This window comes from Paraburkholderia sp. JPY419 (assembly GCF_050435705.1).
Taxonomy (GTDB): Bacteria; Pseudomonadota; Gammaproteobacteria; order Burkholderiales; family Burkholderiaceae; genus Paraburkholderia; species Paraburkholderia youngii.
In genome coordinates this window covers 2412288-2469958 of record NZ_JBNDKV010000004.1, presented here as the reverse complement: position 1 = coordinate 2469958, position 57671 = coordinate 2412288, and the positions used below count along the sequence as shown (strand labels likewise).

The 57671-nt window shown below is 63.6% G+C and carries 50 protein-coding genes and 4 pseudogenes (1 of these 54 only partly in view); 23 read left to right on the top strand and 31 right to left on the bottom strand.

Going from position 1 to position 57671, the window contains the following annotated elements:
* The 9 genes and pseudogenes from QFZ91_RS39795 to QFZ91_RS39755 all read right to left on the bottom strand — a co-directional run.
* Nucleotides 1-1905, bottom strand: partial view of an NADP-dependent isocitrate dehydrogenase gene (locus tag QFZ91_RS39795; RefSeq protein WP_429570646.1) — the 5' portion only. 342 nt of this gene lie to the left of the window's left edge; 1905 of the gene's 2247 nt are visible here — the first part of the coding sequence; its start codon is at nt 1903-1905; the stop codon falls past the left edge of the window.
* 588 nt (nt 1906-2493) lie between these two features.
* Nucleotides 2494-2646, bottom strand: a pseudogene (locus tag QFZ91_RS39790) (type II toxin-antitoxin system ChpB family toxin); the annotation flags it as partial.
* Nucleotides 2647-2760: 114 nt separating this feature from the next.
* Nucleotides 2761-3645, bottom strand: coding sequence for an alpha/beta fold hydrolase (locus QFZ91_RS39785; protein ID WP_429570645.1), 885 nt, complete (start codon nt 3643-3645; stop codon nt 2761-2763).
* 81 nt (nt 3646-3726) lie between these two features.
* Complete coding sequence (gene mhpT / locus QFZ91_RS39780; protein ID WP_429570644.1) at nt 3727-4989, bottom strand: 3-(3-hydroxy-phenyl)propionate transporter MhpT; 1263 nt, start codon at nt 4987-4989, stop codon at nt 3727-3729.
* A 101-nt stretch (nt 4990-5090) separates the two neighbouring features.
* Entirely contained in the window at nt 5091-6116 is a 1026-nt protein-coding gene (gene dmpG, locus QFZ91_RS39775; protein WP_176106773.1) for a 4-hydroxy-2-oxovalerate aldolase, read from the bottom strand.
* A gap of 22 nt (nt 6117-6138) precedes the next feature.
* A pseudogene (locus tag QFZ91_RS39770) lies at nt 6139-7092 on the bottom strand (acetaldehyde dehydrogenase (acetylating)).
* Nucleotides 7093-7127: 35 nt separating this feature from the next.
* Complete coding sequence (locus QFZ91_RS39765) at nt 7128-7937, bottom strand: 2-keto-4-pentenoate hydratase (protein ID WP_429570643.1); 810 nt, start codon at nt 7935-7937, stop codon at nt 7128-7130.
* Between the two features lie 18 nt (nt 7938-7955).
* A complete protein-coding gene (locus QFZ91_RS39760) occupies nt 7956-8906 on the bottom strand; it encodes a 3-carboxyethylcatechol 2,3-dioxygenase (RefSeq protein WP_429570642.1) in 951 nt (316 codons plus the stop codon).
* A gap of 1 nt (nt 8907) precedes the next feature.
* Entirely contained in the window at nt 8908-10770 is a 1863-nt protein-coding gene (locus QFZ91_RS39755; RefSeq protein WP_429570641.1) for a bifunctional 3-(3-hydroxy-phenyl)propionate/3-hydroxycinnamic acid hydroxylase, read from the bottom strand.
* 219 nt (nt 10771-10989) lie between these two features.
* On the opposite strand from QFZ91_RS39755, the gene QFZ91_RS39750 reads away from it, so the two are divergent.
* Entirely contained in the window at nt 10990-11829 is an 840-nt protein-coding gene (locus QFZ91_RS39750; protein ID WP_368718551.1) for a DNA-binding transcriptional regulator, read from the top strand.
* Between the two features lie 81 nt (nt 11830-11910).
* On the opposite strand, the gene QFZ91_RS39745 is transcribed toward QFZ91_RS39750, so the two are convergent.
* From QFZ91_RS39745 to QFZ91_RS39725, 5 genes are all read right to left on the bottom strand, one after another.
* A complete protein-coding gene (locus QFZ91_RS39745) occupies nt 11911-12606 on the bottom strand; it encodes a response regulator (RefSeq protein ID WP_429570640.1) in 696 nt (231 codons plus the stop codon).
* 31 nt (nt 12607-12637) lie between these two features.
* Complete coding sequence (locus tag QFZ91_RS39740) at nt 12638-14020, bottom strand: sensor histidine kinase (RefSeq protein WP_429570639.1); 1383 nt, start codon at nt 14018-14020, stop codon at nt 12638-12640.
* Between the two features lie 50 nt (nt 14021-14070).
* The gene (locus tag QFZ91_RS39735; protein ID WP_429570638.1) at nt 14071-15111 is read right to left on the bottom strand and encodes an ABC transporter substrate-binding protein; all 1041 of its coding nucleotides are present in this window, start codon (nt 15109-15111) and stop codon (nt 14071-14073) included.
* A gap of 126 nt (nt 15112-15237) precedes the next feature.
* Nucleotides 15238-16623: a sensor histidine kinase gene (locus QFZ91_RS39730; protein ID WP_429570637.1), complete on the bottom strand. Its 1386-nt coding sequence runs from the start codon at nt 16621-16623 to the stop codon at nt 15238-15240.
* Between the two features lie 2 nt (nt 16624-16625).
* Nucleotides 16626-17303, bottom strand: coding sequence for a response regulator (locus tag QFZ91_RS39725; RefSeq protein WP_013092490.1), 678 nt, complete (start codon nt 17301-17303; stop codon nt 16626-16628).
* Nucleotides 17304-17590: 287 nt separating this feature from the next.
* On the opposite strand from QFZ91_RS39725, the gene QFZ91_RS39720 reads away from it, so the two are divergent.
* The 8 genes from QFZ91_RS39720 to QFZ91_RS39685 all read left to right on the top strand — a co-directional run bounded on the left by QFZ91_RS39720 (nt 17591) and on the right by QFZ91_RS39685 (nt 25532).
* Nucleotides 17591-18610: an ABC transporter substrate-binding protein gene (locus QFZ91_RS39720; protein WP_176106783.1), complete on the top strand. Its 1020-nt coding sequence runs from the start codon at nt 17591-17593 to the stop codon at nt 18608-18610.
* Nucleotides 18611-18649: 39 nt separating this feature from the next.
* The gene (locus QFZ91_RS39715; RefSeq protein WP_176382860.1) at nt 18650-19444 is read left to right on the top strand and encodes an ABC transporter ATP-binding protein; all 795 of its coding nucleotides are present in this window, start codon (nt 18650-18652) and stop codon (nt 19442-19444) included.
* 16 nt (nt 19445-19460) lie between these two features.
* On the top strand, nt 19461-20324 hold the full coding sequence (locus QFZ91_RS39710; RefSeq protein ID WP_176106784.1) for an ABC transporter permease: 864 nt from the start codon (nt 19461-19463) through the stop codon (nt 20322-20324).
* Nucleotides 20325-20609: 285 nt separating this feature from the next.
* On the top strand, nt 20610-22085 hold the full coding sequence (locus QFZ91_RS39705) for a tetratricopeptide repeat protein (protein WP_429570636.1): 1476 nt from the start codon (nt 20610-20612) through the stop codon (nt 22083-22085).
* Between the two features lie 53 nt (nt 22086-22138).
* A complete protein-coding gene (locus QFZ91_RS39700; RefSeq protein WP_013092495.1) occupies nt 22139-22621 on the top strand; it encodes a glycoside hydrolase family 108 protein in 483 nt (160 codons plus the stop codon).
* Nucleotides 22621-23313 carry a hypothetical protein gene (locus QFZ91_RS39695; RefSeq protein ID WP_429570966.1) on the top strand — a complete coding sequence of 231 codons (693 nt, stop codon included), beginning with the start codon at nt 22621-22623 and terminating at the stop codon, nt 23311-23313. Before QFZ91_RS39700 ends, QFZ91_RS39695 begins: the two co-directional genes overlap by 1 nt.
* Before the next feature lie 151 nt (nt 23314-23464).
* Nucleotides 23465-25021, top strand: coding sequence for an alkaline phosphatase family protein (locus QFZ91_RS39690; protein WP_429570635.1), 1557 nt, complete (start codon nt 23465-23467; stop codon nt 25019-25021).
* A gap of 196 nt (nt 25022-25217) precedes the next feature.
* A complete protein-coding gene (locus tag QFZ91_RS39685; protein WP_429570634.1) occupies nt 25218-25532 on the top strand; it encodes a DUF4148 domain-containing protein in 315 nt (104 codons plus the stop codon).
* Nucleotides 25533-25727: 195 nt separating this feature from the next.
* Here the strand turns inward: QFZ91_RS39685 and QFZ91_RS39680 are convergent, their stop codons facing one another.
* On the bottom strand, nt 25728-25976 hold the full coding sequence (locus QFZ91_RS39680) for a hypothetical protein (protein WP_429570633.1): 249 nt from the start codon (nt 25974-25976) through the stop codon (nt 25728-25730).
* Between the two features lie 103 nt (nt 25977-26079).
* Complete coding sequence (locus QFZ91_RS39675) at nt 26080-27126, bottom strand: phytoene/squalene synthase family protein (RefSeq protein ID WP_429570632.1); 1047 nt, start codon at nt 27124-27126, stop codon at nt 26080-26082.
* A 215-nt stretch (nt 27127-27341) separates the two neighbouring features.
* On the opposite strand from QFZ91_RS39675, the gene QFZ91_RS39670 reads away from it, so the two are divergent.
* The 3 genes from QFZ91_RS39670 (at nt 27342) to tehA (ending at nt 30422) form a co-directional block, all read left to right on the top strand.
* Nucleotides 27342-28862, top strand: coding sequence for an RAD55 family ATPase (locus QFZ91_RS39670; protein ID WP_429570631.1), 1521 nt, complete (start codon nt 27342-27344; stop codon nt 28860-28862).
* Between the two features lie 5 nt (nt 28863-28867).
* Nucleotides 28868-29218: a response regulator gene (locus QFZ91_RS39665; RefSeq protein ID WP_176106793.1), complete on the top strand. Its 351-nt coding sequence runs from the start codon at nt 28868-28870 to the stop codon at nt 29216-29218.
* 178 nt (nt 29219-29396) lie between these two features.
* Entirely contained in the window at nt 29397-30422 is a 1026-nt protein-coding gene (tehA, locus tag QFZ91_RS39660; RefSeq protein ID WP_429570630.1) for a dicarboxylate transporter/tellurite-resistance protein TehA, read from the top strand.
* Between the two features lie 75 nt (nt 30423-30497).
* On the opposite strand, the gene QFZ91_RS39655 is transcribed toward tehA, so the two are convergent.
* Nucleotides 30498-30989 carry a DUF4126 domain-containing protein gene (locus QFZ91_RS39655; RefSeq protein ID WP_429570629.1) on the bottom strand — a complete coding sequence of 164 codons (492 nt, stop codon included), beginning with the start codon at nt 30987-30989 and terminating at the stop codon, nt 30498-30500.
* A 339-nt stretch (nt 30990-31328) separates the two neighbouring features.
* On the opposite strand from QFZ91_RS39655, the gene QFZ91_RS39650 reads away from it, so the two are divergent.
* Nucleotides 31329-32207: a LysR family transcriptional regulator gene (locus QFZ91_RS39650; RefSeq protein ID WP_429570628.1), complete on the top strand. Its 879-nt coding sequence runs from the start codon at nt 31329-31331 to the stop codon at nt 32205-32207.
* A gap of 4 nt (nt 32208-32211) precedes the next feature.
* Here QFZ91_RS39650 and QFZ91_RS39645 read toward each other — a convergent pair whose 3' ends face one another.
* Together QFZ91_RS39645 and QFZ91_RS39640 are read right to left on the bottom strand one after the other, a co-directional pair.
* Nucleotides 32212-32463 (bottom strand): hypothetical protein, encoded by a 252-nt coding sequence (locus QFZ91_RS39645; RefSeq protein ID WP_429570627.1) that lies wholly within the window; start codon nt 32461-32463, stop codon nt 32212-32214.
* Nucleotides 32464-32503: 40 nt separating this feature from the next.
* A complete protein-coding gene (locus tag QFZ91_RS39640; protein WP_429570626.1) occupies nt 32504-33025 on the bottom strand; it encodes a lecithin retinol acyltransferase family protein in 522 nt (173 codons plus the stop codon).
* Between the two features lie 451 nt (nt 33026-33476).
* On the opposite strand from QFZ91_RS39640, the gene QFZ91_RS39635 reads away from it, so the two are divergent.
* Nucleotides 33477-33764, top strand: coding sequence for a hypothetical protein (locus QFZ91_RS39635; protein WP_176106799.1), 288 nt, complete (start codon nt 33477-33479; stop codon nt 33762-33764).
* A gap of 5 nt (nt 33765-33769) precedes the next feature.
* Entirely contained in the window at nt 33770-34540 is a 771-nt protein-coding gene (locus tag QFZ91_RS39630) for a PP2C family protein-serine/threonine phosphatase (RefSeq protein ID WP_176125856.1), read from the top strand.
* A gap of 67 nt (nt 34541-34607) precedes the next feature.
* On the opposite strand, the pseudogene QFZ91_RS39625 reads toward QFZ91_RS39630, so the two are convergent.
* From QFZ91_RS39625 to QFZ91_RS39585, 9 genes and pseudogenes are all read right to left on the bottom strand, one after another.
* Nucleotides 34608-35964, bottom strand: a pseudogene (locus QFZ91_RS39625) (sigma-54 interaction domain-containing protein).
* Nucleotides 35961-39029 carry a peptidase domain-containing ABC transporter gene (locus tag QFZ91_RS39620; RefSeq protein ID WP_429501169.1) on the bottom strand — a complete coding sequence of 1023 codons (3069 nt, stop codon included), beginning with the start codon at nt 39027-39029 and terminating at the stop codon, nt 35961-35963. Before QFZ91_RS39620 ends, QFZ91_RS39625 begins: the two are co-directional and overlap by 4 nt.
* A gap of 39 nt (nt 39030-39068) precedes the next feature.
* Nucleotides 39069-39821: a peptidylprolyl isomerase gene (locus QFZ91_RS39615; RefSeq protein WP_429570625.1), complete on the bottom strand. Its 753-nt coding sequence runs from the start codon at nt 39819-39821 to the stop codon at nt 39069-39071.
* A 37-nt stretch (nt 39822-39858) separates the two neighbouring features.
* On the bottom strand, nt 39859-41232 hold the full coding sequence (locus QFZ91_RS39610; RefSeq protein ID WP_176382884.1) for an HlyD family efflux transporter periplasmic adaptor subunit: 1374 nt from the start codon (nt 41230-41232) through the stop codon (nt 39859-39861).
* Nucleotides 41210-43822, bottom strand: coding sequence for an FHA domain-containing protein (locus tag QFZ91_RS39605; protein ID WP_429570624.1), 2613 nt, complete (start codon nt 43820-43822; stop codon nt 41210-41212). Before QFZ91_RS39605 ends, QFZ91_RS39610 begins: the two co-directional genes overlap by 23 nt.
* Before the next feature lie 240 nt (nt 43823-44062).
* Entirely contained in the window at nt 44063-45466 is a 1404-nt protein-coding gene (locus QFZ91_RS39600) for an efflux transporter outer membrane subunit (RefSeq protein ID WP_429570965.1), read from the bottom strand.
* 324 nt (nt 45467-45790) lie between these two features.
* Nucleotides 45791-46075, bottom strand: coding sequence for a hypothetical protein (locus QFZ91_RS39595; protein WP_176106806.1), 285 nt, complete (start codon nt 46073-46075; stop codon nt 45791-45793).
* Between the two features lie 251 nt (nt 46076-46326).
* Nucleotides 46327-46764 (bottom strand): DUF4399 domain-containing protein, encoded by a 438-nt coding sequence (locus QFZ91_RS39590; RefSeq protein WP_429570623.1) that lies wholly within the window; start codon nt 46762-46764, stop codon nt 46327-46329.
* A 46-nt stretch (nt 46765-46810) separates the two neighbouring features.
* A complete protein-coding gene (locus QFZ91_RS39585; RefSeq protein ID WP_429570622.1) occupies nt 46811-47314 on the bottom strand; it encodes a DUF4399 domain-containing protein in 504 nt (167 codons plus the stop codon).
* Between the two features lie 170 nt (nt 47315-47484).
* Between QFZ91_RS39585 and QFZ91_RS39580 the strand changes: the two are divergent.
* Nucleotides 47485-48456 (top strand): annotated as a pseudogene (locus tag QFZ91_RS39580) (caspase family protein); the annotation flags it as partial.
* A gap of 105 nt (nt 48457-48561) precedes the next feature.
* Nucleotides 48562-49656, top strand: coding sequence for a formylglycine-generating enzyme family protein (locus tag QFZ91_RS39575; protein WP_429570964.1), 1095 nt, complete (start codon nt 48562-48564; stop codon nt 49654-49656).
* 28 nt (nt 49657-49684) lie between these two features.
* Here QFZ91_RS39575 and QFZ91_RS39570 read toward each other — a convergent pair whose 3' ends face one another.
* Nucleotides 49685-51844, bottom strand: coding sequence for a protein kinase domain-containing protein (locus QFZ91_RS39570; protein ID WP_429570621.1), 2160 nt, complete (start codon nt 51842-51844; stop codon nt 49685-49687).
* Nucleotides 51845-52277: 433 nt separating this feature from the next.
* On the opposite strand from QFZ91_RS39570, the gene QFZ91_RS39565 reads away from it, so the two are divergent.
* The 5 genes from QFZ91_RS39565 (at nt 52278) to QFZ91_RS39545 (ending at nt 55102) form a co-directional block, all read left to right on the top strand.
* Nucleotides 52278-52547: a hypothetical protein gene (locus tag QFZ91_RS39565; protein ID WP_176382900.1), complete on the top strand. Its 270-nt coding sequence runs from the start codon at nt 52278-52280 to the stop codon at nt 52545-52547.
* 100 nt (nt 52548-52647) lie between these two features.
* A complete protein-coding gene (locus QFZ91_RS39560; protein WP_373685772.1) occupies nt 52648-52935 on the top strand; it encodes a hypothetical protein in 288 nt (95 codons plus the stop codon).
* A gap of 195 nt (nt 52936-53130) precedes the next feature.
* Nucleotides 53131-53349, top strand: coding sequence for a hypothetical protein (locus tag QFZ91_RS39555; RefSeq protein WP_176382903.1), 219 nt, complete (start codon nt 53131-53133; stop codon nt 53347-53349).
* A 689-nt stretch (nt 53350-54038) separates the two neighbouring features.
* Nucleotides 54039-54194, top strand: a complete 156-nt coding sequence (locus tag QFZ91_RS39550) for a DUF3309 family protein (RefSeq protein ID WP_013092523.1) — start codon at nt 54039-54041, stop codon at nt 54192-54194.
* Nucleotides 54195-54301: 107 nt separating this feature from the next.
* Nucleotides 54302-55102, top strand: a complete 801-nt coding sequence (locus QFZ91_RS39545) for an SDR family oxidoreductase (RefSeq protein ID WP_429570620.1) — start codon at nt 54302-54304, stop codon at nt 55100-55102.
* Between the two features lie 263 nt (nt 55103-55365).
* On the opposite strand, the gene QFZ91_RS39540 is transcribed toward QFZ91_RS39545, so the two are convergent.
* A complete protein-coding gene (locus QFZ91_RS39540) occupies nt 55366-55995 on the bottom strand; it encodes a LysE family translocator (protein ID WP_429570619.1) in 630 nt (209 codons plus the stop codon).
* A 336-nt stretch (nt 55996-56331) separates the two neighbouring features.
* Here QFZ91_RS39540 and QFZ91_RS39535 point away from each other — a divergent pair, with 336 nt between their 5' ends.
* On the top strand, nt 56332-56805 hold the full coding sequence (locus QFZ91_RS39535) for an Lrp/AsnC family transcriptional regulator (RefSeq protein WP_013092527.1): 474 nt from the start codon (nt 56332-56334) through the stop codon (nt 56803-56805).
* 21 nt (nt 56806-56826) lie between these two features.
* On the opposite strand, the gene QFZ91_RS39530 is transcribed toward QFZ91_RS39535, so the two are convergent.
* A complete protein-coding gene (locus QFZ91_RS39530) occupies nt 56827-57615 on the bottom strand; it encodes an alpha/beta fold hydrolase (protein WP_429570618.1) in 789 nt (262 codons plus the stop codon).
* Nucleotides 57616-57671 lie beyond the last annotated feature (56 nt).

Here is a 57671-nt window from a genome sequence, read left to right as displayed (position 1 = left end):
ATCGAGCGTCTTCGCGAGAACCTGCGCCTTCGGGTTGTGATACGCGGTGCTCAGATGTTCGAGCGATGCGGCCAGCGCCAGGAATTCACCGAGCGAATCCCAGCGCAGGAAGCCTTCTTCGACCAGTTGCTGCACGTGCTTCGGCGCCGAACCGCCCGCGCCGGTTTCGAACATGCCGCCACCGGCCATCAGCGGAACGATCGACAGCATCTTCGCGCTGGTGCCCAGTTCCATGATCGGGAACAGGTCGGTCAGGTAGTCGCGCAGCACGTTGCCGGTGACCGAGATCGTGTCCTTGCCCGCGCGGATGCGCTCGACCGAGAACTTCGTCGCGTCGACCGGCGTCATCACGCGGATGTCGAGACCGTTGGTGTCGTGATCCTTCAGGTACTGTTCGACCTTCTTGATGATCTGCGCATCGTGCGCGCGCACCGGGTCGAGCCAGAACACGGCCGGCGTGTTGGTCGCGCGGGCGCGGTTCACCGCGAGCTTGACCCAGTCGCGGATCGGCGCGTCCTTGGTCTGGCACATACGGAAGATATCGCCCTGCTCCACCGCTTGCTCCAGCAGCACCGCGCCGGCTTCGTCGGTCACGCGGACCACGCCGTTCGCCGGGATCTGGAACGTCTTGTCGTGTGAACCGTATTCCTCTGCGGCTTGCGCCATCAGGCCGACGTTCGGCACCGTGCCCATCGTGACCGGATCGAACGCGCCGTGCTTCTTGCAATCTTCGATCACAGCCTGGTACACACCGGCGTAGCAACGGTCCGGAATCACCGCCTTCGCGTCGTGCAGCGCGCCGTCGGCGCCCCACATCTTGCCCGACTCGCGGATCATCGCCGGCATCGAGGCGTCGACGATCACGTCGCTCGGCACGTGCAGGCTCGTGATGCCCTTATCCGAGTTGACCATGGCGAGCGGCGGACGCTGTTCGTACTGCGCCTTGATGTCGGCTTCGATCGCCGCTGCCGTTTCAGCCGGCAGATCCTTCAGACGCGCGTACAGGTCGCCGATACCGTTGTTCGGGTTGAAGCCGACCTTGGCGAGCGCTTCCGCGTGCTTCGCGAGCACGTCCTTGTAGAACACCGACACGACGTGGCCGAAGATGATCGGGTCCGAGACCTTCATCATCGTGGCCTTCAGGTGCACCGAGAACAGCACGCCGTTCGCCTTCGCGTCGGCGATCTGCGCTTCGATGAAGCTGCGCAGCGCGTTCTTGCTCAGCACCGACGCGTCGATGATTTCGCCTGCCAGCACCGGCGTTTTCGCCTTCAGGACCGTGGTCGTGCCGTCCGCGGCGGCCAGCTCGATCTTGACGCTACCGGCTTGCGCGATCAGCGCCGACTTCTCGCTGCCGTAGAAATCGCCACCGCTCATGTGCGAGACGTGCGACTTCGAGTCCGCGCTCCACGCGCCCATCTTGTGCGGATGCTTGCGCGCATAGTTCTTGACCGACAACGGCGCGCGGCGGTCCGAGTTGCCTTCGCGCAGCACCGGGTTCACCGCGCTGCCCTTGATCTTGTCGTAACGGGCCTTGACGTCCTTCTCGGCGTCGGTCGTCGCGACGTCCGGGTACGACGGCAGCTTGTAGCCCTGGTCGCGCAGCTCGGCGATCGCGGCCTTCAGTTGCGGCACCGACGCGCTGATGTTCGGCAGCTTGATGATGTTCGCTTCCGGGCGCGTGGTGAGTCCACCGAGCTCCGCCAGATCGTCGGAAGCCTTCTGTTCCGCGCTCAGGTAGTCGGGAAATGCGGCAATGATCCGGCCGGCGAGCGAGATGTCACGCGTTTCGACGAGCACGTCGGACGAGCGCGTGAACGCCTTGACGATCGGCAGCAGCGAGTACGTCGCCAGTGCGGGCGCTTCGTCGGTCAGGGTGTAGATGATCTTCGGCGGTGTGGACATGATTAATGCTTTGCTAGGAAGTGATAGACAGAGCGTTGGCAGTCGAGGCCAGCCCAAATCGCGGCGCGATGGCGACGGCGCCGGTTCGGCACGACGCAACCCCGCGACCTTCGTTTTGCGATACGACCGAGAGTATATGCGCGTTTTCCACTAAATGTGGGTAAACAAACAGGTCGCGAGACCCTACCGAAAAGAGTCGAGCCCCGGCTGGCAAGGGTTTGCGGCCGATTGCCCCGGTCTTAAGACAGATATCTTATAGATGACTTGCGGCATATTATTTTTGGCTAAATGCGAATGGATCGCATTGAGGAGCCGCAAGTCCCGCGCGCTTCAGTCGCCGCCAGCCAATCAGGCCTGCGCTACGCGCGCCACGACGTCCCCTCCCGGCTTCGTCGACGGACGGCGCACGAGCGTCCACAGCACAGTGGGCAGATCCGCATCCGGTGGTGCGGGAGTCGACGGTTAGACGGGGGGAAGCGGGGAGGCGCAGACGGGAATGCTCGCACGTGAAACATACGAGTCGGATGCCGGCGGCGAAGTGATTGCGTCACTCGCCGCGCGCGGCTTCCGGTCGAATCGTCTTTCCCGTCATTCCAGAATCGTTTGAAGGCGGGCAAGCGCGTCCTCGACCACCTCGGCCGGAGCGCGCTCGACTTTGCGTGCGGCGCGTGCCTCCAGGCCCAGAGTGCGCACCATGTTCATCAGCGCGCCCCCCTGAGTTTCCGTTCCTGAACCCGAGAGGGTATCTACATTGACTCTACACGCGGAGCCGTAAAATCGCCGGGAAATGGGCAAAAAGAAGCAACCAGCCCGCCGCCGCAACGGCGCGCCAGTCGCTCGCAATAACAACCCGCCTTACCCCTCGCGTCCGAGGAACTCAACCACCATCCGGTTGAACTTGTCCGCATGCTCCCACTGCGCCCAATGCCCGCAGCGGCCGAACACATGCAGATCGGCGTTCGGCATCCCGGCGACGAGCCGCAGCCCGACGTCCATCGGCACAAAGCGATCGTCGCGGCCCCAGATCACGAGCGTCGGCGCGGCCACTTCGCCGAGGCGCGGCCCATAGTCGTTGAACTGTTTCGGATTCGCGGCGAGGCTCGCGACGAAGTTCTCGAGGTGGTCGCGCCGTGCCAGCATATTCGCGAGACGCGCCTGCATCAGGTCCTCGGTCAACGCCTTCGTGTCGAACACGAAGACGCTCATCATGCGCTGCAGGTTCTCGATGGTCGGGTTGCGGTACAGCCCCTGCAGCAGCTTGATGCCTTCGGTCGGCATCGGCACGAACTGGCTCGGGCCGCCGGTGCCGCCGCCCATCAGCACGAGCTTGCCGACGCGCTGCGGTTCAGCGAGCGCGAACGCGACCGCGCTATGCCCACCCATCGAGTTGCCGATGATATGCGCGCGTTCGATATCGAGCGCATCGAGCAACGCCTTCAGGCAGCGGGCGTTGAGTTCCGCGCGCGAACCCTTGCAGACGATCGGGTCGCTCTTGCCCCACCCGAGGCAGTCCATCAGGATCACGCGATACCCCGCCGCGACGAGCGGCTCGACGTTGCGATTGAAGTTGGCCCAGCCGGTCGCGCCCGGTCCCGAGCCGTGCAGCATCACGACCGTTTCCGCGCCCTGCCCCACGTCGTTGTAGTGCAGCTGCATTTCGCGGCCATCTTCAGTGATCCCGACGAATTTGCTGGTCGCTTCTTCACTGATCGCCACTGCTTGCGTGTTGGTATTGCTCATGTCGAATTCCTGTGTTTCACGAGTTGAGTGACTGCGGGCCGCCGCCGACGGCGAACCCGCTCCATATTTCAGGCCGCAAAACTACTGCGCGGCCACCGCGGTGTATCGAAGTGTCGAGCGATTCACGACGAGCCACGCGCCGATCGCGGCAACCGCGATCAGCGGAATGCTCGCGCCGAGCAGCACGCTCGCGCCCTGACCGATCGCGAGCAGTTGCCCGGCGATCAACGGTCCGAGGATCGAGCCGAGACGGCCCACCGCCACGGCCGCGCCGACGCCGGTGCCACGCACTTCGGTCGGGTACAGGCTGCTCGCCAGCGCATACAGCACCGACTGGCCGCCGACCAGGAACAGCCCCGCGAGCAGACCGCCCCACGCCATCGACGCGCCGCCATGCGCGCTCAGCAACGCGCCAAGCGCAACGACGATGCCGACATACATGCCCGCGACCGTGCGGCGCCGGCCCATCCGGTCCATCATGCCGGCGATCACGATCGCGCCGATGCCGCCGCCGATGTTGAACATCATCTGCACGACACCCGACTGCACGCGCGTCAGACCGCGCGTCAAAACCAGAGACGGCAGCCAGTTGATCAGGAAATACAGCACGATCAGCGTGCCGAGGTAGCTGATCCACAATGCGATCGTCGTGCCCGCGCGCCCTTCCTGCCACAGCGCGCGCGTCACGCTAGCGGCTGCATCGTGCCGCGCGCCCGTGGTTGCACGCGCCGCGACGAACTGCGCCGACTCGCGCATGAACAGCGCAAGCAGCGGCAGCACCAGCAATGGCCCGAACCCGCCGACGTAGAAGATATGCCGCCAGCTCTCATCGCCCGGGCTGACGATGCCCACCACCGCCGCAAGCGCCGCGCCGAACGGCATGCCGCAATACATCGCGCCGACCGCGGTGTTGCGCTGATGCGGCGGCGCCGCTTCCGAGCACAGCGCGATCAGATTCGGCATCGCCGCACCAAGACCGAGGCCGGTCAGAAAGCGCGCGGCGAGCAGGCTGTTCAGATCCCATACCTGCGCGGTCGCGAGCGAGAAGAGGCCGAACAGCGCAACCGACCACATCAGCACGCGCTTGCGCCCGAGCCGGTCGGCGAGACGTCCGCCGATCGCGGCTCCGGGCAGCAGCCCGAATGCGCCGATGCTGAACGCCCAGCCCAGCTGCGCGACCGCGAGATGAAATTCGCGCGCCATGCGCGGTGCAGCGAGGCCGGTCGATTGCAGGTCGACGCCTTCGAGCAGCGCGACGATCAGGCAAAGCCCGATCGTCAGCGCGCCGCTGGCAACGGGTTTCGTCGACTGCGTTGTTTGGGTTGCTTGTGTTGACTGCCGCATGAATGTCTCCAATGTTGAATCAGCGTCGCTCTTGCGGCGACCTTGCTGGATGAAATGAACGCTGCGCGCGCGGCATGCGGCGCCACCGCGCAGCGTCTGGGTCATGAGGCCACTGCGTCGGATCCGCGCTTCAGATCCAGTGCGACATCGACGATCATGTCTTCCTGGCCGCCGACCATGCGGCGCTTGCCCAGCTCGACCAGAATGTCGACGGTCTTCAGACCGTACTTCTTCGCGGCCACTTCCGAATGACGCAGGAAGCTCGAATACACGCCCGCGTAGCCGAGCGCCAGCGTTTCGCGGTCCACGCGCACCGGCCGGTCCTGCAGCGGACGCACGATGTCGTCGGCGGCGTCCATCAGCGTGTAGAGGTCGGTGCCGTGATTCCAGCCCATGCGCTCCGCTGCCGCGATGAACACTTCCAGCGGCGCGTTGCCCGCGCCCGCGCCCATGCCCGCGAGCGATGCATCGATGCGATCGCAGCCTTCTTCGACCGCGACGATCGAATTCGCCACGCCGAGCGACAGGTTGTGGTGCGCGTGCATGCCCGTCTGCGTTTCGGGTTTCAGCACGGCCTTCACCGCGCGGAAGCGGTCGCGCACATCGTTCATCGTCAGCGCGCCGCCCGAATCGACTACGTAGATGCAGGTCGCGCCATAGCTCTCCATCTTCTTCGCTTCGATGGCGAGGTTCTCCGGCGTGGTCATGTGGCTCATCATCAGGAAGCCGACGGTGTCCATGCCAAGTTCGCGCGCGTATTCGATGTGCTGCTTCGAAATGTCCGCTTCCGTGCAGTGGGTCGCCACGCGCACCACGCGTGCGCCCGCGTTGTACGCAGCCTTCAGGTCGTGAATCGTGCCGATGCCAGGCAGCAGCAGCGTCGCGATCTGCGCGTGCTCGACGACATCCGCGACCGCTTCGATCCATTCGAGGTCGCTATGCGCGCCGAAGCCGTAGTTGAAGCTCGAACCTTGCAGGCCGTCGCCGTGCGCGACTTCGATGCTGTCCACTTTCGCGCGGTCCAATGCGCGCGCGATGTCCTGCACGTTCTGGATCGAGTACTGGTGACGTATCGCGTGGCTGCCGTCGCGCAGCGTCACGTCGGAGATATACAGTTTCTTGTCCATGCGGGAAGTCTCCTTAAGCCTCTTATGCCTCTGATGCCTGCACGAGCGCCTGCGCCATGCGCTCGGCGGTCGCGAGCGCGGCCGAAGTCATGATGTCGAGATTGCCGGCATAGGCGGGAAGGTATTAGTGCGCGGCGCCTTCGACCTCGATGAAGACCGACGTCTTCAGGCCGCTGAAGCGGCCGAGGCCCGGAATGTTGAGTGGCGCGTTAGCGGGAATTTCGTCGAACTGCACCTTCTGCTTCAGGCGATAGCCGGGCACGTACGCCTGCACCGCGGCGGCCATCTGCTCGATCGACGCTTCGACCTTGTCGAGGTCGGCCATCTCCGACAGCGTATAGACGGTATCGCGCATCATCACCGGCGGCTCGGCCGGATTGAGCACGATGATCGCCTTGCCCTTCACTGCGCCGCCGACCGCTTCGATCGCCTTCGACGTGGTCTCGGTGAATTCATCGATATTCGCGCGCGTGCCGGGACCGGCCGACTTGCTGCTGATCGACGCGACGATCTCCGCGTAATGCACCTTAGCGACGCGCGACACGGCCGCGACCATCGGAATGGTCGCTTGTCCGCCGCAGGTCACCATGTTCACGTTGGGCGCGCCGATATGCGCGTCGAGATTGACGACCGGCACGCAGTACGGCCCGATCGCGGCCGGCGTCAGATCGATCACGCGAATCGAAGGTTTAAGCTTTCGCAACAGCGCGTCGTTCTTCACGTGTGCGCCGGCCGAGGTCGCGTCGAACACGAAGTCGATGTCATTGAACACGGGCAGACGCGTCAGACCTTCGACGCCTTCATGCGTGGTCGCGACGCCAAGCCGCGCGGCGCGCGCGAGGCCGTCGGAGTTCGGATCGATGCCGACCATCGCCGCGACTTCGAGATGTTTGCCGTGACGCCGGATCTTGATCATCAGATCCGTGCCGATATTGCCCGAGCCGATGATCGCGGCCTTGAGTTTTTCGCTTGCCATATGAGTTCCCAATCGAGTGCTTGCGAGTGCTTGCTTTATGCAGAGAAAGTCGCGCGGACGCTGCCGAGACCGTCGATCTGCGCGCTGAAGGTGCCCGGCTGCCTGACCGCGACCATCGGGCCCAAAGCGCCCGTCATCAGCACGTCGCCGGCACGCAGCGGCGTGCCGAGCTGGACCATCCGATCCGCGAGCCAGGCAGCGGCATTCAGCGGATTGCCGAGACACGCGGCGCCATTGCCGCGCGACAGGACTTCGGCATCGTTCGACAGCGTCATCGCGCAGGCCGCGAGATCGACATCGCGCAGCAGCACCGGGCGGCTGCCGAGCACGAAGCGCGCGCTCGACGCGTTGTCCGCGACCGTATCGACGAAGCGGATGTTCCAGCCTTCGATGCGACTGTCCACCACTTCGATCGCCGCGACCGCATACGCGGTTGCGCGCATCAGATCGGCATACGTGTGGCGCTCGCGCAGCAGATCGTGTTCGAGCACGAGCGCGATCTCCGCCTCGACCTTCGGCTGGATCAGCTCGCCGAGCGGAATCGGCTGGCTGTCGCCATACGCCATCGATGCAAACAGCGCGCCGAAGTCAGGTTGATCGACACCGAGTTGACGCTGCACGGCCGGCGACGTGAGTCCGATCTTGCGGCCGACGATGCGCTCGCCCGCCGCGACGCGCGCAGCCACGTTGGCCTGCTGCACCGCGTACGCGAGCTGCTCGGCGTCGGCCGGGTTCGGCAGTTCGACGAAACGCGCGTCGTCGCGCAGCGGCGCGATGGTCACGCGCGTACGTTCCGATTCGCGCAGGCGCAGGGCCAACGCGTCGATGTTGCTTTGAGTGTTCATAGCGGATTCCAGATTCGGTTAAACGTGGGCAGTCACGGGTCGCGCGTGCATCGCGCCGAAGCCCGCGATCCATTCGGGGATCGGACGGTAGTAATCGAGCGACGCGCGATACGGGCCGCTCGCGTTCAGCGCGCCGAACGCGGCGATCCACGTGCGGATTTCGTGCGCGGACTTGCCGCCATCGCGCGTGATTGCGTTGTTGGTCAGGCCGTCGAGCGCGGTGAGCTCGCCGTCTTCGAGCAGCTTCAGGAACGCGCGATCCCATTCGGGATTGAGCGGATGCAGATGGCTGTCGCCCGCCGTGAACGCGCGCGCCGCCGCAATCGTGCGTGCCTGCCGCGCCGCGCGCGACTCGGCCGACGGATTGCGGCCCGCAATCAGACGCTCGGCGACTTCCTCGCTCGCGCCCGCGAGTTCCGGCACCGGCGGCTCATGCGAGATGCCGCCCGAGCCGATCACGAGCACGCGCTGATTCGAGCGTGCGAGCGCGCGGCCCAACGCATCGCCGAGCAGACGCGCGCGGCGGCATGAAGCCATCGGCGCGGCCACCGAATTGATGAACACCGGCACGACCGGATATCGATCGAGTCCGCCCGTCAGAATCTCCAGCGCTTGCGCGCAACCGTGATCGACCTGCATGCGGTAGGAGACCGCGACGTCGACGTCGCTCGCGAGCACCGCTTCGGCCAGTTCGAGCGCCGTATCGGCGGGCACGTTCAGCGGACCGGCGAGGCTCTTGAAGTCGCCGATCGCGCTCGCGGATGCGCCGATGCAGAACGGCGGCATCACGTCATAGAAGAAACCGTTGTAATGATCGGGCGCGAACACGACGACCAGTTGAGGATCGAACTCGACGACGCGCGCACGCGCCGCCGCATGCACATGCTCGACTTCGGCGACGACTTCGGGCGCGGGATCGTAATAGCCGTGCAACGGCGTGTGCGATAGGCATTCGAGCAGCATCGGCATATCAGGCTCCGGCGGTTGCAGCGGTTGCGAGAGTGGCAACGGCGTGGCGCGCGAACGCCGCTTCGTTGCCGGCATTCGCCACATCCGCACGCGTTGCCGCGTCGAGTTGCAGCTTCCGCGCGAGTTCGACGACCAGTTGCGACACCTGCTGCGGCGAGCCCATGCCCGCGACGAAACGATCCGGACGCAACAGCACGACCGACTCCGGCACTCGCGTGAACCAGTCCTTCAGCCGCGTGTTCACATCGCCGATCGCGATCACGTCTTCTGGCACGTCGTCATGAAAAGACAGTTGCGTATCCGGCTTCGCGACCACGAAGCAGCCGCCGAGCCGCTGCCAGATCGCGCGCGCTTCCTCCGACAAACCGAAGGTCGGTTCCGCGCCCCAGCCGACGATCGCGAAGCGGTTGCCGAGCACATCGTCGAGTCGCACGATCTCGCCGCTCGCCGTACGCACGCGCGGCTGAATGAACATGCGACCGACCGGCGAATGACAATGCGGGTCGCGTCCATACACGAGACGGCCGAGCCGCGACTCGCGCTTCTCGCTCATCAGACCGAGCAGGCGGCCCGGCGCGGAATGGCCCGAGCGTTCGAGCGCGCGCGCGAGCCAGCCACGCTTGCGCGGCGTGTGCGCGAGCAACACGACGCCGCTTTCATAGCGCGGCATCGGCTTGAAACGCATTTCGACGAAGTAGCGCTTGACCGCCGGAAACCAGTTGAACGTACGCACGAACGCGTCGCGGAACTTGATGCCGAAGCGGCTCGTCGGCGCGAAAATGTCGCCCGCCACTTCGGAGAGGTGGATCATCGAGCGCGCATGCGAACGGCGCTCGGCGGTATAGGTATCGAGCAGCGCATCGCCGGCGACTCCCTTGACGACCATCGCGAGTTTCCAGCCGAGGTTGCTAGCGTCGCGAATGCCGCTGTTGTAGCCCTGGCCCTGCCATACCGGCATGATGTGCGCGGCGTCGCCGGCGAGCAGCACGCGGTTCACGCGAAAGCTGCTCGCAAGGCGCGCGTTGTGCGTATAGACGCGCTTGCGGATGTAGTCGACCTTGTCCGGCTCCGCGACGACCTTGCGGATCAGCGCGGCCATGTTCTCCGGCTTCGACAGCTCTTCCTCGGTCTCACCGGGCATCACCATGAATTCGAAGCGGCGAATGCCGTGCGGCAGCGCGGCCGATACATACGGGCGTCGTGGATCGCAGTGCATGTACACGTGCGGCGAGCCGATCGGGTCGTTGCGCACATCGACGACGATCCACTGATTCGGTTTCGTGCGGCCCTCGAACGGCACGTCGAGCGTGCGGCGCACGAAGCTGTTGCCGCCGTCCGCGCCGACCATGTACGACGCGCGGATCGTGCGGCGGCCGCTCTGCGCGTGTTCCGCTTCGATCGTGACGCCGCTGCCGTCCTGCGTGAACGAGTTGACGGTGTGGCCGAACAGCACCTCGACGTGCGGGAAGCGTTGCAGGCCGTCGTACAGCACGCGATCGGCCAGCGGCTGAATGAACGCGTTGCGGCGCGACCAGCCGAATTCGTCGGTGCGCGGTTCGATCGATGCGAAGCAGTGACCGTTGCGAGTGACGAAGCGCATCCAGTGATCGGGAGTCGTGTGCGGCAGCAACGCATCCGCGAGGCCGACGGACTGGAACACGCGCAGTGCTTCGTCATCGAGGCCAATTGCGCGCGGATAGTCGATGATCTTCTCGAGCTTTTCGATCAGCACGACGCGTACGCCCTGCAGGCCGAGATAGTTGGCGATCATCAAACCGACCGGGCCGGCGCCGATGATCGCGACGTCGGTGGTGACGGTTCCGCTGTGGCCTTGCGCGGCCACCGGGTCGAGCGGTTGGGGCATGTTGTCTCCGTATGTCGACCGGAGTGACCGGTCGAGCTATTCACGGAGCGCGGCGGCGGGAACCAGCGCTGGCCACGGCGAAAATCGCCTGCGGGCAACCGCTCGCGTCTCCATGAAATCGTTGATTTGTTGGCAGTCTAGGACCGGCCACCTGCCCGCTCAACAAAATCTGGAAAATGTGCATAGAATGCACATAGCTGATTTAATTGAGGTTTTTAAGTGACCAAATACACGAATGTGCGAGGTCTGTCGCGCGGCTTGCAGGTGCTGCAAGCACTCAACTCGATGGACAGCGGCCGCGCGACGAGCCAGCAGATCAGCGAGCTGACCGGCCTGCATCGCACCACCGCGCGGCGGCTTCTGGAGACGTTGATGGAAGAAGGCTTCGTGCGGCGCAGCGCGTCGGACGACAGCTTCCGGCTCACGCTGAAAGTGCGCGCGCTGAGCGAAGGCTTCACGGACGACGAACGCATCGCGACCATCGCGCCGCCGGTCATGGGGCGTCTGCTGCAACGTGTTGCGTGGCCGTCCGATCTGACCACGCCCGACGGCGACGCGATGATCATCCGCGAGACCACGCACCGCTTCAGTACGCTGTCGTTTCATCGCGCGATGGTCGGCCGCCGTTTGCCGATGCTGCTGACCGCGGCGGGCCGCGCGTACTTCGCGATGTGCCCCGATGAAGAGCGCGAGGACATTCTCGATCTGCTGCGCGCGGGCGCGGGCGGCGAGGAGCAGAAGGCGCTCGCGTCGAACGACGCGTTGATCCACAGTCTCGTGAGACGCGTGCGCGCGGATGGGTTCGGTTCGAATCACGGCGACTGGGCGGACCAGGGGAAGATCGGCGCGGTCGCCGTCGCGATCGTGTTCGAGGAACGAGTGCTCGCGAGCTTGAACGTGGTGTTTCTGTCGCGCGCGGTGTCGCTTGCGGAAGCGAAGCGGCGCTATGTGCCCGAGTTGCAGACGGCTGCGCGTGAGATGGTCGAGGAACTCGCGGCGCAGAGCAGCGCGAAGAGCGGAGCGGGTAACACGCGTACGGGGCGCGAGCGCAACTCGTGAGGCCGCTTTCGAAACCTTATCAAAATCATCCGCCTGGCACCTCGGAACCGCGTGCAAACGCGCTCCTATCGTGCGGTCATCTCAGGCAGACGCGAATGCCTCGTGCGGTTCTTCTTCGCGCAAGATATAGCCGAGTCCGCGCAAGGTCATGATCTTCGCGGTCGATGCCGCGAGATGCTTGCGCAGCCGGTGAATATAGATATCGATCGCGTCGGCGCTCGGCTCTTCGTCGAGCGTGAAGATCTTGTCCATCAGCGTGGCTTTGGAGACGGTCTTGCCCTGCTTCAGTATCAACGCTTCGAGGATCGCGTGTTCGCGGCGGCGCAACGGCAGGCGTTCGTCCCGCAGCACGAATTCGCGGGAATCGAACAGATAACGCAGATTGCCGCATTCGGTCGACTGCCCTCTGTCTCCCGCGGCCTGACGGCGAATCAGCGCCTTGATGCGCGCCACCAGTTCGCGCGCATCGAAGGGCTTGACCACATAGTCGTCCGCACCGGCCGAAAAGCAGGCCACCTTGTCGTCGGTCGAGCCATTCGCGGTCAGCATCAGCACCGGCACGTTGTCGCGCTTGCGGCGCAACCTCGCGAGCACCTCCTTGCCGCTGATGCCAGGCAGGCGCAGATCGAGCAATACCGCGTCATAGCATTGCAGACCGAGCAGCGTCTCCGCACATTCGCCGTTTTGCGCCCAGTCGATCGCGAATTGCTCGACTTGCATCAGGTTCATCACCCAGCGCGCGAGGTCCGCGTCGTCTTCCACGAGCAGCAGTTTCATCGTTGTCCTCTCATTGGTGAGTCGCGCGACGTCAGGTTGCGCCGAGCCACAAGCGCATCTCGACCGTCGCAACGAGGCCCGCGCCGCCTACGTTCGATTCGAGCGTCACGCTGCCGCCCTGGCGATGGGCAATCTCGCGCACGATCGGCAAGCCGAGACCCGTCCCTTCCGTATGGCTCGACGCACGATAGAAGCGCTCGAACACGCGCTCGCGCGCATCGGCCTTGATGCCGGGTCCGTTGTCGATTACGCGCACGATCGCCATGCCCTCGCGTCGATGCGTCTGCACCGTGACGCGCCCGCCCGCCTGCGTATAGCGCAGCGCGTTGTCGACCAGATTGGTCACGAGGGCCGCGGTCAATGCTTCGTCACCGGTCACGTACAGGCCGTCTTCCAGCTCCGCGCCCAGATCGATCTCTCGCGACTGCGCAAACGCGATCAGCTCCTCGAGCACGCCCGCGATCAACGCGCTCAGATCGATCCGCTCCGGCACGTTCAGCGGCGCGGCCGACTCGGCCTGCGCGAGCAGCAACAGCTTGTTGGTCAGCGTGGTCAGCTTGCGGCTGCTCTTGTGCATGCCCGCGAGCGCTTCGTCGAGCGGAGCGTCGCGGCTATCGCGTTGCCGCGCGAACTGGATCTGCGCGGCCAGCAGCGCGAGCGGCGTGCGCAACTGATGCGCTGCATCGGAGATGAATTGACGCTGCGTCGCGGCCTGCTGGCCCATTCGCGCGATGCACTGGTTGATCGCCTCGACGATCGGCCTCAGCTCGACGTGCAGACGCGCGACGCGAATCGGTTCGAGCTGCGACGCATTGCGATCGGCAACGTCGTCCTTCACCTTCATCAGCGGCAGCAGTTCGAAGGTCAGGCCGAGGTAGACGAACACCATCGCCAGCACCAGCGTCAGAACTTCGCCGGTCAATTGCGGCCGCAGCAGACGCCACACCATCGCGTCGCGCGAGCCCTCGGTCTTCGCGACGGCGACGATCACTTCCTCGGTGTGTCCCGAGTCGTAAAGCTGCCGCGCGTAGGCGACCGCGCGCGCCGCGCGGCCGTCGGCGAAATGGGTCGAATAAAGCGTTGGCTTGTCGCTCACATGCGGCGGCAGCGGCAACTCGGGGATGCCCGCGAGCAAACGATGGCCGCCCGCCTCGACGCGATAGAAAACCGTGTCCTGTTCCGGCGATTCGAACAGTTCGAGCGCGGCCGGCGGAATCTGGATCGACACCGAACCGTTGTCCCAGTCGACATCCTCGCCGATGATCCGCATCGACGACAGCAGCGCATTGTCCTGCACCAGGTCCGCGGTGTTCTGCGCGAACCGGTATGAAATGACGACTGAAATGGAGACGAATGCCGCCAGCGGCAACAGCAGCCACCACAACAAGCGTCCGCGCAAACTGCCTGAAAACACGATGTGCCGATCCTCTTGTGCTCGATGCGACCCACGCGGTCAGCCCGCTTTCAAGGCTTCACGTCAGAGACGAACTGGTTGGTGAAGGTGCGCGACAGATCGATATACCGCCCCTTCACCGCCGGATTGAAACTCGACAGTACCTTCAGCACCGTCTGCGGACCATCGGCGGGCATCTTGCCGTCGACGGTGTACATCGGCAGCGAAGCCTGCAACGCGCTGATATACAGTGCCTTGTCGTTGCCGATGTCTTCTTTTGGCATCCGCGCGGCGATCTGTTCCGCGCTGTGGGTATGCATATAGCGCAGTGTCCTCACGAATGCGCGCGCGAGTTTCGCGGCTTCGTCGTGATGCGCGTCGAGCCACGTGCTTTGCACGTACAGGCTCGACGCCGGATACATGCCGCCGAGCGCGGCGCGCGTGCCGTCGACGTTGCGCATATCGACGAGTACTTTGGCGTCGCCCGCCTTCAATAGCTGAGTGACGGTCGGCTCGGTCGTCATACCCGCGTGAATGCGTCCTTCCCGCATCGCCGCGATGAAACTGCTGTCCGCGCCGACCGGCAGCAGCGTGTATTGCGTGGACGGCACGCCCGCGCGCTGTGCGAGGTATTGCGTCAGAAAACTCGTCGAGGAACCCAGCCCGGTGACGCCGAGCGTCTTGCCGCGCACGTCGGCCATGCTGCGGATCGAAGCGGCCGACTTCGCCGCGACCAGTTGCACTTCGCCCGGCACCTGGCTGAACACGACGATCGTCTTCACTTCCTTGCCGCGTGTCTGTAGATCGATCGTGTGATCGTAAAAGCCGACCACGCCCTGCACCGCGCCGGCGAGCATTTCGTTTTCGCCCTCTATTCCAGTCGGCTGCGACAGCAGTTCGACGTCGAGCCCTTCCGCCTTGAAATAGCCGAGCTGTTCGGCAAGACGCGCCGGCAGATAGATGAGCTTGTTGGTGCCGCCCACCATGATCGCGAGCTTCTCCGGCTCGGCCGCTTGCGCAGGCGTCGCCACCCTCGCGAGCGCGCACCATGCGAGCGACGCCGCCACGACGGCATAGGCCGCGCGCGAAAAACGCGTCGGGGAAAGCTTCATTTGCGGGTGTCTCCGTTATCTTGCTCTGGGCGCCGCGCGGGTCGCCTGCCCGTGATTCTGAAGGGCCGAACCCTTCCCGATGCTTTCAGTGCTGTATTTGTTGCGCGAACCTCGGGTTTGTCCCGATCACTTCGGCGTCGCGCGCGGAAACGTCACCGCGATATCCACGCCCTTGCCGCCCTCGCCCGCCTTCAGCACGATCTCGCCGTGATGCGCGTCCGCGATTTCGCGCACGATCGCCAGACCAAGGCCCGTGCCTTCCGTATCCGTCGACGCGCGAAAGAACGGCTCGAACACGCGGCTGCGCGCCTCGGCCGGAATGCCGGGGCCGTTGTCGGTCACGCTGACCGTCACCGTATTGGCCTCGGTATCCGCGCTCACGGCGACCGTCACGTGGCCACCGCTGCCCGTATAGCGAATCGCGTTCTCGGCGAGATTCGCGATCAGCGCCTGCAACATGCCGCGATGTCCGAGCACCGGCGCCGCGCCGTGCAATTCCGCGCCGAGATCGATTTCACGCGCCTGCGCGAGCAGCCCGAGATCTTCGACGACTTCCATTGCGAGCGGTACCAGATCGACGCGTTCCATCGCGAGTTGCGAGTTGTCGGCGGCCTCGGCCTGCGCGAGCAGCAGCAGCTTGTTGGTAAGACCGACCATCGAACGATTGCTTCGATGCATCGCGGCAAGCGCTTCGTCGAGCGCGGGATTCAGGCCTTCCTGCTGCCGCGCGAACTGCAGTTGCGTGCCGAGCAGCGTGAGCGGCGTGCGCAACTGATGCGCGGCATCGGCGATGAAGCGCCGCTGCGCCGCCACCTGCACGCCGAGCCGCGCGATGCACTGATTGATCGCATCGACGATAGGCCGCAGTTCCGAATGCAGACGCTCGACGCGGATCGGTTCGAGCTGCATCGGATCGCGGTCGGCTACCTCGTCTTTCACCTTCATCAACGGGCGCAACTCGAACGTGAGCCCGATGCAAACGAGCGCGACCGCCAGCGCGATCATTTCGAACTGGCGCACGAGTTGCGGCCGCCACAGTTGTTGAGTCATCGCGTCGCGCGAGCGCACGGTCTTGCCGACCGTCACGCGCACGGGGCGCGTCGCGCCGTTGTCGTACATGAACCGCACGATGTCGACCGCGCGCACCTGCTGGCCGTGCAACTCGGTGTAGTACGAGTCCGGCACGTCGGGCGCGCGCAGCGGACGCGGCGGGAAATCAGGCGTCCCCGCGAGCAGCCGCCCATCGTCGACACGCACGCTGTAGAACACCTGGTCGCGATATGGCGACGCGAAAATCTCGAGGGCGGCGGGCGGCACATCGACACGCAGAAAACCGTCGCTCCATTCAACCTCGCCCGCGATCATCCGCGCCGACGCGACCAGTTGGTTGTCCTGCACCAGATTCGCGGTGTGCCGCGCGTTGTCGTACTCGGTCTTGCCGGTCACGAACACATAGAGCGCGAGCGGCACGAGCAGCCACCACAGCAGACGGATGCGCAGGCTATTGGACATCGTTACTGGTCGTCTTCCCGCTTGCGCAGCAGATAGCCGAGCCCGCGCAGCGTGACGATCGCGGCCGAGCTGCCATCGAGCTTCTTGCGCAAACGCGAAATGTAGATCTCGACCGCGTCTTCGCTCGGCTCGTCCGCGAGCGTGAAGATCGCATCGACCAGCGCGGGCTTCGTCACCGTCTTGCCGAGGCGCAGGATCAGCGCTTCGAGCACCGAACGCTCGCGCGGCGTCACGTTCAGCGGCGCGCCTTTCAGCGTGAACTGGCGTGTGTCGATGTCGAACGACAGGTCGCCGCACACCACCTCGCTCGCTTTGGACGGCGACTGCCGCCGGATCGCCACCTTGATGCGCGCGATCAGCTCACGCACTTCGAACGGCTTCACCAGGTAGTCGTCGGCGCCGGCGCCGAGCAGCTCCACCTTCTCGTCGATCGAGCCGCTCGCGGTCAGGATCAGCACCGGCGTCGCGTCGCCGCGCTGACGCAGCCGGCGCAGCACGTTCTTGCCGGACAGCTTCGGCAGGTTCAGGTCGAGCAGGATCACGTCGTAGTGATTGGTGCGCAGCAGGCGGTCGGCTTCGTCGCCGTCCTGCACGGCGTCGAGCGCGAAGGCTTCCTGCTCCAGCATCTTCGCGAGCCAGTGCGCAAGCGTGGGGTTGTCTTCGATCAGCAGCAGCTTCATGGCGGGTACGGCAAAAGTCAGGTCGTCGATTGTGCCTTAAAACAAGGGGGCTGCGCGCGTGCAGTGTGGTTTACAGCATACGTCCTGTGGCTGCCGCGAGCGCAGCGGCGATTCCCGCGAAATTTCGGCGCGTCGTCGGCGCATCGTCGGCGCATCGTCGGGTTAACACCCATGTTTTGCGCCAAACCCCGAAAGCTGGCAGAAGGTTTCGCGTTTCTATAATCGCTGCCATTCACCCAGAAAGCGCCGCGCCTCGATCGCGGCGACCCACCTAAGGAGACTGCTTCATGCGTACCTTGCGCCAGATTGCCGTTGTGTCAGGAGTTGCTTTCGCCCTTGCCGCCGCTTCGGCCGCCGCTCACGCCGAGAAGATCACGATCATGGTCGGCGGCGCCACCAAGATCATCTATCTGCCGGCCAAGCTCACCGAGCAGCTCGGCTACTTCAAGGACGAAGGCCTCGACGTCGAAATCCTGTCGCAGCCGGCCGGTGTCGATGCGGAGAACGAACTGCTCGCGGGCGCGGTGCAAGGCGTGGTCGGCTTCTACGATCACACGATCGACCTGCAAAGCAAGGGCAAGGAAGTGCAGGCGCTCGTCGTCTTCGGCCAGGTCCCGGGCGAAGTCGAAATGGTCTCGACGAAGGCGGCCGATTCGCTGAAGAGCATGGCCGACGTCAAAGGCAAGACGCTCGGCGTGACCGGCCTCGGTTCGTCGACGAGCTTCCTCACGCAGTACCTCGCGCAGCGCGCCGGTGTGGCGTCGACGCAATACACGATGTTGCCGGTCGGCGCGGACAACAGCTTCATCGCCGCGATCAAGCAAAGCCGCATCGACGCCGGCATGACCACGGAGCCGACCGTCTCGCAACTGCTGAAGACCGGCGACGCGAAGGTGCTGGTCGATATGCGCACTGTGGAAGGCACGCGCGCCGCGCTCGGCGGCACCTACCCCGCGTCGAGCTTCTACGTGCAGCGCGCGTGGGCCGAATCGCACAAGGACGACGCGGCGAAGCTGTCGCACGCGTTCGCGAAGACGCTGAACTTCATCGCGACGCATAGCGCCGAGGACATCGCCGCGCAGATGCCGAAGGACTACTACGGCAACAACAAGGACCTGTACGTGGGCGCCCTGAAGGCGTCGCTGCCGATGTTCACGAAGGACGGCAAGATGCCCGCCGACGGCCCGGACACGGTGCTGAAGGTGCTGTCCGCATTCAATCCGTCGGTGAAGGGCAAGCATATCGACCTCGCCAAGACCTACACCAACGACTTCCTGTCGGCGCCGGTCAAGACCGCGTCTAAGTAACGCTTCTTTCATATTCACAGAACTGCGAGGCACCCGCCGATGAATCAAACTATGTCACGCGAGACGCCAGCGATCGAAATGCGCAACGTGTCGTGCCGTTTCATTTCCCCGGACGGCAAGGCCACGATCGCGCTGCGCGACTTCAGCATGTCGGTGGCACGCGGCGAATTCGTCGCGGTGGTCGGCCCGACCGGCTGCGGCAAGTCCACCACGCTCAGCATGATCACCGGCTTGCTGAAGCCGACCACCGGCGAAGTGCGCGTGATGGGCGCGCCAGTGGACGGCATCGATCCGCGCATCGGCTTCGTGTTCCAGGCCGATGCGGTGTTTCCGTGGCGCTCGGTGCTCGACAATGTCGCGGCGGGTCCGCTCTATCGCGGCCGTTCGAAATCGGCCGCCTACGACGAAGCGAACGAATGGCTGCGCCGCGTGGGCCTCGACAAGTTCGGCAAGCACTATCCGCATCAACTGTCCGGCGGCATGCGCAAGCGCGTCGCGCTTGCGCAGACCTTCATCAACAAGCCGGAAATCCTGCTGATGGACGAGCCGTTCTCGGCGCTCGACATGCAGACGCGCACGTTGATGCAGGACGAGCTGCTGCAATTGTGGGGCGGCGTCGGCTCGGTCGTGTTCGTCACGCACGACCTCGAGGAAGCGATTGCGCTCGCCGACCGCGTGTTCGTGCTGACCGCACGCCCCGCCACGCTGAAGAAAGTCTACGAAATCGATCTGCCGCGACCGCGTGTTACGTCGGAGATCCGCTACGACTCACGTTTCATCGAAATTTCGCGCGATATCTGGCATGACCTGCGCGAAGAAGTGCAGATCGGTTAATCAAGGAACGGCAAACATGTCTACACCCTCTCAACAGATGATGCCCTCGGGCATCGACGCCGCGTCGCTCGCTCACGTCGAGCGTATCGCGCAGAAGAAGATCCGCCAGCGCCAGGTTCTGGTGATTTCGCTGCGCATTCTGGTGCTGGTGGTCGTGCTCGGCGGCTGGGAACTGTCCGCGCGCCTGAAGTGGATCGACCCGTTCTTCTTCTCGATGCCGAGCGCGATCTTCGAACAGATCGTCGACTGGTTCGTGAACGGCACGTCGCAAGGTCCGCTACTCACGCAGGTGTGGGTCACGCTCGAAGAGACAGGCCTCGGCTTCATCATCGGTTCGGTCGCGGGCATCGTCTGCGGCATCGTGCTCGGCCGCAACAAGCTGCTCTCCGACGTGTTCAGCCTCTACATCAAGATCGCCAACTCGATTCCGCGCGTCGTGCTCGGCTCGGTGTTCGTGATCGCGCTCGGGCTCGGCATGGCATCGAAAGTCGCGCTCGCGGTCGTGATGGTGTTCTTCGTGGTGTTCGCCAACGCGTTCCAGGGCGTGCGCGAAGCGGACCGCTACATGATCGCGAATGCGCAGATCCTCGGCGCGTCGCGCCGCCAGGTGACGACCTCGGTCGTAATTCCGTCGGCGCTGAGCTGGATTCTCGCGAGCCTGCACGTGAGCTTCGGCTTCGCACTGGTCGGCGCGGTGGTCGGCGAATTTCTCGGCTCGAAGCAGGGTATCGGTTTGCTGATCTCTACCGCGCAGGGCGCGTTCAATGCAAGCGGCGTGTTCGCGGCGATGATCGTGCTGGCGGTGGTCGCGCTTGCCGCCGACTACCTGTTGACCGCGGTGGAGCATCGATTGTTGAAGTGGCGGCCGAGTTCGGTTTAAGCCGCCGCAGCGCAAGTCCTCTAACGGTAGTTCGCTTCACCGATGCCGCTCAGTCTTCCCGACTGAGCGGCATTTTTATTTGCCAGCCCGCATCCTGTCTTGCGCCGGCAAACTGTTTTTCCCGATACGTTGGCCGGCCCGCAACACTTCTTGCTTTCAATCCTCTCACCGCAAGCCAACAGCGGCCTGCTAGCCCGTTCCGTGCGGCATGGCACGTTCGATGCATCCCCACCGCGCAAGTCGGGCGGTCGCCAACATCGGTCGCCGATCGAAGCGAGGTGGGTCATGTCGAGTGCACAGGTTCAACGTCGGTCGATGAACGGGTTCAGCGGTGCGGTCATACGCGCCAACGCCGCGAATCGCCGCCATCGTCGTCATTCCAGCGAATTCGTGCTGTTCGGCTTGCATGCCGCCAGTGTGATCGGCCGCGGGCCGAAGCGGCTCTGGCCATATGTGTTGCCGTGGCTGGTCATCTTGCTGACGATCGGTTCGATCTGCCTCGTCGCGCGCGGCGTGCTCACGCGTCAATTGCTGGTGCCGCCGGTGGAGACGCCGCAAGCGTTGACCGAGCGCGGCTACACGTCGAACTTTGTCGCCGAGCGGATCATGTCGGCGATGAAGGAGATCGGGCGAGACGCCGAATCGATTCCGCACGACACGATGACCAGCAACGACGCGCAGCAGGACATCCAGATTCCGGGTCAGGAGATGTCGTATGCGACGACGGTGCGCTTCATCAAAGGCCTGCTCCAGCGCGAAGATGTCGCCGTGCACGTCGGCATCACGAAGACGAACAACAGCGCGGATTCGTATGTCGCGCATGTGCAGATAGAACACGGCCCGTTCAACGGCCGCGAAAGCGCGGTGCCGTTCGAAGGGCGCGACCTCGAAAAGTTCGTGCACGACATCGCAACCACGGCGATGCGCCTCGCCGAACCCAACATCCTCGCCAGTCATCTGTTCACCCAGGTGCAGAAGACCAAATGTTCGCTCGCGCAATGCGACTATCGCGAGATCGTCGGGATCTACGACGAAGTCCTCGCGCTGCCCTCGTCCGAACAGGCCCAATGGGCGGTCGCGGGCAAGGCGTGGTTGCTCGACAGTCAGCAGCGCTCGAAAGAAGCCGAGCAGCAGATCCGCGAAGCATTGACCCAGTACAAGGACTCGGCCGTGCTGCGCGCGAGTCTCGGCATCGCGCTCGAACAGCAGAACCGCATCGACGATGCGCTCGAGGAACTGCGGACCGGCGCGAACGAAACGTCGCGCACCGCTGAAAACCTGCGGCTGCTCGGCGATGTGCTGTTGCATACGAGCCGGCACGACCGCGAAGCGCTCGACGCATTCAGACGGGCCGCCGAGATGAACCCGGAATCCGTCGACACGCTGCACGACTGGGCCGAGGCGCTCGTCAAGACCGGCCACTACGACGAAGCAATCGAAAAGCTCTCGCGCGCCGTCGCGTTGCGGCCCGATCTCGCGCCGTCCTATGCGGAATGGGGCCGCGCGCTGGAACACAAGGGCGCTCTGCGCGAGGCCGCGCGCAAGTACGCACAGGCATTGCAGCTCGACGCCGCCACGCTGTCGGCGCGCGAACGCGAGCTGGCGCTCTCGACGGACGCATCGCCCGACGAGGCCGACACCCGGACATCGAGGCCTGACCCGCGCGGCAAGCCCGTTTCGAATCCGATGACGTCGTATCCGCTGCGGGCCTCGCTCGACACGGTACGCGACGCCGTAGGACAGGCGATGCGAGCGGCCTGAGCCGCGCGCATCGCCATTTGAGTTGGCAACACAGCCGAACAGGAGACAGTTCGATGGACAGTTTCGAAGATGCATTCAAAGCCTTGATCGGAAACGAAGGCGGGTACAGCTTCAATCCGGCCGATCCGGGCGGCGAAACGATGTGGGGTGTGACGGCGCGCGTCGCGCGCAGCGAGGGCTATAACGGCGCGATGAAAGACCTGCCGCTCGAAACCGCCCATCAGATCGCCAAGCGCAGGTACTGGGACCCGTTGCATCTCGACGAACTCGATCCGCGCGTGGCCTTTCAGATTTTCGATGCGAACTACAACGGCGGCCTCGTCGTGCTGTGGATGCAGAAAGCGTCCGGCGCGAAAGAAGACGGCAAGTTTGGCCCCGACACGCTCGATGCGGTCAAGAACGCCGACCCGATGAAGTTCGTGATGCGCTTCGCCGCGTATCGTCTGCGGTACCTGCGCAATCTGCATTCGTGGCCGAGTTTCAGCCGCGGCTGGACCGAACGGATGGCAGCCAATCTTCTCCTGGGAGCAGCATGATGGACTGGTCTAAAGTAGCGACGAACATCAGCAGCACCGCCCCGCTTCTCGCCGGGCTCGTGGGTGGTCCGGTCGGCCTCGGCGTGACCGCCGCCGCCGCGATCATCTCGCACGCGCTCGGCACGCCGAGCGACCCGGCCTTCGTGGAACCCGCGTTGAACGACCCCGGCGCACTCGAAAAACTTCGCCAGGCCGAGAGCGCCAACTCGCTGCAACTGCAGCAGTTGATGGTGACGGCCGCGCAGTCGAGCCTCGCGCACGACGCCGACATGGCCCGCATCGCCACGAGCCATACCGCGAATGCACGCGCGATGGGTGTCGCCAATCGCGACTGGGTCCCGAAGGTGCTCGCGATGGCCGTCACCACCGGCTTCTTCGGCATTCTGCTGCTGATGGCGTTTCAGCCTCTGCCGGGCACCAACAAGGATCTCGTCAACGTGATCGTCGGCGCGTTGGGAACCGCGTGGATCAGCATCATCGGCTATTACTTCGGCACGTCGGTCGGCTCGATGCGCAAGACCGAGCTGCTCGCGAAGCCGAGTGTACCGATCACGGCCGATAGCGCGTTGACGTTGCGCGAACCGGCGTCGCAGCCGGGAGCGCATGCACCGGCGGCGGTCGCGCCGTCCGGCGACCCCTTCCCGTCGTTCGCGCCGGGCGGGCAAGGTCCGATCTTCTCTGGCGGCAGTTGAATCCATGCCAGGTTGAGCGAATCATGCACGCGACGAGATACGCCGAGCGTCGCGTGCAGGTCCGTTTCAAAGCAGAGCTCTTTCGCCAGCACGCGTTTTGCGCTAAGTTGGCAACCGCGAAATCCATCCCGTCCCGAGTGGAGCGATCAAGATGAGTGAGGTCAAGCCGAACGCGCAGAACGATCCGATCGAACACGTCGTGCTGCTGCTGATGGAGAATCACTCGTTCGACCAGATGCTCGGCTGCCTCGACGCCGTGCACGACAAACTGGACGGGGTGCGCAACGCGGCCGGCAAATCGAACGCCGACGGTCAAGGCAATACCTTCTATCCGCGTGCGACGCGCGAGCGGCAGATGAAGCACGATCCGAATCACGAGCACAAGGCTGTGATGGATCAGATCGCCGCCGACAACAGCGGCTTCGTGCGTTCGTTCGTCAACGACTACCCGAAGAGCAGCCTCGTCGCGCGGCAAGACGTGATGGGCTATTACCCGCTCGGCTTTCTGCCCGCGCTGCATACGCTCGGTTCGCAATTCACCGTGTGTGACCGGTGGTTCTCTTCATTGCCGGGGCCGACGTGGCCGAACCGCTTTTTCGCACTGACGGGTACGTCGAAAGGCGAGATCGACATGCCTTCGGGGCTTGCCGGACTCAATCCACGCTGGTACACCGAGCAGGATCAGGACACGATTTTCGATCGCTTGAACGCCGCGCGCAAAACATGGAGCGTCTATTTCTATGACTTCCCCGCGTCACTGCTGCTGAAGAACCAGCGACGCGCGGAAAACCTCGCGAATTACCGCTCTTTCGACAAGTTCTTCGAGGACGCAGCGGGACCCGCCAGCCAATTCCCGCAATTCGTGCTGATCGAGCCGAAGTACTTCGGCGAAGCGCAGAACGACGATCATCCGCCGCACAACATCATGAAGGCGGAGAAGCTGATCGCGGACACCTACAATGCGCTGCGCTCGAATCAGGCGCTGTGGGAGCGCACGTTACTGGTGGTCCTCTACGATGAACACGGCGGCTTCTACGACCACGTATCGCCGCCGGCCGACGCAGTCGCACCCGACGGCCACACCACGAGCTTCGATTTCAAACGACTCGGCGTGCGCGTTCCCGCGATCCTCGTGTCACCGTGGTGCGAAGCCGGCGTATGCAACGAACGATTCGATCATTGCAGCCTGTTGAAATACCTGTGCGACAAGTGGCAAATGCCACCGCTCGGCGAGCGCACCGCGGCATCCGCGAACCTCGGCGTGGCGATTCGCCGTGACGGCGTCGCGCGCGCGGATACGCCGCCGTTCATTCGCGTGCCCAATCAATCACTGATTGCCGAGCACGTCGAACTGGAGCGCAAATCGTCGAATGGCAATCAGCAAGGCCTGCATCACTTCGCCGACTTTCTGCACGCGGAACTGGACCGGCTCGCCGCGGAGGCGGTCGAGGGGGCCGCACAACTGGCGCGCACCGGCAATGCGTGGGTGCGCTTCAAGAGCGCATTGGGCTCGCTGATGACGAGTCTCGGCCAGTGGCTCAGCAAGGACTTCTACGACGCACGCGACCAGCGTGATGCGCGCACGAGCCAGGCGTTCACGCGCTTGCGGCAATCGGTGCATGCCGCGACGCCGGGCATCGCGCGAAACGACGCGTCGGCACCGGCAACGGCAACACCCTCGGCCGTCAGTCCGGTCTCGGAGAAGTAGCACTCCGCATTGCCGGCCGCGCAAAGAACGTCTACGCGTTAACCCTGAAAGTTCCGCGCTTTTATATCAAGATCCGCAACAAACATTAGCCGCATCACGACTTACTCTGCCAAGTTCACCAAATTACAATGCAATCACTGACTACGAACAAGCACGTTCGCAGCAAGACAAAAATCCTGAACTGGAGGTAAGTATCATGAAATCGCTGATTCAAGCTGTTGTCATCGCCGTCGCTGTCGCCGCTCCGGCCGCTGCTTTCGCACAAGCCAACCAGCCCGTGACCCGCGCTCAAGTGCGCGCCGAGCTGGTCCAACTGGAAAAGGCCGGCTATCAACCTGGTCACGCCGACCCGCACTACCCGGCTGACATCCAGGCTGCGCAAGCCCGCGTCGACGCGCAAAACGGCGGCGGCCAAGCCGCTACCGGCTTCGGTGGTGTGGTGAGCGGTACGACCCAAACGAGCCGTGCGGCTCCGATGAGTGGCCCGAAGTCGGTCTACTTCGGTCAGTAAGCGATGGCGCGTCCTTGCGACGCGCACCCCGATTCAAATGAACTGGCCCGCTGCTCGGGTAGCTCCGAGCGCGGGCCAAGTCATATGTGTTACCTCCGTCATCGGGCTCCCGATGACTTCGCCCGGGCCTTCACGGTCTGGGCGCTTTTTCGCGGCGCTATGCGTGCGCCGTGACGAATCCTCAGCTGCCGGCGCTCACTCGCGCGCGATCAGATCGCCGACCTGGCCACGCCCGGTCACGAGGCAACTCGACAGGAAGCTCTCGCTCTGCGCGCTCGCGCCAGCGTCACCAAAGCCCTTTTTCAACGCGTCCGATTTAACGAGCGCCGAGCCCTGGTGACACGTAATCGTGCCGACCTCGCCCGCCTGCGCACGCATCAACGCCCGATCCGCCATCAAATAGCCAAGCAAAAGCACCAACGCAATATTGAACGCTTGTCGCATGGTTCGTCTCCTTTTCGAAAAGACTAACGCGAAGCGCGAATGCAGTGGCCTAGGGCTTTCCCGATTGTTGACCTTTCAATGATCCAGAATAAATCGTCTATGCCTACAGCCGAGCCTCGATCCGCGCGATGCGGCTAACGATCGCATTGCGCACCAAGGCATTCGATGGCACCAGCAGCAGCGACGACGCGATGATCCGATAGACGTCACCGCGCGTCACCTTCGACACTTTCGCCGGATCGAGCCACGCATCGTTATCCGCGAGCAGCAGCAAAGTGTCGAGGCCGATCAGGATCGGCCACAGGCAGGCGAGCCGCAAGCGCACCGCGCTCGCCGGAATCGCGAGCGTATAGTCGAGCGCCGCGCGGAAATGATCGAGCGTCTTGCGCAGTAGTTCGACGAGCAGCGGCCGCGCGTGCATCGAATTGGCCGGTTGCAGCAGATCGCGCGCGCTTAGAGCGTGGCGCTCGAGCATGCTCTGCGGCAGATAGCAGCGGCCGATGCGCAAGTCTTTTCCGCAATCGCGCAGCACGTTGGTCATCTGCAATGCCTTGCCGAAACGCACGCCGCGCTGCTTCATCGTGTCGGGCTGCTCCTTCAGCGTGCCCGGCATGTGCGCGTAAGTCATCGTGGTCCAGAACTCGCCGACGCAGCCCGCGACCAGATACGTATAGCGATCGAGTTCGCCGTATTCGCGCAGCGCCGCGATCTGGCCGGAGCGTTCGTCGGGGAACGTGCGCAAATCGAATTCCATGCCTTCGGTCAGCGTCGTGACGATCGCGCGCACCGCGTGGCGGTCGGACTCGCTCAGTTGCGCGAGCACGTCGAGCGCGGGGTTCAACGATTCGAGCAGCAGCTTTTCATCCGACTGCGTCTGCTGACCCGCGACTTCGGCGGCGATGCGCTGGAACGGCGCACTATCGACGGCCACGCCATTGACCTGATTGCGCAACGCAAGCAGCAATTCGAGGCGTTGGCCCGGCGCGATCAGCGAGGTGTCGGCGATGGTATCGGCGGCGCGCGCGAGCAAATATGCAAGGCCGATCGGATCGCGCATGCCGATGGGCAGCACGCGCAGCGTCAGATAGAAGGAGCGTGAAACGCCTTTCAGGAGCGGACCGAGAAGAAAGGCCCGGGTCGAATTCGGCATGAGTTGGACTGGTTGGCAAATAGGCGGGTGAAAGCCCGCGGGGATCAGGCGCTGCCGAATTGTATACGCGCTCTCCGTCATGTCGCGTGCAACGGGCTCCCGCGCCGTGCGACATCGCTAACCGGGAGCGGGAACGGGGATTGCTGCCACGACGGGGTTAACCAGGGGACGGTCACGACCAGGCCGTCGCTTGCACTTTGAAAGACACATCAACCATGACTACGGAAGCATCGAACACCTCCCGCCTGTCTGACGCGGCCCGGCCTGACGCGGCGCGACCTGACGCGGCCCGACGCAATGTCGAAACGGGCGTGCCCGGTTTCGACGAAATCCTCGGCGGCGGTCTGGTGAGCGGCGGCGTCTATCTGCTGGAGGGCATGGCTGGCGCCGGCAAGACGATCCTGTCCAGCCAGATCGGCTTTCATCGGGTACGGCAAGGCGAAAAAGTGCTGTACATGACGCTGATCGCCGAATCGCACGACAAGCTGCTCGGTCACCTGAAAGGCCTGAGCTTCTTCGACGAAACCGCGGTCGCGCAGCAGATGCTGTTCGTGTCCGGCTATCACGAGCTGATGCAGGACGGCCTCGACGGTTTCCTCAAGCTGATCGCGTCGAGCATCTACGACTACCGGCCGAGCCTGATGATCGTCGACGGCTTTCGCAGCGCGCGCGAATTCAGCGAAACCGAGCTGTCGCTGTCGAAGTTCATCCACGAGCTGAACGCGCTGGTCGCCGCGATGGACTGCACGACGCTGCTGCTCGCGCCGCTGTCGGGCAACGAGCCGCATCCTGAGCACACGCTGGTGGATGGCCTGATCGAGCTGAACCGCTATCACGACGGCATGCGCCGCGCGCGCGAGATCGAAGTGCACAAGATGCGTGCGCGCGATCATCGGATGGGCAAGCACTTCTTCCGCATCGCCGGCAGCGGGCTGCTGATGTTCCCGCGCCTCGAGGCGCAGTGCGCGCCGCTACCGGGCCCCGTCGATCTGAAAGCAAGGCTCGGCTTCGGCTTGCCGCACCTGGACAATCTGCTCGGCGGCGGCTTCGCGCAAGGCTCGACGACCACGCTGATCGGCCCGTCGGGCGTCGGCAAGACGCTGCTGTGCCTGCAGTTCCTGGCGGCCGGCCTCGCGCGCAGCGAACGCTGCGTGTATCTCGGCTTCTACGAGGGTCCGCAGCGCCTGATCGGCAAAGCCGAAGCGGTGTCGATCCCGCTTGCCGATGCGTGGCAGGACGGCCGTCTGATCGTGCTTTGGCAGCCGGCGATCGAACTCGCCATCGACGAAATCGCGGCGAAAGCGCTCGCCACCGTCAGGCAGACCGGCGCGACGCGCATCGTGATCGACGGCGTCGAGGGCTTTCGCGATTCGGCGTTGCGCACCGAGCGCTTCGGCCTGTTCCTCAATGCACTGCTGCATCAGTTGCGCGAAGCGGCCGTCACGACGCTCGTCACCGAAGAGCTGCCGCTGTACAGCGAGCCGGGCCACGCGAAGGCCGTGCGCGTGTCGGCGCTGACCGAGAACCTCGTGCTGCTGCGCTACGCCGAGACCGAAGGAGGACTGCGGCGCATGATTTCGGTGGTCAAGCAACGCGAAAGCGCGCACGACACGTCACTGCGCGAACTGTCGATTTCGTCGCAAGGACTCGACGTGATCGAGGGCTCGCCCGGCGCCGCCGGCATCCAATCGACGCCGGGCCTGTCGGCCACGCTGCAATCGCGGCGAAAAACCTAGCCGCCATGAAAACCATTCTGGTGGTGGACGACGAGTTCGACATCCTCACGGTGTGGCGGCTGCTGCTGGAACGACACGGCTATGCGGTGCGGACCGCGTCGAACGGCGCCGTCGCGCTCGAACTGGTCCGCTCGAGCCGGCCCGGCATCATCGTGTCCGATTGCATGATGCCGGTCATGTCGGGCCTCCAGCTGTGCGCGGCGCTGTACGAGGACCCGGAGCTGCGCGATATTCCGATCATCCTGTGCAGTGCCGCATCGGACATTCCGGTGCAGCCCAATCCGCACATCGCGTACGCGCGCAAGCCGCTGTCGTTCGACCAGCTGCTGGCGATGCTGGTGCGCATGGGCGGTTGACGCTGGGCTCCCTCCCTGCCTTCTCTGCCTCTTTTTCCCGCTAAAAGCTCAGCTTGAGACGCTCGCGCCATTTGTCGAGCGTTTGCAGCGTTCTGCGATTCTCCGCGGCCTTTTACAGTACGCCATCGATCGCGCATCGACAGCAACCCGCAGCGCGACGCAACGTTCGGAGGTCGTCATGAACAGCAATCGTGGTGCGGTTCCCGCTGGCTTCTTCAGTATCGCGGTGGGCTCGTTGGCGCTTGCCAACCTGTGGCGCGTGGCAATCCGCCTATGGCATTTGCCGGCCGTCGCGGGCAGCGTAGTGACGGTCGCGGCGCTCGCTGTCTGGGTCGTGATTCTGTTCGCGTACGCGCACAAGTGGTTCGCGCAGACCGCCGACGCGCGCGCCGAACTGGACCACCCGGTGCAGTCGTCGTTCGTCGCGCTCGCGCCGATCTCGACGCTGCTCGCCGCACAACTGCTGCAGCCGTACGCGCACATCACCGCGCTGACGCTATACGGCATCGCGGCGGTCGCGCAACTCGGGCTCGGGGTCTATCTACATGGCCGGCTGTGGCAAGGCGGCCGCAAGCCCGAACTGACCACGCCGGCGATCTATCTGCCGACGGTCGGAGCGGGTTTCGTCGCGGCCACGAGCTCGGCCGCATTCGGCTTCCATCAACTGGGCGAGCTGTTTTTCGGCGGCGGCGTGCTGGCGTGGCTCGCGCTCGAATCGATGATCATGCATCGCGCCGCCGTGCATGAACCGCTGCCCGAAGCGCTGCGCCCGACCCTCGGTGTGCAGCTCGCGCCGCCGGTCGTCGGTGGTGTCGCGTATCTGAGCCTCACGAGCGGCACGCCCGATCTGTTCGCCTTCGCGCTGCTCGGCTACGGCCTGTTTCAAGCGCTGATGCTGCTGCGTTTGCTGCCGTGGATTCGCCAACAGGCGTTCGTGCCCGGCTACTGGGCGTTCAGCTTCGGCGTGGCGGCATTGCCGACGATGGCGCTGCGTCTCGTCGAACGCGGCGCAACCGGTCCGATCGAATTCGCGGCGCCGGTTCTATTCGTGGTGGCGAACGCGATCATCGCGATTCTGGTGGTGAAGACGCTTCAGCTGCTCGTGCAAGGCAAGCTGATTCCGCCGGTTGCGGCGGGTTCGACGGCGGCGACCGCGCCGGTCAAGCAAGTCGCGACGGCCGCGCGAATCGCCCGGGTTCAATAAGCGGCAGGCAGCGACCGAACGCGGCGGCGACGCGCAAAGCGTGCCGCCGCGTTCGCGTTTGTGTTTGCGTTCGTATCAGAAGCCGTGCATCGACACGACGATCAACGCGGCCGCGACGAGCGCCACCACGTCCTCGATCAGCGCCGCAGGCGCATCGCGTCCGAACATGCTCGCGAGCGAACTGCGCACTTTCGCGCCGCCGAGCGTGCCGATCACCGCGCCTACCGCACCGACCACCGCGCCGAGCACCCCGACGATCGCGCCGCCCGCGAGGCCCCCATGCGCGCCGCTGATCGCAGCGCCGCTCAGCGCACCGAGCACGACGCGCGCGCCGAACTGCAGCGGCACCTTGCGGCTAGGCGTTTCGGGCAATTGATCCGTGATCAGTTCGATGACCGCCAGCACAGTGAAGATATACGGCGTGGCCGCGGCGCCGAGGAACGCGAGCGGCGTGCCTTGCAGCGGCAGCCATCCCAGGCGCGTTGCCCAGCTGACGGCGGTGGGGGCGATCATCGCGCGAAGGCCGGCGACGACGCCGATGAGCAAGGCCAGCACATACACGGACATAGCGGACTCCGATCGAGGGCACTGATGCAAGGTTGCACGAGCCGACGGCTTACCTGGACGAACGTCGGCAGGACATGTCGAGCATTCCATCTGGACAGTCAACTTCTCACTACCTACATCGAGGCAATCCGCGGCGGCCATTCACCGTTGCTCACAATTGCCGGCCCCTGATTGCCGACTCGCCGCCGCGCGCCTCGCGCGGCGCCGGGCCTGCGATTGCCCCCGTCGATGTGGCCCTAGTGTCGCACAATTCGACTGGCGAATAACAGCCAGGGAGTCGGCGAAGCGGGCTGATGGTGATAAGTTAGCCCACTCACAAGAAAATCTTGTATCTGCACCATGAGACCGTATCTCCCGCTGAACGCGCTGCGCGCGTTCGAATCGTCCGCGCGGCATCTGAGCTTCACGCGCGCCGCGCAAGAGCTGAACGTGACCCAGGCCGCGGTCAGCCAGCAGGTCCGCTCGCTGGAGGAGCGGCTCGGCACCGCGCTATTCAAGCGTTTGCCGCGCGGCCTCGCGATGACCGACGAAGGGCTCGCGCTGCGGCCCGTGCTGTCCGACGCGTTCGATCGTATCGAGGCGGTGCTCAAGCAGTTCGACGGCGGGCATTTCCACGAGGTGCTGACGGTGGGTGTGGTCGGCACGTTCGCGGTCGGCTGGCTGATGCCGCGCCTGAAGTCGTTTCGCGACGCGCATCCGTTCGTCGAACTGCGGCTCCTGACCAATAACAACCTCGTCGATCTCGCGACCGAAGGCCTCGATTTCGCGATCCGTTTCGGCGACGGCACCTGGCCCGGCTCGCTCGCCACCAAGCTGCTCGACGCGCCGCTCGCGCTGCTCTGCACGCCCGAGATCGCCGCGCGCCTCACGCGGCCCGACGATCTCGCCAACGAAACGCTGCTGCGCTCGTACCGCATGGACGACTGGATGAACTGGTTCGCGGCCGCGGGCATCGCGCCGCGGCCGGTGCGCGGGCCGGTGTTCGATTCGTCGCGGCTGATGGTGGAGGCGGCGATACAAGGCGCGGGCATCGCGCTCGCGCCTGCGTTGATGTTCGAACGGGAGATCAATACCGGGCGTCTGGTGCGCCCGTTCGACGTCGAGGTGAAGGCGGGCAGCTACTGGCTGACCTGCCTGAAGGGCAAGCCCATGACGCCGGCGATGTTGCTGTTCAGTCAGTGGCTCGCCAGGGAAGCTGCCACCGCGGGTCACGCCTGAGTTGCTACGCGGCCGTAGGGCCGTACCCGTTCATCGCGGGCCGCTCGGCTTGCGGCGGGAACACGTTCCACGAACCGTCGCCGTGGCGGAAGAAGAAGATCGACAGCAATCCTTCCGGCTTCAACGCCTGCACGCATACATAGCGTTGCTGTTGCGACGCGCGATGGCAGAACCGCACGACCCGCGCGGGCATCGACGGCGTGGGCGCGAGCCATTTGTCGACGGCCCAGTGCAAGCTCTTTTCCGCGGCAACCATGATGTTCTCCTCGAATCGCCCCGTTCCCGGCGCGCTGCGTTCACGCGAATTGCGCGAGTTGCGCCGCGCGGTGATCGTTCCTCGCCCCGCTCTCGACAAACGCCTTCACGAGGCACAGCAGTGCGCGCACGCCCGTGCTCGGATGGCGCAGGCAGCAATCCACCTGTTCGCTGCGGCTTTCGCCGAGCAGGCACCACGCGCAGAAGTGTTCGCAGTTGTTGGTCAGCAGGCGATAGCGGTTTTCGCCGAGGCGGGAGCGCGCGCGGCGCACTGCTTCGGCACCGACGTAGATCGCGCTCGGCGTTGCCCGAACCGACATCGAATGGCCAGCGGCGAAGCGCGCCAGTTCGACTTCCTCGACCGGGCCGCGATGCGCGGAACCCGCAAAGCCCGAGTAGTGCACGACGCGGCCGTTGCCGACATAGATGCCGTGATGTTCGTAGCCATTGCGTTGCGTAACCAGATGCGCGCCGATCGGCAGATCGATCGTCGATGGTGTGGTGGCACGAGCGGCTGCGGATTGCGGTTCGTCGTCGCGGGTATCGAGCGTTTGGGTGTTCATGGCTGGCCTCGTTCGCATTTCCAACACTGTTGCGACAGCTTTTGCATCATCCGGGCCAGTTGGCGGAAAGCCCGTGTTTACGGGCTTGACGGCCGAGCGAGCGGTTTTCTGAAGAGGCAGATGTCAGTACGAGACCAACAGAAATCGCGCTGATCTGTTGGCGCCCGACGCTCATTTGCGAGCCGTGTCGCGCGCTGCTTCAGGTGAATGGAAAACGTAAGAGGACCCGCCTGAATGTGTTGGGTCCTACACCTGTTCGAAGGCGGGCTTGTTGGCCCCGAACCGACCGATTGCGTCGGCCGCGTTTCGAGGTAGAGCCGCGAAACGCACGCCAGTCAAAGCGTTGCGAGCTTCGCGCCGAATCCGCCCCCGATTGGCATGGCCTTTGCACCATCGGGTGCAGGGTCCATTCAGCCGCGCACATTGCACACGCGGCCAACCGGAGAACGATATGTCCTGCATCAAATTGAACGACCTCTCGCTGAACCTCGCGCTCGATCGGAAAGCGATGGCGGCGATTCGCGGTGGCGGCGGCGCGCCATGGATCTATGGCTGGATTCAGCCGTACGTGCCGCAAACGCCTAGCATTGGGCCGGTGGTCAATCTGTACGAGGTCTCCAACAACTTCTATGCTAACCAGATGATCAACCAGTTCCAGTCGGTCGACGTACGCAACACCGGCGCGAACGCGACCCTCACCGTGTCTCCAGACGCACGCAACCGAAACCAGATGGTGTAGCCGTTGTGACCTGCGAGAGCCAATTTCGCTGGACGTCGTCCGCGCGTTCCGACACGGGACGGGTCCGCGAAATCAACGAAGATGCCTGCCTCAACGAGCCCGAGGCGGGACGCTGGGCTGTCGCCGATGGGATGGGCGGTCACGCGGTCGGCGACGTTGCGAGCCGCACCGTGATCGACGCGTTGACTCAACTGGCAGCGCCGCACGGCCTCAGAATGCTGATCGCCGATGTACGCGCGCGTCTGCAATACGCGAACCGTCAGTTGCGCGATGAAGCCGCGCGCCGCCAGGTGCAGCGCATCGGCAGCACCGTGGTCGTGCTGCTTGCCTGCGATCGCTTCTGCGGCTACGTGTGGGCCGGCGACAGCCGCATCTACCTGTACCGCGACGGACAGTTACGGCAACTGACGCGCGATCACAGCCAGGTCGAGGAGCTGCGCTCGCTCGGCGTCATCACCGACGAAGAGGCACGCAATCATCCGGCGCAACACATGATCACGCGCGCGGTCGGCGCAACGGATCTGCTCGAACTCGACGACGACGCGATCGAAGTCGCCGACGGCGATGTGTTCCTGTTGTGCAGCGACGGTCTGAGCAACGAACTGAGCGACGACGAGATCGCCGGCGTGCTGACCTCGGCGGAGCGCGAAAACGCTTGTTGCGAATTGGTCGACCTCGCGCTCGCGCGCGGCGGACGCGACAACATCACGGCCGTGGTCGTCGAAGCGCAAGACCCGAATGCGGCGGACAAGACCTTGCTGAATCCGGCGCCTTGATAGTCTTCAGGCACGCGTTCGAGCGAGCCTTCAGTGGTTCTTCAGTGGTCCTTCAGTGGTCCTTCACTCAGCCTTCGTCGTCTTCGTCATCGCGCTCGTTCGTGCCGTTTTTCGTGGGCGGCGCATTGCGATTGCGGAAATCCTTCGAGTGCAGGCCATGCTTTTTCAGCAGCATCTGCAAGTGCGAGCGATTCATATCGATGCGCCGCGCCAGCTCGGCGACCGTTCCGCTGACTTCACGCAGTCCGCGTTCGAGAAACGCTTTCTCGGCGTCGTCGCTGGCCGCCCGCTTCGCGTCGCTCAACGACATCAGATTCGCGACACTGATCGGCTGCTCGCCGCTCGCCTGCCCGTCCTCCGCCTGCGCCGCCGCTGAACCGGGTGCGGCCGGTCGCATATCGAGCGGCAAGTGCTCGACGTCGGCCATATCAGCAGCCAGACATGAGATGCGATACATCACGTTGCGCAATTCGCGGATATTGCCCGGATATGCGTAGCTCAACAGAAAGTCGCGCAAGCGCGGCGTCAATCTGACCGGCCGGCGTTTCAGCGTGCCCGCCGCCTCGTCGCCGAACCACGCAATCAGCAACGGAATTTCGTCGCGCCGTTCGCGCAGCGGCGGCAGCGTCACATGAATCACGCTGAGCCGGTAGAACAGATCCTCGCGAAAACGTCCTTCCTCGCTGAGCTTGCGCAGATTGCGGTTGGTCGCCGCGACGATGCGCGTATCGACCGCGATCGTTTCGTCGGAACCGACGCGTTGAATCTCGTGCGCTTCTAGCACGCGCAGCAGCTTGACCTGGCCCGCGAGCGGCAACTCGCCGATTTCGTCGAGAAAGATCGTGCCCGTATGCGCGCTTTCGAATTTGCCCTTGCGGTCGTTCGACGCGCCGGTAAATGCGCCCTTGCGATGCCCGAAAAGCTCCGATTCCAGCAGATTGTCCGGAATCGCGCCGCAGTTCACCGAAATGAACGGCTTGTCCGCACGCGCGCCATTCGCGTGAATCACTTTCGCCATCAGCTCCTTTCCGGTGCCGCTCTCTCCATCGATCAACACCGGCAAATCGGTCGGCGCGGCTTTTTCCGCGATTTCGAGCGATTCGAGCAGCCGCGGATTGTCGCCGAACGTGCCCTCGAAAATAAAGCTCCGTTCGAGCAGCGCCTTGCGGCGCGCTCCACGCGATTGCTCCGCGCTCGTCTGGCGGCTCGCCCGCGGTGGCCGCCTGCACGAAGCGCTCCTTATGCGAAAGCTGCATCACTTCGTCGCGCAACGAGGTGGCCTGCCTGAGCAGCTTGTCGATATCGGCGCGTTCGAGCCGCGACGACCAGCGCAACGTGGAGCGCAGGATCTCGATCCGCTCGATCAGTCCCGCGTACGATATCGCAGGACTCGCCTCTTCAATCTGGTCGAGTATCTTCATCATGATGCACTCAACTGTTTCTGCACGAGCTGATAGTACATGCCGCCGCGCTGAATCAGCTCCTCGTGACGGCCCTGTTCGACGATCGCGCCTTCATACAGCACGAGAATCTTGTCGGCGCGCATGATCGTGCTGAGCCGATGCGCGATGATCACCGCCGTGCGGCCCTTCAGGATGTCGTGCATATTGCCGAGAATATTGCTCTCCGATTGCGAGTCGAGCGCCGATGTCGCCTCGTCGAATACGAGCAGACGCGGATCGTGATACAACGCGCGCGCAATGCACAGCCGCTGGATCTGACCACCCGACAAGCCGATGCCGCGCTCGCCGACCACCTGCTCGTAGCCGAGCGGCATCTTGCTGATGAAGCCATGCGCGTCGGCCATTTTCGCGACCTCCTCGATGCGCCGGCGGTCCGGCGCGTCGTCGCCGCTCGCGATGTTCTCGGCTATCGTGCCCGAGAACAGCAGGTTGCTCTGCATCACGTAGCCGATTTGCGCGCGGAAATAAGCCTTGTCGATCACGCCGGAGTCGTAACCGTCGATGGTCATTTTCCCTTCGCTCGGTTGATAGAACCCGACCAGCAGCTTCGCGAGCGTGGTTTTGCCCGAGCCGCTGCGCCCGACGATCGCGACCAGTTCACCGGGCTTGATATCGAAGCTGATGTTCTCGAGCACATAAGCGGAATCCTCTTCGCCATAACGGAAATACACGCCCTGCAGGCTGATTTCGCCTTGCAGCTCCGGCAGCATGACGCGGGAAGGCAGATCCTGGGGCTTCTGTTCGGGCTCGATATCGAGCACATCGCCGAGCCGTTCCATCGCGACACCCGCATCGTTGAGCATGCTCCACAAGCCGACTAGACCCATCAGCGGACTCAATACGCTGCCCATGAATGCATTGAACGCGATCAGCTGCCCGATCGTCAATTCGCGCGCGAGTACCAGATTCGCGCCGACCCAAAGAATCGCGATCGTCGTGGCCGCATTCAGCAATTGACTGCCAAAGCTGACCAGAATGTTGAATGCGTGCGCGCGATACTGCAATTCGAGCGCCTTCGCGTATTTCTTCTCCCACCGCAAGCGCACCGGCCGCTCAATGCCCATGCCCTTGACCGTCTCGACGCCGGAGAGCGCCTCCATCAGGAACGACTTCGCCTCGGTCGATGCCGTAAACACCTCGCGCGCATAACCCTTGATCTTCGGCGTCGCGATCACCGTGAGTCCCATGATCGGAATCACGAATGCGATCAACACCAGCGTCATCTTCACGTTGTACACGAACATGATCGTGAAGTAGATGAAGATCATCAGCAGATTCAGCGCGGTCGTCACGGTGGATTCGGTCAGGAACGCGCGGATCGTCTGGTTCTCCTGAAAGCGCGCGAAGATATCGCCGGTCTTGCGCTTTGCGAAGAATGAGAACGGCAGCGACAACGTATGCTTGAAGAACTGCGACATCATCGCGAAATCCATGTTGCGGACCATGAAGTTCGCCAGATACGCGCGTATCGTCGACATCAGCTGTGTAAAAACGCTGGAGATGATGAGGCCGCCGATCAGCATATGCAGCAGACTGACGTTCTGATGCACGATCACGCCGTCGAGAATGTTCTGAATGATCAGCGGTGGAATCACGCCGAGCACCTGGATCACGAAGGTCGCCAGAAACAGATAGCCGAGTATCTTGCGGTAAGGCTTCAGGTATCCGACAAAACGAATCCACGGCGAGCGCTCGGCCGACATCTGCAACAGTTGCGATCCGCCGGTAAACAATAGGCAGGTGCCGCTCCAGCCGCGTTCGAAATCTTCGACGCTCAGCTTTCTGAAACCGAGTGCCGGGTCCGCCACCCAGACATACTCTTTCGACAGCCCGTACACGATCACATAGTGGTAGCCCTCCCAATGCACGATGAACGGCAGATCGAAGCCGCGCAGCGAATCGAACGTGCATTGCACGCCGCGCGTCGTGAAGCCGAGCGACTCGCCCGCGCGCGCGAGGCTGTCGAGCGTCGCACCCTGCGTCGTCACGTTTGCGAGTTCGCGCAGTTTGCCGAGCGTCATCGGAATGCCGTAGTGACGGCAGATCATCGCGAGACACGCGGCGCCGCAATCCATTTCCTCGGCCTGCTCGACGAGCGCGAAACGCCGGATGATCTTCTCGCCGAGTTCCGGCCTGCTCTGCAGGTCGAGCATCAACGGCAGCTTGCGCCGCTGTTCGAGCCGCTTTTGGCGCTGCAATTCCCGGTCGCCGTAGCGGATGCGCTCGTCGAGTACTTCGCGCAGTTTCGGATTGCGTTCGAGAATGAAATGGACGGTACGCTCGGGGATGACGAGCAGCCGCGTGTCGGTGGTCGCAACCACCGATGCCATCTGTTCCTGGCGCATCAGGCACGCCTTCTCGCCGAAGATCTCGCCTTCGCCGAGCGTCGCGAGCGTGTAGTCGTGACCTTCCTCGTGCCGCACGATGCGCACCTGGCCTTGCCGCACCACATAAAGCCGCCGGTCCTCGCGGCCGTCCTGTTTCAGAATCTCCTTGCCGGCCGCCACCCGTTTTGCGCCGACGCTGCGCACGTACTCTTCGAGTTCCGCCTTGTTCAGCTTGCCGCGCAGGTCGAACAGTTGCGCGACGAAGCCGCCGGCCGAATTGATCGCAACGTAGCTGGCGACGAACGCCAGCGCGGCGGCGTTGGCCGCCATCACCGGTTCGATCGCGCTGCGCGGAATGAACAGCACTTCGGTCTTGCCGGACGACCGTACCGACGCTTCGTGAACGTACGAGCGCAACATCGCAATGTCGGCAAAGATCTCCCCCGACTTGCGCACGCCCATGCTGGTTTCCTTGCCGTGCTCCTCGGTAAAGATGCGCACCGTGCCCGAGCGGATCACATAGAGACCATCGGCCACTTCGCCAGCCGAGCACACCGTTTCGCCGAACGAATAGAACTTTGCCTGCGCGTATTCGGCAAGCCGCTCCAATTCGTCGCGCGAGAATGGCGACAGGATCTCCACCGAAGCGAGAAATTCGGCGGTGGAGGGCGCGGATGGCGCGGTCTGGGGGGCGTCCATGTATCGGTGAACCTCGCTTTATCGGGCGCAAGTCGGGTACTAGCGCGCTTCGATCACGTGTTCCTGGGCGCGGGCGATCAGCCAGCTTTCGCGCAGCAAACGGCGGATTTCGGTCGCCACGTCGGCATCGAGCGTGGCCGGATATTTGGCCGTCACCGCGAAGATCTCGAAACACGAACGGTCGGCCGACGGAAACGGACCAAGCAGATCGCCGACCGCCGCATTGAAGATCTTCGCCTCGATATCGGGCTTCAGCGAACCGCGCAGCACCTTGCCGATCACGCCGCCCGACTCGCGCGTATCGGCAATCGAATGCTCGCGCGCCATCTCGGCGAAGGCGTCGGGGTCGTCGCGCAGGTACGAGATCATTTCCTTCGCCTTGCCTTCGCTATCGAGCACGATATGGCTGACTTCGATCGCGTCGAACTTCGGTGAATTCAACGCGAAGTAATCACGGATCGCCGCGCCGTTACCGATGTCGTCGAGCATCTTCTCCTGATAGAGCCCGTCGGTAATGAACGCCTCGAATTCGTCGAGGCTCACGTGCAGCGCGTCGAGATAATGATTCATGTCAGCCGCGCGATGCAGCCCGCGCACGCGGCGAAACTGGTCCGCGCGCTGCTGGATTTCATCGGCGCTGACAGTGATGCCCTGCTTTTTCGCAGCATGGACGGTAAGCTTGTCGCGCACGATCTGCTCGATCAGGCTCTCGAACTGGCCGGTCAGTTTCAGAAGACGAATGAACTCGTCCACGTTCACGACTTCATCATCGATACGCACTATCGCGGTCATTTGTTCTGCTCCTTGCTGGGATGTTTGATTCGCGCGCTCAACCCGCCACCTCTCTGAACGGATCGAGACCGAGGTCGATCAGGCGCCGCTCGCGCACGACGATTTCCGCATTGGCGGTCATGCCGTAACGCAGTGGGTAACGCGTGCCGGCCACCTGGTAGTAATCCTTGTCGAGCGTGACGCGGCCCTCGTAGACCGGTTGCTTGTCCTGCGCGGACGGCTTCGTGGCCGGCGAGATATACGCGAGCGTGCCGCTGATCAATCCGTAGCGCTGGTAAGGAAACGCATTGAATTTCAATTTGACCGGCAGGCCCACGTGCAGAAAGGCGCGGTCGTGTTCGGAAATTTCGATCTTCAGCACGGGCCGCGCGTCTTTTGGCGCAATACCGCCGAGCGGTGCATTCGCCTGAATCTTGTCGCCGCGCTGCGTCGACGTGACGTCGGTAATCACGCCGGAAACCGGCGCCAGAATCAGCAGAAAATTGTCTTTATCGATGTTCTCGAAGCGCACGCGCGCGGCGGCATCGGCTTCCAGACGCGCACTTTGCAATTGCACGCGCAGTTTGTCTTCCGCATCGGTGACGTCGCGCACCGCCTGATCGTATTGCAGCTGCAGATCGGTGCTTTGCTGCCCGCTCGTCGCGAGTTGCGCATTCGCCTGCGCGTATTCATGGCTCAGGCGAAAGTCCAGCTCGGCCAGCTTCGACTGCGCGACACGGAAGGCGTTATCCGCTTCGAGCGCGGCCGTGCGTTTCTGCTCGACCTGCAATTCGGCGATGCCGCCGCCGCCCGGCTGCGCGAACAGCCGCGAATAGCGATCGAGTTCCTGGTTCGCCGCTTCGCGCGCGCGGCGCGCATTATCGAGCGAGCTGCGCGCTTCGTCGAGTTCGGCCTTCTGCCCTTCGGCAAGTTTGGTCGTGCCTTCCGAAACGCGATTCTCGTGCAGACGCTCCTCGACTTCGAGTTGCGCCTTCAACGACGCAGCCTTGCGTTCCATCAACGCCTTTTTCTCCGGAAACTGCTTCCATTCGCGTTCGGCGTCTTCGAGTTTCAGTTGCGCCTGTAACGCGTTGCTCGCAGCTTCTATCGCGCCGCGCGCATTGAGCCGCGCGAGCACGTCGCCTTTCGACACCGGCTGCCCCTCGGCGATATACAGATCCGCGAGTTCGCCGTCGATCGGCGTATAGATGCGTCGCACCTCCGATTCCGGCGACAACGTGCCGGGCGCACTGACGATCACATCCGCGCGGCCGACGAACGACCACAGCAGGCCCGACACGACGAGCGCAACCATCGCCCAGATCAGCGCGCGCGCAATCCGCACCGGCTCGGACGTGAGGATCGCGATGCCTTCGACGCTATGATCTTCGAGCGCCTCCGACAACGGTCTAGGGTGAGGATCGCGTTTCACTCTGATCGCCTCCAATCAACGCGAGCTTCGCTTTCAGGAGCCCAGGGTCCAGCACCATGCGCAACTCGGTCAACGAGCGGCGCTGCAAACTCGCTTCGGCGTCGATATCCGTTAGCAGCTGATCGAAGTCGGCGGGATGATCGGCCTTCAGCTGCGTATAGATGCGCATGCCCTGCCGTGCCGCCGTCTGCGCGTCGCTAAGCAGGCGCGCCTCGCTGCGAAAGCCCGGCGATATGCCGGCTTCGAGCCGCTGCGTGCCGCCGATCGGGCCGTTCGCGCGGTACTCTTTCCACAGGCTTTGCGCGCGCAGCAACAGATCCTGCGCACGCGCGAGGGCATTGTCATGCAACGCGGCGACGTCTTTCTGGATCGCCTGCACGAACCACGCGTCGGTTCGCGGATCGAGGCTCGCGTAGAACGACAGCAGACGCTGGTCGTAGCCTTTGCCGCCACGCGTTTTCTGCAGATCGTTGTATTGGTCGGCTAGCGCCTTCTTGTGCGCCGCTTCGGCAGCGAGCACGTCGGACCATGGGCTCGCCGGCATCGACTGCAATTCGCTGAGCGCCTGCTGCGCGTCGCCGCGCTGCCACGCGGCATCAACCGCGTCCTGACGTTGAACGATGTCCGCCGACGGCAAACGCGTGGCCGCAAGCTGCTGGTATTGCGCCTGGAAAGGCGGCGTGCTGAAGCGCGCCGTTTTCATCATCGCGAGCAACGACGTCAATTGGCGGCTCAATGCGGCATTCAGCAATGCGGTGTATTGGCGCAAATCGTCGCGCACTCTGTCGAGCCCCGCGAGCCGTGGGTAGCGCTGTGCGTAATCGTCGAATACCGGCGGCAACGCGTCGGGTTTGTCGCGCGAGAGTTCGGTTTGGATCACGCCATTGAGCCGATCTATCGCGGCGACGTACACGGAATCGTCGCTTTCGAGCTTGCGCAGATGGCTCAGCGTGTGCGCGTAGGGCTCCGCGAAGGCCGGCACGTAGCTCGCAATCCGGTCGAGCGCGCGCTGACGACTCGTCGCGTCGTCGTCCCAGCGGTGCAGCAGACCGTTGATCGTCGCCTCGTCCGCATACATGCGGATCGGCGCGTCCACGCCGCCGCGCGCCGCGACGAAGCGTTCGAGATCGCCGACCCACTGCAATTCGCCGACCAGCGACGCGGCATCGAAGTCCGTCGCGCTCAACGCCCTCATGCTCTTCAGCAGCGCGTCGGCCTGGTCGAACTGCGCTTTTTGCACGGCTTCGATCCAGCCCGGCAAGTTCGCTTTCAGCAATGCCTCGCTGGCGAGCGCGCTGATCCTGGTGTCCGCCGGGTGCGTGGCCAGATAGCCGCGCGCCATCGTGAAGGCGTTCGAGTAATCACCGCTTGCGAGCAGGCTCTTCAACTCGCGTTCCGATGAACCGTGCAGATAGAGGCCCACGCCAAGCGCAACCACGAGCGCAACACCCGCGCCGCCCCATGCCGCCGCGCGCCGCACATTGGTGCGCTCGCCGTCCGCTAACGCCTTGTGGAGTTCGCCGGCGACCATCTTCCAGCGACGCGGCTTACTTCTTGCCGCGGTCTTGCCTTTGCCGCTTCTTTCATTCGCGCCGTCTTTCGTGTCGGCAGGGTGTACTGCCTGCGCGCCCTTTGCGGCTTGCGCGCCGCTTGCCGCCCCCGCTCCATCGCGCTTCGCGCGCGCGGACCCCGATTGCGCCGCCTCGTTCACTTCGTCTTCGCGTTGCAGTGCCGGATCGACGCAAAAGATGTCGAGAAACGAATGCGCCGCGCCGACGAAGGTCGTCTTGTCGGCATCGGCGGCACTGTCGGCGGCGGGGCGAAGAGAGAACTGGGTCACGGTGGGTTCGGTGTCGGCGGAGTTCTGTAGCGACACCCTGTAGACGAAGTGGTCGCCGCCAAATGCAACGACATCTCCGTCCACCAGCGCAAGCGCCGATTCGCCGATCCGCTGGCCATTCACGAACGTGCCGTTGGTGCTGCCGAGGTCCTCGACATAGAGCTGGCCGCCCTTCAGAAACAGGTGCGCATGGCGCCGCGAAATGTAATTGACCTGGTGCGGATAACGGTCTTTGTAGCGCGAGAAGATCTCGTCCGTTTTGCTGACCAGGAACGGAAAAGCCGTCACGTCGACCGGTTGCAGACCCAGATCGTCGCGCTGCGGCACCAGCAATAGATGAGTGAGGGGAGAAGCGCTTCGGCCCGTGACGACGCGAGCGCGCGGCTCGATGCCGACGCGATAGCACAGTTCACCGCCAAAGCAGAGTTCATCGCCGCCGCGCACGCGCGCGGGAGTTTGCCGCACCGCGATGCCGTTGACCGTCGTGCCGTTCTTGCTGCCGAGATCGGCGACGTAAATCGCGCCACGCTCGATGAAAAGACGCGCATGCCGACGCGACAGACCGGCGGTCAATTGTGCCGGATAGTCGTTGAACGGCGCTTCGCTGCGGCCGACCGCGAACAGGTTGTCGACGATGCGAATGGCGTCGAGCGCGGGGCGCTGCGCGCACGCAACCGGCGACAACACCACGTCGAAAGCAGCGTCCGCTGTCGTGCGCATTTCAGCAATCGGAGCTTCGCCGGTGGCCATTTTCTCTGGATCGCTTAAGCGTTTACCTGCCGCGGCAGGAACGCGGGGCGAACTGGACAAAGAACGACGGCCCAACGATATTGTCGCGAAGAGCCACGCAAACGCTGACCCCTAAAGGATTTTAAGTCACGCATCGAGAGTGTCAATTTGGATATCGCCGAATGAGAAGACAGCGGATAAGTCGTCAACCGACGAAATACCCGCGTGGTACGCCAACTCGTGGATTAGCTCAATGCTTCGTTACTTTTCTTTGGCCTGCGCCTGCACGTCGACATCTGGCCATCCCCCGCCGAGCGCCTTATAAAGCGTTACCGTATCGGACAGAATCAATTGGTGGTTTTCCAGCAACGCCTGTTGCGCCTGCAGCAGGGTGCGCTCGTCTTCGAACACCTCGAGTTGCGACACGACGCCAAGGTGCAGTTGCGACTGGATCTGATCCGCCACGATTTGCAAGCGCGCCACCTGCTGCTGCAATTCCTCATGCTGCGCCTTATGCGCACTCAGATTGACGAGCGCGTTCTCCACTTCCTCGAACGCTCCCATCACGGCCACCCGATATTGCTGTTCGGCGACTTTCGATTGCGCCTCGGTCACCTTCACATGAGCGCGCACGCCCGGATCGAACAGCGGAAAGTTGATGCTCGGCATCAGGCCGAACGTGAACGACTTCAGCAGCTGGTTGAGCGCATAGCTTGCCGTGCCGCCCTGAGCGGTCAGGCCGATGCTCGGCAATTGCGCGAGCTTCGACTGACCGACGAGGTCATAGGCTTCGAGCACCCTGAATTCGGCTGCCACCACGTCGGGGCGGCGCGACAGCAATTGCGCGGGCAAACCGTCGGGCACGCCCGGCAATTTCACGCGCTCCTGCAAATGGCCCTGCGGCACATGGAATTCGCCGGCCGGCACCCCGAGCAACGTGCACAGTGCGTTGTCCGAGACTGCCCGCGAGCGGCGCAGATCGTAGAGATCGTTGGTCAGGCGGTTGATCTCCGCCTGCTGGCGCAACACCTGCGTTTGCGGCACGATCCCGTTGCGCGCCTGGCCTTCGTAGATCGTCAGGATTTGCTTGTTGGTGGCGATGGTCTTTTGCTGCTGGGCGATCTGGTCGTCGAATTGCAGGATCTGGAAATAGGTACTGGCTACGTTCGCGACGAGTTCGAGATACCCCGCGCGCCAATCCGCTTCGGTCGCGTGGAATTCGGCCTTTTGCGCCTGCACGCCTTTTTCGACCTTGCCCCAGATGTCGATGTCCCAGTTCACCTGCAGCGCGAGGTTGTAGGTCCTCGTCAAAGGCTGGCCGGTCGTCTTCGAATAATCGGCGCCCGCACCGAGGTCCGCCGTCGGTAATGCGGCCGCGCCCGTCTCGCTGATCTGCGTGTGCGCGACTTCGATACGCGCGGCTAGCACCCGGATATCGAAGTTGCCGTCGATAGCCTTGTCGATCAGCGTATCCAGATACGGATCCTGGAAGCCCTTCCACCAGTCGCGCTCGATCGTCTCCGCGGCCGATACCGGCGCGCCCTGGCGATCCGACCATGATGTCTTGGCCGGCGTGTCCGGGCGTTGATAAGCCGGCATCCTGACGTCGACGCAGGCACTCAACGCCAATGCGCACATCGTCGCGGCGCCGAAGCCGCGCAGCATCCGGCCGATGCGGCGCGGCGCCGTGGCTGCGGCGCAAACGCGCTGAAGGTCCGGCGAATCACACGACAAACCGAACGATGAATCCGGCGATGCTGACACGGTTGTCTCCAGTTGCACCCGCCTGTTTCGCGCGAGACGGCCGGTTTTTCGAGGCCGAGCCGCATCCGCGCGGCTTCTGCGATGAAGCGGCGGAAATCTCGATGCGGGGAGCGGCGGATACGCGAAGGATGCGTGGAAAGGACGATTGAATGAATGGTCTTTTTGAGCGACGCGGCTACGGCGGCGCGCCCACGCGGCCGCTCGGGCCGCGCGTGCGAGCGCCGCTCACTTCACGTTGTTGACGTTGCTCGAGTACACGGTCGGTTCGATGTAGGTCGTCGTACCGCTGACCAGCGCCGAGTTGTTGCCATTCGCGCTCTGGATGTTCATTTCCGTGTTGATCGACTGCGTCGTGCAGATGTTCTTGATGCTGGTCGGCGCATAGACGGGCGCATAGCTGAGGTATGACGGCATCGGGCAGTAGTAGCTGTTGCCGCCGCGCACGGCGCTCATCGCCTTGCTGTCGAGTTGTTCGGTGTTGGACAGGTCCTTGATCATCAGCGTGTTCATGGCAAAACTCCTGGGAAAGGGAAAGCGCATCGTGGTGCGTCGGGTTCGAGCAACTTGTCTGCTCGGGCGCTACTGACGCATGGGCTATGCCAGGAGTGCTGCGCTTTCGTTATCCGAGCCATGATGGCCTTGCAGTAAAGGCCTGGAAGAACGCACCCGCCGTGGCGTCGCTACCGGCCGGCGGAGCGGGGCTCGCGAATGGTGGATCGCAGCCAACAGCGCACGCGGCATTGTTGGCTGCATGATGACAGTCAGCGCGCGATCACCGTGATCTTCTTCGAATACACCGGCGGGTTATGCGGCATATGCATGTCGTCGCCCATCAACAGCTGCAACGTATGCCTTCCCGGCGGCAATGAAATCATCGTTTCGGTTTCGCCCGCGCCGAAATGCAGATGGTGGCGATCCGAGGGTATCTCCTGATCCAGCGGCGGCAGCTCGCTATCGATCAGAAGATGGTGGTGGCCGGTGTTCGGGTACTTCACGCCTTTCGGCGCGACGCCCATGAAGCGCAGGCCGAACCACACGCGAAACGGCTTATTGGCGGGCACCACCTGGCCATCGTTCGGATAGCCGATATACGCGTATGCGCTGGGCGGCGACGGCGTCGCTGCCCACCCACCCTGCGGCGCTGTCGATGCCGTCAGCGCCGCCGCGACGAATGCCGCGGCCGCAATGATCTTGTACATCAGGACTCTCCGTTCCGGCTTGACCAGTTCGAACCAACGGATCGCGTTAGTCTTTTAGCACAGTGATGGTGATCTTCTTCGAATACACCGGCGGGTTGTGCGGCACGTGACGATGGTCGCCGAGAATCAGCTGCAGCGTGTGCTTGCCGGGCGGCAACTCGATGCGCGCGTCGGTTTCGCCCGCGCCGAAATGCAGGTGCTGGCGGTCCGATGGAATCTCCTGGTCGAGCGCGGGCAAATCCGTGTCGATCAGCAGATGATGGTGGCCGGTATTCGGAAACGCGATGCCCTTCGGACACACGCCCATATTGCGCAGCCCCATGCGCACCCACAGCTTGCCGCCGTGAATCACCGCGCCATCCGACGGCCAGATGATGTACTCCTCGGCCCCCGGCGGTGACGCCGTCTGCTCGGCGCGCGCGACGCCGCCCGTTCCTATGCCGATGCACACCGCGACGAGCGTCGCGCACACCGCCGCGCGCAATCCGCCGCAATGCGCTTGTGCCGGATCACGTCTGCCGAAAAGAGAGGAAACACGGGTTCTTCGCATAGCGCACTCTCCCGAACAGGAGTCATGGCTGGGCCCGGCTATCGATGGCCATCCGGGTGTTCGAGCGGCTTGTCGCGGATTGAAACCGGTAGACCGCCACCTAGTTAAAACGGCCGTGTGAGGTGACTTTGTGAATCAGCTTAGAACGTAACTTGCCAAAAAGATACGCAATGCTCGTTAACCGTATGACGCGTTCAGGACTCCCGGACAGTTGTGACGCGAAGCGCGTGCTATCGTTAATAATGAGCGCGGACAGCGCGATCGTGGTGCGCGAATGCCTGAATTCTGTCCGGTACAAACAGGATAAAACGATGTGGCGACGATTCCTGCTGGTGTGCGTGGTTGGGGCAATCCAGGCGCAGTGGGATAGCGCCGGTGCCGCGACGCAACGCGAATTCATCGAGCCGAGTGCGGCTTCGGTGACGAGTGAACCGGGGCTGCCGGCGGATACCGCTCTGCTTCTTTCACCCTTTGCTTCGTCACGCGACGACACCCATTCGCGGCGTGTCGCGCTCGTGATAGGAAATGGCGAATACGGCGACGCCGCTACCCCGATCCGCGCCAACGCGCCGCGCGACGCCGAATCGATCGGCGCTGCACTCCGGGCGCGTGGCTTCGAAGTCATCACGCGCACGAATGCGACGCCGCCGCAAATGCGCGCGGCGATCGACGAATTTCAACGACGTTTGAAGACAGGCGATATCGGGCTGTTCTATTTCGCCGGACACGGCATGCAGGTAGCCGGACAAACGCTGCTGTTGCCGGCGGGACTCGATGCTCGAGCCGATAACCGCGCACCGGTGTCGCTGCTGAATAATGGCGTCGAACTGAATACCGTCTTGCAGGCGATGCAATCCGCTCGCGCCGGCCGGCTCAATCTGCTGATTCTCGATACCTGCCTCGACAATCCATTTAGGCCCGCCGAGATTGCGACCAACCAACCGAAGCTCGCTGCCAACACCGTGATTGCCTACGCAACCGCGCCGGGTGGTTTCGCGGCGGACGGTCCACGGCATGGCGTCTACACCGGTGCGTTGCTGCAAGCGCTCGATGATGCCTACGCCTCGTCCCAATCGCTCGCCGCGCTGTTCCGCCAAGTCGCCACCGAAGTGCGCGCCGCCACTCGCGGAGCGCAGCAGCCGTGGCTCTCCGTAGCGCGTACTTCCATTCCCGCCAGTGGCGAACGCACTATCGCGTCGTCGATTACGTCGGACGATCGCGCCGCAATACCGCGCAGTCGCGGCATCATGCCGAAGGAAAGCGGCGAACAATACGAAATCACGTTCTGGGAGTCGATCAAGGACAGCAACTACCCAGCCGATTACGAGGCTTATCTGAAGGCCTATCCGAATGGGCGCTTCGCCACACTCGCGCATGCGCGTATCGATCGATTGCGCGCGGCGGCATCGACTCCGGCGGTGAGTGGTGCGCAACCAGCCGCGCCCGCGGCGCAGAGCGGGCATGTCGCGCCACCCGCACCGCCTGCCCAGGTCGCGCATCCCGCGGCGCAAGCGAGCGCGGCCGCGCCGCCACCACCGCGCCCCGCTGCCGCGCCAGCGCCGACGCCGCCCGCCACGGCCGCCGCTGCGCCCTTCGCCGAAAAGACCGTCGCCCATCCGCCGACCGCCGGTGAAATCCGCGACTGCGCCGCGTGTCCGATCATGGTCGACGTACCCGCCGGCTCATTCGCAATGGGCAGCAATACCGACGACCCTTCGGAAAAGCCCGTGCATCACGTGAGCATCGGCGCACCCTTCGCGATCGGCAAATTCCCGGTGACGGTCGAGCAATGGAATGCGTGCGTCGCCGCCGGCGCATGCCAGAAGCTGACCCCGGAGAGCAATAGCATCAAGACCGCACCCGCGCGCGATCTGAGTTGGGACGACGCGCAGCAGTACGTCAAATGGCTCGCCAAAACGACCGGCAAACCGTACCGTCTGCCGACCGAAGCCGAATGGGAATACGCGGATCGCGCCGGCACCACGACCGCGTACTGGTGGGGCGATCAGATGCGCAAGGGCAACGCCAATTGCAAGGACTGCGGCGACCCGTGGCACAAGGAAGGACCGGAAAGCGTCGGCACGTTCGCCGCGAATCCGCTGGGTCTGTACGACATGAACGGCGGCGTCTGGGAGTGGACCGCCGACTGCTGGCACAACTCCTATCAGGGCGCACCCGCCGACGGCCACGCGTGGGACACGCCCGGCTGCGAGATGCGCGCGATTCGCGGCGGCTCATGGCGCGAAGGCGGCGACTACATGCTCAGCGCGACGCGCTTCAAATACAGCGCGGGCGTGCGTCAATCGCAGAACGGTTTTCGCGTCGTCAAGGATTTGCGCTGAGGGCCGTTTCGATTGGCTCTCTGACGGATCATGGCTTGGCGGGTTTGGTCGTAATCGGCGCGAAGTCCGCCAATAGACGATCCTGCCCGTATTGGCCGCCGATCTGCTTCAACCGCGTCTCGAGCGCGCGCAGATAATCGGCGCGCGCTTCGCTTTCCGGGCGCAGCTTGTCGAACAGCGGCACCGGGGTCACCACCAGCACCACCATCTCCGAGCCGAACGGCTTCGAAACGGTCCAATCGCCCGCATTGCTGCCGATCGTGTACGGACCGCCATTGGCCTGCATCTGGTTGTCCGGCCACAGACGGCTCGGCACCATGTGCACGACGTGGCCGTCTAACTGGTAGTAGTCGACGGTCGCGAAGGAATCGAACGGAGGCGCTTTCAGGTCGACCACCAGCGAGTCGTTCTCGGTCAGCAAACCGCTTGGCGGTCGCATGTGCAGCGACGCTGCCCGTCCCGCCTGCCAGTTGCGCACCAGAAACGGCGCAAGCGTTTTGACGAAGTCGCATTTGTCGTCGGCGAGCGGCCGCACGTCGAGCGAAACCGTATCGACGCCAGGCAGCGCCGCCAAGGTCTCCTTCAGACGTGCGGCGCCGTACCGCTGCGACAGGAAACCGCGCACCGTCAGTGCGTGGTCCTGCACCGCGCCCGATAAAGCCGAACACGGTACGCGGGCAAGCGTGGGCGTGATTGCCGCAAGCGTCAACGCGGGCTTGGGCGCGGGCGCCGGCGTCGCGGTTGCGGCCGCACCACCCGTTGTAGTACCGCCTTCATTCGCGCCAGCCGAAGGCGCTGTCTGTGCGGCATTCGTTGCAGGCGCGACAGCGGACGCCGCAGCCGCCCGATCGACCTGATCGCCCAGCGGTCCCGCCGCCTCGGAACGCGCCGCCTGCTGCCGGTTGGACCCCGAGCGAACAGCGAACACGCCCACCGTAACCGCGCACACGACGGCCAGCGTAGCGAGCCCGGCCCATGCGAGCGACCCGGACTTCTCCGCGCGCGCTTCATTGTCGAACTCGGCGATAAAGCGCTCGACGCTCGGCATCCGCGTATTGCGGTCGAACGACAACGCGGCACGCAACGCGCGCCATTGGCGCGCATCGAGATTCGGCGGACGCTGCGGCTTGAACTCGGCATTGCGCGCCTGCGTGGCCGACAGGCGGTCGAACGGATGATGTCCGGTCAGCAGCTCGTAGGTGATGCAGCCAAGCGCGTAGATGTCGTCGCGCGGGTCAGGCTCGCGATGCTCGATCATCTCCGGGCTCGCATAGGCCGGCGTCAACGCGCCGAGACTGCCGGGATCGAACACGGTCGCGTCGCTCTCCTCTTCCGGCCGTTGGAATACGCGCGCGATGCCGAAGTCGATCACTTTCACTTCGGCATTGGTGGTCAGAAACACGTTCGCGGGTTTGAAATCGCAATGGACGAAGCCGCGCTCGTGCGCGTACGCGAGCGCCGCGCACATGCCGCGCACGATCGGCAGCGCGGCCCGCACCGGCATGCCCTGATATCCAGGCGTGCGCAGCAGCTGGCTGAGCGGCTTACCGCTCAGATACTCCATCGTCAGATAGACGATCGGCCCGTCGCGGTCGAAGTCGTACACGGTGATGATGTTGCGATGCGCGAGCACCTGCGCCTTGCGTGCCTCGCGCTGCAACGCGACCAGCGAATTCGGATTGCCGCGAAACTGGACGTTCAGCACCTTGATCGCGAGATAGGGCTTGCGGTCCGACGCTTCGAGCTTGCGCAGATCGAGCGCCTTGTACACGGTGCCCATGCCGCCCACGCCGAGGCACTCTTCGAGCACGAAGCGGTTGTTCAGGGTATCGCCGATGCCTTTGATGGTTTCGTGCGCGGTGCTTCCAGTGGTACTCGCGCTGCCCGCGCTGCCAGCGCCGCCCGGGCTCGACGAACGCAGCGACGGTGGATCGACCGTGGTCTGTATGCCGGTTTCCTCGCCACCCGCCGCGACGTTCGACACGCGCAGCAGCTCGATGCGCCGCCGCACTTCCAGATAGAGATCGTCGGGCAACGGTGACTTGTGATGCGCGGCGTACAGCGTCTCCAGCAGCCGCGTCGGACCGAGTTGCTCGGTCGCCAACGCGCTGTCGAGCTGCGCGACGAACTCGTCGCGCGACAGCTCGCCGCTCTGGAAGTCGAGAATCACACGCGCAAGGCTAGCCATTTTTGCGAAGCACCGCCGTTGCCGCTGGACCGTGTCGCATGCGACCGACGCCACGCGGGTCGATAGAGAAGCTGTCGTATCCAGTTACATGTGCCGTTTCGATACTAGCTCCCGGTCCGCGCTTTCGCAAACCAGGCAAACCAGGCATGAGCCGCGCGCCGCGCCGCATGATGTCGCGCGCAATGTCGTGTGCGAGCCAACAGGGTCCGCCGCGATGTCGGACTGCCGCCACCGCCCCGAGCGCGTCAACGCGGTTCGAGCGGACCGGCACGGCGGCCGAACCTCGCGCAAAACCCTTATACGATAAGGCTTCGTCGATTTCCTCAGGATACGTGGCCACCACTGGCACAGCCTGTGCATTAGTGATGTCCGAGCAAACGAATTGCTCGAAACCACTCGCGACACTGCGAAAACTTCCTTCAGGAGACTCACCATGAAAACGCTGATGATCAAAGACCTGTCCGTTACCGAACAACTCGACAGCAAGGCCATGAAAGCCGTACGCGGTGGCTATGGCCCCAGCCAGTACTACAGCTTCGCCCCGGTCTACGCGCCGACGCGCATCAAGAACAGCACCACCTCGCAATTCATCAACACCGAACTGAACTTCCAGAACGCCAACGGCAACAACGTTGCGTTCTCCGAAGGCATCGACTCGACGCTCAGCCCGTATGTCGTGTCGAGCAACTCTAACGGCCACTAATGCATGGCGCGGCGAGGCGCCCGCTGTCGCGGGCCGCTTCGCCGCAAGCCATGCATGTCCGCCTTCCATACGTTTTTGGAGAAACGCCATGTCATCCCTCATGATTCGCGATCTGCCCGGCGCGCGCGAACTCGATCGCCGGACCATGTCCGGGATCGCCGGCGGCACCGGCAGCAACGTGCCCATGCCCTCGGGCCCTGGTGGTCTCGGCAGCCTTGCCGGCATCGCCAACGTCAACGTCAATGTCAACGTCACTCAGAATCTGGCTCAACAGCAAATCGTCAATGTCGCAGCGCTCAATGACATCGGCTCTATCGGCTCGGACGTCGTGCTGCCGAAGCTGAAAGTCGATCCGATCCTGGCGGGCGCCAATCTCTCCGCCGTGTAAGCCGGGGCAGCAGCAGGGGACCGGGGGTTCCTTCACTGCCGCGACAGCACCACGACCGCGCACGCCGCGAACGGATTTCCTATACTGACAGTGCGTTGAGACCGCAGTAAAACGAATAGCACACTGAACACATTCCGAGCCCGGCGGCTGGAACCCGAACGGGTCTGGCCGCCGGCGCGTTTTTCTGGAGCCGTCATGGCCAAGCTGAGCATCAAGGATCTGACCGAAAGCGTCGAACTCGACCGCGAGGCGATGGCCGCGATCGTCGGCGGCGCTCATGTCGGCGCGCGTTCGAGTCTCGCCGCGCCGCTGGTGCCGGCCGCGACGCGCGTCGTCGAATACCCGCCGGGCTTTCCGGACGCGCATCTGCGTATCGCGGAAGCCGCTGCGCCGCGCAAAGGGCGACGCCGCTAGCATTGCTCGCGGGGGCGTTTCAGCATCACGGCACGCGCACAGGGCGCGTGCCGTTTCCGTTTGGGCTTGCGATAGAGCGTTGCACGCCTCGGTTCGCCACGCGCGACGCTGCGCTGCGCCCCAATCATTCGCACGCGACCCGTGCGACGCGCGCAAACACTTCGACTCGAGATCGCGGTCGTATCCGGTGTGATTCAATGCGGCTATCGCGCGGATCCTTGCCAGGTTTCGCATCGCGGCCCCCGCTCCATTTTGCGGCTCACTTCCCCTACGTTGGCATAGCCCTTGCAGAAATCGAGGCGGGCGCCGCACTGTGCTCGCCTTTTCACGTCAAGGAGAAATGTTGCGCGGCGGCCGATCGGTAGTCGTCAAGGTGGACGGTGGCGGCACGGGCACCGTCGACGATTGGGACATCAACACCGCGATCTTCGAAGGCCGCATCAACGGACCCTACCTTCTATAGGACGCGCGACGTGTCCGCAATTGGAAAAACGGCACCCTGCTCATGTTTTGAGCGCAATGGGTGCCGTTTTAATTGACTCGCGAATCTCCGCACCGGCGTGCGCTGCCACTGTGATCCTCTTAAAGGATCGGCCTTGGGTACGCGGTTTGCTCTCTAGGGATGACCCTGCGGCCCTGTGGGCAACCTGGGTACAGCAGGTCCCCTTCAACCAGGCGGAGGTCATAACATGCTAGGAACCATTCTTCTCATCGTGCTGATTCTGCTGCTGATCGGCGCTTTTCCGGCGTGGCCGCACAGCCGGGCGTGGGGCTATGGTCCGACCGGCGGACTCGGCATCGTATTGATCGTGGTGATCGTTCTGCTGGTTGCCGGCGTGATATAGGCCACGCGTCGTGGACTGCAACACCAGAGGCGGGCCGCCGTCTATCCGCGCGATGTCGCGCGCCGGTAGGTGGCGGCTTCGCCTTTCGTCGTTGCCGGAGCACTCAAATGGAAAAGTTACTGGCCAATCAGGTCGCGCTGATTACCGGCGCGAGTTCGGGAATCGGCTATGGCGTCGCCAAAGCACTCGCGGATGCTGGCGCGGCGGTCGTGCTCAATTATCATTCGCACGCGGAACCTGATGAAAAGCTCGCCGAAGAAATAGAACAATCCGGTGGATCGGCAATCGCGATCCAGGCAGACGTATCCAATCCCGCTCAGGTAGCGAACCTCTTCGAGGCGAGTCGCGCGCGCTTTGGCGGCATCGATATCGTGGTCGCGAATGCCGGACTGCAGAAGGACAGCGCATTCGCCGACATGACGCTCGACGATTGGCAACTCGTGCTGTCGACGAATCTGACCGGCCAGTTTCTAACCTGCCAGGCCGCAGTAAAAGAATTCCGCCGCCGCGGCCTGACGACCGTATCGAAAGCGCTCGGCAAGATCATTTGCATGAGTTCCGTTCACGAGGTCATTCCGTGGGCGGGGCGCGTAAATTACGCCGCGTCGAAAGGCGGCGTTCAGATGTTCATGAAATCGTTGGCGCAGGAAGTGGCTCCCGAGCGCATTCGCGTCAATTCGATTGCGCCGGGCGCGATCCGTACGCGGCTCAATCAGGACGCGTGGGATTCGCAAGCGGCACTCGACAAACTATTGCAGTTGATTCCCTATGGACGCGTCGGCGCCGTGGAAGATATCGGCAAGGCGGCGGTGTGGCTTGCTTCCGATGAAAGCGATTACGTCGTCGGCACGACGCTGTTCGTCGATGGCGGGATGACGTTGTATCCGGGCTTCTCGAATAACGGCTAAGAACGATACGGGCACGAGATACGACACCTCTATGCCTCGCAGCCTGGTGCCGTTTCGACTCAGGCACGCGGCCTGCTGACAGTCCTGCGTATTCGAACTTAAATACGAAAGGAGATGACATCATGCCTTACCTGATTGGCTGGCTACTCGGCGTTCCGTTGATCGTACTGATCATCCTGTACCTCATTTTCCATTGATATCGCGCGGTACAGAGATAAGGGTGACGTTGTCCCCGCGGCGGCGGTATGCGGCTAGTTTCGTAGTCAGCGTACCGCCGCCATCAGCGCCCCCATTCCAACCAGCAAGCTACCCATCAGGCGGTTCACGACGCGCAGCCGCGTCGGCCGCTGCAGAACCGTGCGCAGACGGTGCGAGAAGATTGCCGTCGAAGCGACGCCCAACGCGAACATCAGCGCAAAAGTACTGGCCAGCAAAAAGTACTGATGATTGGCAGACCAATGCGCTTCATTCGACGAAGTACTGATGAACTGTGGAAAGAAAGACGGAAAGAAAAATAGCGTTTTCGGATTCAGGCCCGACGTCGCGAAGCCGCGCCAAAACAAACCGCGTTGTCCGGCTCTCTTGGCCAGAAGCGGCGAAGCCGCGCATGTGCCGCTTCGCCATTGTTTGAAACCAAGATAAACCAGATAAATCGCGCCGGCCCAGCGCATCATGATTAGCGCGTGCTCATCGATCAGCAATAGTGAGTTCAGACACAGCGCGGTAAAAGCGAGTTGCAGCAATACCGCGCAGGTGCCACCCCATACACAGGGCAATGCCGCGCGCCATCCAGCGCTTAGCGCCTGACTCATCGTAAGAACATTGACCGGACCGGGCGAATAAACGAGTACGGCGGACGCGAGAAGAAACGAAACATACAACTGGATCGGCATTGGCGAGTCAGCAGGCAAAAGAGAGTTGCGATAGACACATGCGGCGACATGCGTCCATGCCCTGCGAGCGCGCCTTCCGGCGTGGGTAACGCCGGAATTCGCCCGCGTGCCGCCTTACCGTGAAGGCGGCGAGACACCGAAAAAGCGGCTTTTGGCCACGGAGGATCGCCGGCGCGAGGCCTGCGGTCCGGGCGAATGTCCCGGGCATGAATGCACGTCGAAAATATACCCGGAGCCCGGCTGGATAGGCTTCTTAAACGCATCCGCTGATGTCGCCTATTCGGAACGATCTTCACCTATAATATCGTTAAACAAAATATTCTTCCGCCATCGTCGATGAACACCCGAAACCGCCCGCTCGACGCCCTCGATCGCAAGATCATGCGCGAGCTTCAGAAGAACGCCCGGCTCAGCAATGCGGATCTTGCCGAACTGGTCGGCATGTCGACCACCGCGTGCTGGAATCGCACGCGGCAGCTCGAAAACGAAGGGTATATCCGCGGCTATGTTGCCTTGCTCGATCAGCAGAAGCTCGGTTTCGCGGACGTCGTCCTGCTCGAAGTCACGCTGGACCGCCACGACGAAGACGCACTCGCGCGCTTCGGCGCCGAGCTCGCCACGCTCAGCGAAGTACTCGAAGCGTACCTGGTGTCCGGCGATTACGACTACCTGGTCAAGGTCGCGGTAGACGGCACCGCCGGCTACGAACGCTTCCTGCGCGAAAAGCTCTACAAGATCGCAGGCATTCGCCATAGCCGCTCGATGTTCGCGCTGCGCTGCATGAAGAGCATTCCATCGATCGCAATCTGATTGGCGATCAGACTGCGCGGTTCAATGCGCGGCCCGCGACGCGGCGATGATCGCGTCGGCCACCGCTTGCGGCTGGCTCAGCATCGCGACATGGCTCGTGTCGACGCGCGTGATCTTCGCGTCGATGTGCTTCGCCATCTCCAGTTGCAAGGCCGGATCGATCATGCGGTCGCGGCCCGACACCACGAAATACGACGGCTTGTCATGCCAGGCGGCGTTCGTCACCTTGTCGTCGATACAGCCAGCGGCCCACGGCTGCTGGGTCGCCGCGATCAGGCGTTTCTGCGGCAGCGGCAGATCCTGCGCGAAGTCGTCGAGCACCGCGTGGGTCGATAGCGTCAGATAGCCGGCCGAGTCCTTGCGCAACTCGCCAGCCCAGACCGGAGCGGGTTTGTCTTTCGTGATGTCGGCGATGGACTGGCGGTTGTCCGGCGCAAATGCCGCGACGTATACGAGGCTCTTCACCTTGTCGTCGTTGCCGGCTTCGCTAACCACCACTCCGCCCCATGAATGGCCGACCAGAATCACAGGTCCGTTCTGCTGCGCGATCACGCGCCGGGTTGCCGCCACGTCGTCGGCGAGCGAACTCAGTGGATTCTGCACGGCCACGACATGCAGGCCGCGCGCTTCGAGCAACGGGATCACTTTGTCCCAGCTCGACCCGTCAGCGAAGGCGCCATGAACGAGCACGACGTTCTTGCCCTTCAGGTCGTCGGGCGGCGCAGCCTGCGCGAACTCCGTGGCCTGCAATGCGAACAGTCCGCCCAGCAACAGAACGGAACCGAGAATTCTTTTCAGCAGCGTGGTCATCGTTTTTTCTCATCAGGTGGGTAAAACAAGGCGTCCGCGCGTCGACATGAATCGAT

Coding starts and splice junctions, on each gene's coding strand:
- QFZ91_RS39785 (WP_429570645.1), bottom strand. CDS start 3,645: ATGAGCAATACCAACACGCAAGCAGTGGCGATCAGTGAAGAAGCGACC.
- mhpT (WP_429570644.1), bottom strand. CDS start 4,989: ATGCGGCAGTCAACACAAGCAACCCAAACAACGCAGTCGACGAAACCC.
- dmpG (WP_176106773.1), bottom strand. CDS start 6,116: ATGGACAAGAAACTGTATATCTCCGACGTGACGCTGCGCGACGGCAGC.
- QFZ91_RS39765 (WP_429570643.1), bottom strand. CDS start 7,937: ATGAACACTCAAAGCAACATCGACGCGTTGGCCCTGCGCCTGCGCGAA.
- QFZ91_RS39760 (WP_429570642.1), bottom strand. CDS start 8,906: ATGCCGATGCTGCTCGAATGCCTATCGCACACGCCGTTGCACGGCTAT.
- QFZ91_RS39755 (WP_429570641.1), bottom strand. CDS start 10,770: ATGCCCCAACCGCTCGACCCGGTGGCCGCGCAAGGCCACAGCGGAACC.
- QFZ91_RS39745 (WP_429570640.1), bottom strand. CDS start 12,606: ATGAAACTGCTGCTCGTGGAAGACGACGCGGACCTCGCGCGCTGGGTG.
- QFZ91_RS39735 (WP_429570638.1), bottom strand. CDS start 15,111: ATGAAGCTTTCCCCGACGCGTTTTTCGCGCGCGGCCTATGCCGTCGTG.
- QFZ91_RS39730 (WP_429570637.1), bottom strand. CDS start 16,623: ATGTCCAATAGCCTGCGCATCCGTCTGCTGTGGTGGCTGCTCGTGCCG.
- QFZ91_RS39725 (WP_013092490.1), bottom strand. CDS start 17,303: ATGAAGCTGCTGCTGATCGAAGACAACCCCACGCTTGCGCACTGGCTC.
- QFZ91_RS39720 (WP_176106783.1), top strand. CDS start 17,591: ATGCGTACCTTGCGCCAGATTGCCGTTGTGTCAGGAGTTGCTTTCGCC.
- QFZ91_RS39715 (WP_176382860.1), top strand. CDS start 18,650: ATGAATCAAACTATGTCACGCGAGACGCCAGCGATCGAAATGCGCAAC.
- QFZ91_RS39710 (WP_176106784.1), top strand. CDS start 19,461: ATGTCTACACCCTCTCAACAGATGATGCCCTCGGGCATCGACGCCGCG.
- QFZ91_RS39705 (WP_429570636.1), top strand. CDS start 20,610: ATGTCGAGTGCACAGGTTCAACGTCGGTCGATGAACGGGTTCAGCGGT.
- QFZ91_RS39700 (WP_013092495.1), top strand. CDS start 22,139: ATGGACAGTTTCGAAGATGCATTCAAAGCCTTGATCGGAAACGAAGGC.
- QFZ91_RS39695 (WP_429570966.1), top strand. CDS start 22,621: ATGGACTGGTCTAAAGTAGCGACGAACATCAGCAGCACCGCCCCGCTT.
- QFZ91_RS39690 (WP_429570635.1), top strand. CDS start 23,465: ATGAGTGAGGTCAAGCCGAACGCGCAGAACGATCCGATCGAACACGTC.
- QFZ91_RS39685 (WP_429570634.1), top strand. CDS start 25,218: ATGAAATCGCTGATTCAAGCTGTTGTCATCGCCGTCGCTGTCGCCGCT.
- QFZ91_RS39680 (WP_429570633.1), bottom strand. CDS start 25,976: ATGCGACAAGCGTTCAATATTGCGTTGGTGCTTTTGCTTGGCTATTTG.
- QFZ91_RS39675 (WP_429570632.1), bottom strand. CDS start 27,126: ATGCCGAATTCGACCCGGGCCTTTCTTCTCGGTCCGCTCCTGAAAGGC.
- QFZ91_RS39670 (WP_429570631.1), top strand. CDS start 27,342: ATGACTACGGAAGCATCGAACACCTCCCGCCTGTCTGACGCGGCCCGG.
- QFZ91_RS39665 (WP_176106793.1), top strand. CDS start 28,868: ATGAAAACCATTCTGGTGGTGGACGACGAGTTCGACATCCTCACGGTG.
- tehA (WP_429570630.1), top strand. CDS start 29,397: ATGAACAGCAATCGTGGTGCGGTTCCCGCTGGCTTCTTCAGTATCGCG.
- QFZ91_RS39655 (WP_429570629.1), bottom strand. CDS start 30,989: ATGTCCGTGTATGTGCTGGCCTTGCTCATCGGCGTCGTCGCCGGCCTT.
- QFZ91_RS39650 (WP_429570628.1), top strand. CDS start 31,329: ATGAGACCGTATCTCCCGCTGAACGCGCTGCGCGCGTTCGAATCGTCC.
- QFZ91_RS39645 (WP_429570627.1), bottom strand. CDS start 32,463: ATGGTTGCCGCGGAAAAGAGCTTGCACTGGGCCGTCGACAAATGGCTC.
- QFZ91_RS39640 (WP_429570626.1), bottom strand. CDS start 33,025: ATGAACACCCAAACGCTCGATACCCGCGACGACGAACCGCAATCCGCA.
- QFZ91_RS39635 (WP_176106799.1), top strand. CDS start 33,477: ATGTCCTGCATCAAATTGAACGACCTCTCGCTGAACCTCGCGCTCGAT.
- QFZ91_RS39620 (WP_429501169.1), bottom strand. CDS start 39,029: ATGGACGCCCCCCAGACCGCGCCATCCGCGCCCTCCACCGCCGAATTT.
- QFZ91_RS39615 (WP_429570625.1), bottom strand. CDS start 39,821: ATGACCGCGATAGTGCGTATCGATGATGAAGTCGTGAACGTGGACGAG.
- QFZ91_RS39605 (WP_429570624.1), bottom strand. CDS start 43,822: ATGGCCACCGGCGAAGCTCCGATTGCTGAAATGCGCACGACAGCGGAC.
- QFZ91_RS39600 (WP_429570965.1), bottom strand. CDS start 45,466: ATGCTGCGCGGCTTCGGCGCCGCGACGATGTGCGCATTGGCGTTGAGT.
- QFZ91_RS39595 (WP_176106806.1), bottom strand. CDS start 46,075: ATGAACACGCTGATGATCAAGGACCTGTCCAACACCGAACAACTCGAC.
- QFZ91_RS39590 (WP_429570623.1), bottom strand. CDS start 46,764: ATGTACAAGATCATTGCGGCCGCGGCATTCGTCGCGGCGGCGCTGACG.
- QFZ91_RS39585 (WP_429570622.1), bottom strand. CDS start 47,314: ATGCGAAGAACCCGTGTTTCCTCTCTTTTCGGCAGACGTGATCCGGCA.
- QFZ91_RS39575 (WP_429570964.1), top strand. CDS start 48,562: ATGCCGAAGGAAAGCGGCGAACAATACGAAATCACGTTCTGGGAGTCG.
- QFZ91_RS39570 (WP_429570621.1), bottom strand. CDS start 51,844: ATGGCTAGCCTTGCGCGTGTGATTCTCGACTTCCAGAGCGGCGAGCTG.
- QFZ91_RS39565 (WP_176382900.1), top strand. CDS start 52,278: ATGAAAACGCTGATGATCAAAGACCTGTCCGTTACCGAACAACTCGAC.
- QFZ91_RS39560 (WP_373685772.1), top strand. CDS start 52,648: ATGATTCGCGATCTGCCCGGCGCGCGCGAACTCGATCGCCGGACCATG.
- QFZ91_RS39555 (WP_176382903.1), top strand. CDS start 53,131: ATGGCCAAGCTGAGCATCAAGGATCTGACCGAAAGCGTCGAACTCGAC.
- QFZ91_RS39550 (WP_013092523.1), top strand. CDS start 54,039: ATGCTAGGAACCATTCTTCTCATCGTGCTGATTCTGCTGCTGATCGGC.
- QFZ91_RS39545 (WP_429570620.1), top strand. CDS start 54,302: ATGGAAAAGTTACTGGCCAATCAGGTCGCGCTGATTACCGGCGCGAGT.
- QFZ91_RS39540 (WP_429570619.1), bottom strand. CDS start 55,995: ATGCCGATCCAGTTGTATGTTTCGTTTCTTCTCGCGTCCGCCGTACTC.
- QFZ91_RS39535 (WP_013092527.1), top strand. CDS start 56,332: ATGAACACCCGAAACCGCCCGCTCGACGCCCTCGATCGCAAGATCATG.
- QFZ91_RS39530 (WP_429570618.1), bottom strand. CDS start 57,615: ATGACCACGCTGCTGAAAAGAATTCTCGGTTCCGTTCTGTTGCTGGGC.